The 53,444-nt window shown below is 55.7% G+C and carries 66 protein-coding genes, 2 pseudogenes and 1 other annotated feature (1 of these 69 running past the window's edge); of the genes and pseudogenes, 19 read left to right on the top strand and 49 right to left on the bottom strand.

The annotated features are described in order from the left end of the window. Both B5F94_RS03190 and B5F94_RS03185 read left to right on the top strand, forming a co-directional pair. On the top strand, positions 1-359 hold the final stretch of the coding sequence (locus tag B5F94_RS03190) for an MATE family efflux transporter (protein ID WP_087327593.1). The gene continues 994 nt to the left of window position 1, outside the view; 359 of the gene's 1,353 nt are visible here — the last part of the coding sequence; its start codon lies off the left edge, out of view; the stop codon is at positions 357-359. A 17-nt stretch (positions 360-376) separates the two neighbouring features. After that, positions 377-1,231: a patatin-like phospholipase family protein gene (locus B5F94_RS03185; RefSeq protein WP_087327590.1), complete on the top strand. Its 855-nt coding sequence runs from the start codon at positions 377-379 to the stop codon at positions 1,229-1,231. Between the two features lie 42 nt (positions 1,232-1,273). Here B5F94_RS03185 and B5F94_RS03180 read toward each other — a convergent pair whose 3' ends face one another. The 3 genes and pseudogenes from B5F94_RS03180 to B5F94_RS03170 all read right to left on the bottom strand — a co-directional run bounded on the left by B5F94_RS03180 (position 1,274) and on the right by B5F94_RS03170 (position 3,735). Next, positions 1,274-1,747, bottom strand: a complete 474-nt coding sequence (locus tag B5F94_RS03180) for a hypothetical protein (RefSeq protein WP_087188196.1) — start codon at positions 1,745-1,747, stop codon at positions 1,274-1,276. Between the two features lie 52 nt (positions 1,748-1,799). Next, positions 1,800-2,306, bottom strand: a complete 507-nt coding sequence (locus B5F94_RS03175) for an RNA polymerase sigma factor (RefSeq protein ID WP_087188195.1) — start codon at positions 2,304-2,306, stop codon at positions 1,800-1,802. A 119-nt stretch (positions 2,307-2,425) separates the two neighbouring features. Continuing rightward, a pseudogene (locus B5F94_RS03170) lies at positions 2,426-3,735 on the bottom strand (MATE family efflux transporter). Positions 3,736-3,911: 176 nt separating this feature from the next. On the opposite strand from B5F94_RS03170, the gene B5F94_RS03165 reads away from it, so the two are divergent. Then, entirely contained in the window at positions 3,912-5,093 is a 1,182-nt protein-coding gene (locus B5F94_RS03165; RefSeq protein ID WP_087327587.1) for a M20 metallopeptidase family protein, read from the top strand. A 56-nt stretch (positions 5,094-5,149) separates the two neighbouring features. Here B5F94_RS03165 and B5F94_RS03160 read toward each other — a convergent pair whose 3' ends face one another. From B5F94_RS03160 to B5F94_RS03150, 3 genes are all read right to left on the bottom strand, one after another. Then, on the bottom strand, positions 5,150-5,344 hold the full coding sequence (locus tag B5F94_RS03160; RefSeq protein WP_087188192.1) for a hypothetical protein: 195 nt from the start codon (positions 5,342-5,344) through the stop codon (positions 5,150-5,152). A gap of 183 nt (positions 5,345-5,527) precedes the next feature. After that, positions 5,528-7,375, bottom strand: coding sequence for a family 10 glycosylhydrolase (locus B5F94_RS03155; protein ID WP_087327584.1), 1,848 nt, complete (start codon positions 7,373-7,375; stop codon positions 5,528-5,530). Positions 7,376-7,410: 35 nt separating this feature from the next. After that, positions 7,411-9,198, bottom strand: coding sequence for an ABC-F family ATP-binding cassette domain-containing protein (locus tag B5F94_RS03150; RefSeq protein ID WP_087327580.1), 1,788 nt, complete (start codon positions 9,196-9,198; stop codon positions 7,411-7,413). Positions 9,199-9,345: 147 nt separating this feature from the next. Between B5F94_RS03150 and B5F94_RS03145 the strand changes: the two genes are divergently transcribed. The 6 genes from B5F94_RS03145 (at position 9,346) to leuA (ending at position 15,178) form a co-directional block, all read left to right on the top strand. After that, a complete protein-coding gene (locus B5F94_RS03145; RefSeq protein WP_242965564.1) occupies positions 9,346-9,741 on the top strand; it encodes a GntR family transcriptional regulator in 396 nt (131 codons plus the stop codon). Continuing rightward, positions 9,738-10,508: a hypothetical protein gene (locus tag B5F94_RS03140; RefSeq protein ID WP_087327578.1), complete on the top strand. Its 771-nt coding sequence runs from the start codon at positions 9,738-9,740 to the stop codon at positions 10,506-10,508. Before B5F94_RS03145 ends, B5F94_RS03140 begins: the two co-directional genes overlap by 4 nt. Continuing rightward, complete coding sequence (locus B5F94_RS03135) at positions 10,495-11,022, top strand: hypothetical protein (protein ID WP_087327576.1); 528 nt, start codon at positions 10,495-10,497, stop codon at positions 11,020-11,022. Before B5F94_RS03140 ends, B5F94_RS03135 begins: the two co-directional genes overlap by 14 nt. After that, a complete protein-coding gene (locus tag B5F94_RS03130) occupies positions 11,015-11,761 on the top strand; it encodes an ABC transporter ATP-binding protein (RefSeq protein WP_087327572.1) in 747 nt (248 codons plus the stop codon). Before B5F94_RS03135 ends, B5F94_RS03130 begins: the two co-directional genes overlap by 8 nt. After that, positions 11,758-13,152, top strand: coding sequence for a hypothetical protein (locus B5F94_RS03125; protein ID WP_087327569.1), 1,395 nt, complete (start codon positions 11,758-11,760; stop codon positions 13,150-13,152). Before B5F94_RS03130 ends, B5F94_RS03125 begins: the two co-directional genes overlap by 4 nt. A gap of 44 nt (positions 13,153-13,196) precedes the next feature. After that, positions 13,197-13,432 (top strand) — a binding site (T-box leader). 54 nt (positions 13,433-13,486) lie between these two features. Continuing rightward, a complete protein-coding gene (leuA, locus tag B5F94_RS03120) occupies positions 13,487-15,178 on the top strand; it encodes a 2-isopropylmalate synthase (protein ID WP_087327567.1) in 1,692 nt (563 codons plus the stop codon). A 58-nt stretch (positions 15,179-15,236) separates the two neighbouring features. On the opposite strand, the gene B5F94_RS03115 is transcribed toward leuA, so the two are convergent. The 6 genes from B5F94_RS03115 to B5F94_RS03090 form a co-directional block, all read right to left on the bottom strand. Next, a complete protein-coding gene (locus tag B5F94_RS03115; RefSeq protein WP_087327564.1) occupies positions 15,237-15,626 on the bottom strand; it encodes a NifB/NifX family molybdenum-iron cluster-binding protein in 390 nt (129 codons plus the stop codon). Between the two features lie 128 nt (positions 15,627-15,754). After that, positions 15,755-17,260 carry a GH25 family lysozyme gene (locus tag B5F94_RS03110; protein ID WP_158100248.1) on the bottom strand — a complete coding sequence of 502 codons (1,506 nt, stop codon included), beginning with the start codon at positions 17,258-17,260 and terminating at the stop codon, positions 15,755-15,757. A 224-nt stretch (positions 17,261-17,484) separates the two neighbouring features. Then, a complete protein-coding gene (locus tag B5F94_RS03105) occupies positions 17,485-18,237 on the bottom strand; it encodes a carboxymuconolactone decarboxylase family protein (protein ID WP_087327558.1) in 753 nt (250 codons plus the stop codon). Between the two features lie 12 nt (positions 18,238-18,249). Continuing rightward, complete coding sequence (locus B5F94_RS03100; RefSeq protein WP_242965563.1) at positions 18,250-18,591, bottom strand: cyclophilin-like fold protein; 342 nt, start codon at positions 18,589-18,591, stop codon at positions 18,250-18,252. Between the two features lie 119 nt (positions 18,592-18,710). Beyond that, positions 18,711-19,253, bottom strand: a complete 543-nt coding sequence (locus B5F94_RS03095) for a flavodoxin family protein (RefSeq protein ID WP_087327552.1) — start codon at positions 19,251-19,253, stop codon at positions 18,711-18,713. Further along, positions 19,250-19,831, bottom strand: a complete 582-nt coding sequence (locus B5F94_RS03090; RefSeq protein WP_087327549.1) for a DapH/DapD/GlmU-related protein — start codon at positions 19,829-19,831, stop codon at positions 19,250-19,252. The genes B5F94_RS03095 and B5F94_RS03090 overlap by 4 nt, the downstream gene beginning before the upstream one ends. A 138-nt stretch (positions 19,832-19,969) precedes the next feature. On the opposite strand from B5F94_RS03090, the gene B5F94_RS03085 reads away from it, so the two are divergent. Continuing rightward, entirely contained in the window at positions 19,970-20,866 is an 897-nt protein-coding gene (locus B5F94_RS03085) for a LysR family transcriptional regulator (RefSeq protein WP_087327546.1), read from the top strand. Between the two features lie 106 nt (positions 20,867-20,972). Here the strand turns inward: B5F94_RS03085 and B5F94_RS03080 are convergent, their stop codons facing one another. From B5F94_RS03080 to B5F94_RS03045, 8 genes are all read right to left on the bottom strand, one after another. Next, the gene (locus B5F94_RS03080; protein ID WP_087327543.1) at positions 20,973-21,533 is read right to left on the bottom strand and encodes a flavin reductase family protein; all 561 of its coding nucleotides are present in this window, start codon (positions 21,531-21,533) and stop codon (positions 20,973-20,975) included. 26 nt (positions 21,534-21,559) lie between these two features. Then, the gene (gene amrS, locus B5F94_RS03075) at positions 21,560-22,384 is read right to left on the bottom strand and encodes an AmmeMemoRadiSam system radical SAM enzyme (RefSeq protein ID WP_087327541.1); all 825 of its coding nucleotides are present in this window, start codon (positions 22,382-22,384) and stop codon (positions 21,560-21,562) included. Continuing rightward, positions 22,381-23,769 carry an AmmeMemoRadiSam system protein A gene (amrA, locus tag B5F94_RS03070; RefSeq protein WP_087327539.1) on the bottom strand — a complete coding sequence of 463 codons (1,389 nt, stop codon included), beginning with the start codon at positions 23,767-23,769 and terminating at the stop codon, positions 22,381-22,383. The genes amrS and amrA overlap by 4 nt, the downstream gene beginning before the upstream one ends. A 205-nt stretch (positions 23,770-23,974) precedes the next feature. Then, positions 23,975-25,003, bottom strand: a complete 1,029-nt coding sequence (locus B5F94_RS03065) for an FUSC family protein (protein ID WP_242965560.1) — start codon at positions 25,001-25,003, stop codon at positions 23,975-23,977. Positions 25,004-25,025: 22 nt separating this feature from the next. Next, the gene (locus B5F94_RS03060; RefSeq protein ID WP_087327536.1) at positions 25,026-25,472 is read right to left on the bottom strand and encodes a MarR family transcriptional regulator; all 447 of its coding nucleotides are present in this window, start codon (positions 25,470-25,472) and stop codon (positions 25,026-25,028) included. Positions 25,473-25,615: 143 nt separating this feature from the next. Beyond that, positions 25,616-26,002, bottom strand: a complete 387-nt coding sequence (locus tag B5F94_RS03055) for a DUF2871 domain-containing protein (RefSeq protein ID WP_275533179.1) — start codon at positions 26,000-26,002, stop codon at positions 25,616-25,618. A 20-nt stretch (positions 26,003-26,022) separates the two neighbouring features. Beyond that, positions 26,023-26,511, bottom strand: a complete 489-nt coding sequence (locus B5F94_RS03050; protein WP_087327533.1) for a hypothetical protein — start codon at positions 26,509-26,511, stop codon at positions 26,023-26,025. A 68-nt stretch (positions 26,512-26,579) separates the two neighbouring features. Next, positions 26,580-27,137: a TetR/AcrR family transcriptional regulator gene (locus tag B5F94_RS03045; RefSeq protein WP_087327529.1), complete on the bottom strand. Its 558-nt coding sequence runs from the start codon at positions 27,135-27,137 to the stop codon at positions 26,580-26,582. Between the two features lie 199 nt (positions 27,138-27,336). Here B5F94_RS03045 and B5F94_RS03040 point away from each other — a divergent pair, with 199 nt between their 5' ends. From B5F94_RS03040 to B5F94_RS03025, 4 genes are all read left to right on the top strand, one after another. Further along, positions 27,337-28,452 (top strand): O-acetyl-ADP-ribose deacetylase, encoded by a 1,116-nt coding sequence (locus B5F94_RS03040; protein ID WP_087327526.1) that lies wholly within the window; start codon positions 27,337-27,339, stop codon positions 28,450-28,452. A 4-nt stretch (positions 28,453-28,456) separates the two neighbouring features. Next, complete coding sequence (locus B5F94_RS03035; protein WP_087327522.1) at positions 28,457-28,807, top strand: DUF2200 domain-containing protein; 351 nt, start codon at positions 28,457-28,459, stop codon at positions 28,805-28,807. An 87-nt stretch (positions 28,808-28,894) separates the two neighbouring features. Beyond that, complete coding sequence (locus B5F94_RS03030) at positions 28,895-29,551, top strand: vWA domain-containing protein (protein ID WP_087327519.1); 657 nt, start codon at positions 28,895-28,897, stop codon at positions 29,549-29,551. A 54-nt stretch (positions 29,552-29,605) separates the two neighbouring features. Beyond that, positions 29,606-29,812: a hypothetical protein gene (locus B5F94_RS03025; protein ID WP_087265790.1), complete on the top strand. Its 207-nt coding sequence runs from the start codon at positions 29,606-29,608 to the stop codon at positions 29,810-29,812. Between the two features lie 48 nt (positions 29,813-29,860). Here the strand turns inward: B5F94_RS03025 and B5F94_RS03020 are convergent, their stop codons facing one another. The 10 genes from B5F94_RS03020 to B5F94_RS02975 form a co-directional block, all read right to left on the bottom strand. After that, on the bottom strand, positions 29,861-30,616 hold the full coding sequence (locus tag B5F94_RS03020; RefSeq protein WP_343212781.1) for a DUF5714 domain-containing protein: 756 nt from the start codon (positions 30,614-30,616) through the stop codon (positions 29,861-29,863). 20 nt (positions 30,617-30,636) lie between these two features. Next, the gene (locus tag B5F94_RS03015; RefSeq protein WP_087327516.1) at positions 30,637-31,131 is read right to left on the bottom strand and encodes a DUF6933 domain-containing protein; all 495 of its coding nucleotides are present in this window, start codon (positions 31,129-31,131) and stop codon (positions 30,637-30,639) included. Further along, a complete protein-coding gene (locus B5F94_RS03010; RefSeq protein WP_087327513.1) occupies positions 31,131-31,589 on the bottom strand; it encodes a metallophosphoesterase family protein in 459 nt (152 codons plus the stop codon). The genes B5F94_RS03015 and B5F94_RS03010 overlap by 1 nt, the downstream gene beginning before the upstream one ends. 13 nt (positions 31,590-31,602) lie before the next feature. After that, entirely contained in the window at positions 31,603-32,241 is a 639-nt protein-coding gene (locus tag B5F94_RS03005; protein WP_087327510.1) for a Vat family streptogramin A O-acetyltransferase, read from the bottom strand. Between the two features lie 12 nt (positions 32,242-32,253). Then, complete coding sequence (locus B5F94_RS03000) at positions 32,254-32,712, bottom strand: flavodoxin family protein (RefSeq protein WP_087327508.1); 459 nt, start codon at positions 32,710-32,712, stop codon at positions 32,254-32,256. Beyond that, positions 32,709-33,425: an SDR family oxidoreductase gene (locus B5F94_RS02995; RefSeq protein ID WP_087327505.1), complete on the bottom strand. Its 717-nt coding sequence runs from the start codon at positions 33,423-33,425 to the stop codon at positions 32,709-32,711. The genes B5F94_RS03000 and B5F94_RS02995 overlap by 4 nt, the downstream gene beginning before the upstream one ends. A gap of 12 nt (positions 33,426-33,437) precedes the next feature. Continuing rightward, positions 33,438-33,752: a TIGR04076 family protein gene (locus B5F94_RS02990; protein WP_087327502.1), complete on the bottom strand. Its 315-nt coding sequence runs from the start codon at positions 33,750-33,752 to the stop codon at positions 33,438-33,440. Next, on the bottom strand, positions 33,749-34,159 hold the full coding sequence (locus B5F94_RS02985) for a peptide deformylase (RefSeq protein WP_087327499.1): 411 nt from the start codon (positions 34,157-34,159) through the stop codon (positions 33,749-33,751). Before B5F94_RS02985 ends, B5F94_RS02990 begins: the two co-directional genes overlap by 4 nt. Next, positions 34,156-34,734, bottom strand: coding sequence for an SGNH/GDSL hydrolase family protein (locus B5F94_RS02980; protein WP_242965558.1), 579 nt, complete (start codon positions 34,732-34,734; stop codon positions 34,156-34,158). The genes B5F94_RS02985 and B5F94_RS02980 overlap by 4 nt, the downstream gene beginning before the upstream one ends. 127 nt (positions 34,735-34,861) lie before the next feature. Then, positions 34,862-36,067, bottom strand: a complete 1,206-nt coding sequence (locus B5F94_RS02975) for an iron-sulfur protein (RefSeq protein WP_242965557.1) — start codon at positions 36,065-36,067, stop codon at positions 34,862-34,864. A gap of 171 nt (positions 36,068-36,238) precedes the next feature. Between B5F94_RS02975 and B5F94_RS02970 the strand changes: the two genes are divergently transcribed. The 3 genes from B5F94_RS02970 (at position 36,239) to B5F94_RS02960 (ending at position 38,619) form a co-directional block, all read left to right on the top strand. Next, a complete protein-coding gene (locus B5F94_RS02970) occupies positions 36,239-36,751 on the top strand; it encodes a GNAT family N-acetyltransferase (RefSeq protein WP_087178789.1) in 513 nt (170 codons plus the stop codon). 34 nt (positions 36,752-36,785) lie between these two features. Next, the gene (locus B5F94_RS02965; RefSeq protein ID WP_087327496.1) at positions 36,786-37,586 is read left to right on the top strand and encodes a helix-turn-helix domain-containing protein; all 801 of its coding nucleotides are present in this window, start codon (positions 36,786-36,788) and stop codon (positions 37,584-37,586) included. Positions 37,587-37,686: 100 nt separating this feature from the next. Continuing rightward, entirely contained in the window at positions 37,687-38,619 is a 933-nt protein-coding gene (locus tag B5F94_RS02960) for an alpha/beta hydrolase (protein ID WP_162612771.1), read from the top strand. Positions 38,620-39,350: 731 nt separating this feature from the next. On the opposite strand, the pseudogene B5F94_RS02945 reads toward B5F94_RS02960, so the two are convergent. The 6 genes and pseudogenes from B5F94_RS02945 to B5F94_RS02920 form a co-directional block, all read right to left on the bottom strand. Next, positions 39,351-39,461, bottom strand: a pseudogene (locus tag B5F94_RS02945) (helix-turn-helix transcriptional regulator); the annotation flags it as partial. A gap of 72 nt (positions 39,462-39,533) precedes the next feature. Further along, positions 39,534-39,929 (bottom strand): SRPBCC family protein, encoded by a 396-nt coding sequence (locus tag B5F94_RS02940; protein ID WP_087327491.1) that lies wholly within the window; start codon positions 39,927-39,929, stop codon positions 39,534-39,536. A 4-nt stretch (positions 39,930-39,933) separates the two neighbouring features. Beyond that, the gene (locus B5F94_RS02935; protein ID WP_087327488.1) at positions 39,934-40,491 is read right to left on the bottom strand and encodes a DUF3795 domain-containing protein; all 558 of its coding nucleotides are present in this window, start codon (positions 40,489-40,491) and stop codon (positions 39,934-39,936) included. Further along, complete coding sequence (locus B5F94_RS02930) at positions 40,488-41,123, bottom strand: GyrI-like domain-containing protein (RefSeq protein WP_087327485.1); 636 nt, start codon at positions 41,121-41,123, stop codon at positions 40,488-40,490. Before B5F94_RS02930 ends, B5F94_RS02935 begins: the two co-directional genes overlap by 4 nt. 2 nt (positions 41,124-41,125) lie before the next feature. Next, the gene (locus B5F94_RS02925) at positions 41,126-41,446 is read right to left on the bottom strand and encodes a TfoX/Sxy family protein (RefSeq protein ID WP_087327482.1); all 321 of its coding nucleotides are present in this window, start codon (positions 41,444-41,446) and stop codon (positions 41,126-41,128) included. Between the two features lies 1 nt (position 41,447). Continuing rightward, positions 41,448-42,356, bottom strand: coding sequence for a helix-turn-helix transcriptional regulator (locus B5F94_RS02920; protein WP_087327479.1), 909 nt, complete (start codon positions 42,354-42,356; stop codon positions 41,448-41,450). A 144-nt stretch (positions 42,357-42,500) separates the two neighbouring features. On the opposite strand from B5F94_RS02920, the gene B5F94_RS02915 reads away from it, so the two are divergent. Then, on the top strand, positions 42,501-42,944 hold the full coding sequence (locus B5F94_RS02915) for a GNAT family N-acetyltransferase (protein WP_087327476.1): 444 nt from the start codon (positions 42,501-42,503) through the stop codon (positions 42,942-42,944). A gap of 50 nt (positions 42,945-42,994) precedes the next feature. On the opposite strand, the gene B5F94_RS02910 is transcribed toward B5F94_RS02915, so the two are convergent. The 13 genes from B5F94_RS02910 to B5F94_RS02855 all read right to left on the bottom strand — a co-directional run bounded on the left by B5F94_RS02910 (position 42,995) and on the right by B5F94_RS02855 (position 53,088). Continuing rightward, a complete protein-coding gene (locus B5F94_RS02910) occupies positions 42,995-43,471 on the bottom strand; it encodes a flavodoxin (RefSeq protein WP_087327474.1) in 477 nt (158 codons plus the stop codon). 142 nt (positions 43,472-43,613) lie between these two features. Then, a complete protein-coding gene (locus tag B5F94_RS02905) occupies positions 43,614-43,832 on the bottom strand; it encodes an aspartate dehydrogenase (protein WP_087327471.1) in 219 nt (72 codons plus the stop codon). A 13-nt stretch (positions 43,833-43,845) separates the two neighbouring features. Beyond that, positions 43,846-44,574, bottom strand: coding sequence for an alpha/beta fold hydrolase (locus B5F94_RS02900; RefSeq protein WP_087327466.1), 729 nt, complete (start codon positions 44,572-44,574; stop codon positions 43,846-43,848). Positions 44,575-44,749: 175 nt separating this feature from the next. Next, positions 44,750-45,283, bottom strand: coding sequence for a GDSL-type esterase/lipase family protein (locus B5F94_RS02895; RefSeq protein ID WP_087327462.1), 534 nt, complete (start codon positions 45,281-45,283; stop codon positions 44,750-44,752). 561 nt (positions 45,284-45,844) lie between these two features. After that, positions 45,845-46,594 (bottom strand): metallophosphoesterase family protein, encoded by a 750-nt coding sequence (locus tag B5F94_RS02890; RefSeq protein ID WP_087327459.1) that lies wholly within the window; start codon positions 46,592-46,594, stop codon positions 45,845-45,847. 24 nt (positions 46,595-46,618) lie between these two features. Next, positions 46,619-48,256: a recombinase family protein gene (locus tag B5F94_RS02885; RefSeq protein WP_242965555.1), complete on the bottom strand. Its 1,638-nt coding sequence runs from the start codon at positions 48,254-48,256 to the stop codon at positions 46,619-46,621. 23 nt (positions 48,257-48,279) lie between these two features. Next, positions 48,280-49,056 carry a recombinase family protein gene (locus tag B5F94_RS02880; protein ID WP_087327456.1) on the bottom strand — a complete coding sequence of 259 codons (777 nt, stop codon included), beginning with the start codon at positions 49,054-49,056 and terminating at the stop codon, positions 48,280-48,282. A 3-nt stretch (positions 49,057-49,059) separates the two neighbouring features. Next, positions 49,060-49,596: a hypothetical protein gene (locus B5F94_RS02875; protein WP_242965554.1), complete on the bottom strand. Its 537-nt coding sequence runs from the start codon at positions 49,594-49,596 to the stop codon at positions 49,060-49,062. Continuing rightward, complete coding sequence (locus B5F94_RS16405) at positions 49,583-49,720, bottom strand: hypothetical protein (protein ID WP_158100247.1); 138 nt, start codon at positions 49,718-49,720, stop codon at positions 49,583-49,585. The genes B5F94_RS02875 and B5F94_RS16405 overlap by 14 nt, the downstream gene beginning before the upstream one ends. A gap of 144 nt (positions 49,721-49,864) precedes the next feature. Further along, entirely contained in the window at positions 49,865-50,599 is a 735-nt protein-coding gene (locus B5F94_RS02870; protein ID WP_087327452.1) for a class D sortase, read from the bottom strand. 35 nt (positions 50,600-50,634) lie between these two features. Then, entirely contained in the window at positions 50,635-51,543 is a 909-nt protein-coding gene (locus B5F94_RS02865) for a hypothetical protein (RefSeq protein ID WP_087327449.1), read from the bottom strand. 74 nt (positions 51,544-51,617) lie between these two features. Beyond that, on the bottom strand, positions 51,618-52,508 hold the full coding sequence (locus B5F94_RS02860; RefSeq protein WP_242965553.1) for a toprim domain-containing protein: 891 nt from the start codon (positions 52,506-52,508) through the stop codon (positions 51,618-51,620). Between the two features lie 133 nt (positions 52,509-52,641). After that, positions 52,642-53,088 (bottom strand): translation initiation factor 2, encoded by a 447-nt coding sequence (locus B5F94_RS02855; protein WP_087327443.1) that lies wholly within the window; start codon positions 53,086-53,088, stop codon positions 52,642-52,644. 159 nt (positions 53,089-53,247) lie between these two features. Between B5F94_RS02855 and B5F94_RS16660 the strand changes: the two genes are divergently transcribed. Further along, positions 53,248-53,444, top strand: a 197-nt coding sequence (locus B5F94_RS16660) for a hypothetical protein (protein ID WP_204247463.1), incomplete at its 3' end; no start/stop codon positions are given.

Here is a 53,444-nt window from a genome sequence, read left to right as displayed (position 1 = left end):
TGGTACTGCTGGTGTTCTGTCAGCCCCTGCTGGGCCTGTTTACCAAGGATCCCCAAGTGCTGGAACTCTTCCGCATCATTATGATCATCGAGATCCCCCTGGAACTGGGCCGTGCGGTGAACATGGTCATGTGCCGGGCTCTTCAGGCCTGCGGAGATATTCGCTTCCCCATCACCATCTGCATTTTCAGCGCCTGGCTTACCGCTGTAGTAGGCGGTTTCCTGCTGGCCGTGCCCCTGGGCCTGGGGCTGGCGGGGTTGTGGATTGCCATGGCCTGCGACGAGTGCCTGCGGGCGGTGCTCTTCCTGCTGCGGTGGCGCAGCCGGGCCTGGTGCCGCAAAAATGTACTGTCCATGTAAGAAAGGATGTGTTGTCCATGAAGACCGGGATCGTACTGGAGGGTGGAGCCATTCGTACCATCTTTTCTTCCGGTGTGTGTGACGCCCTGCTCACCGGCGGTATTATGACGGACTATGTCATCGGCGTTTCCGCCGGGATCGCTTATGGTGTCAGTTATGTGTCCAGGCAGATCCGCCGCAACCTTGATATTATGGTAAACTACGTCAATGATAAGCGGTATATGAGCATGGGCAACCTGCTCCGCCGGGACAACAAGGCATATTTCGGTCTGAAGTTCGTCTATGACACCATTCCGAACGAGCTAATCCCCTTTGACTATGATACCTACCGTGCATTCCCCGGCGAAGTGGAAGCAGCGGTCACCAACCTTGACACCGGCAAGGCAGAATATTTGCCGGTGGACGGCAACGACAAGAGCTTTACCATCCTCCAGGCCACTTGTGCTCTGCCCTTCCTCTTCCCTATTTTCCACATTGACGGCAAACCATTCATGGACGGCGGCGCGGCGGACGCCATTCCCTTTGACCGAGCCTTTGAGAAGGGCTGCGACCGGCTGATCGTGGTACTCACCCGGGAGCGGGACTTCCGGCGGCAGCCGGAGAAGCTCCAGCCTCTCATTGACCGGGTTTACCGGAAGTACCCCAACTTCTGCGACACCATGCGCCGCCGGGCGGACACCTACAACGCCGCCCGTGAGAAGCTCTTTCAGCTGGAAAAGGAGGGGCGGGTGCTTCTCTTTGCTCCTCACAATACCCAGGGTTTCAGCCGCACTGAGCGGGACGTGGCCAAGATTCAGGCTCTATGGCAGGACGGCTACGACGAGGGCATGGCCCGGCTGGACGAGGTACGCTCCTTCCTGGCGGGACAATAAAACAGGACCCGGGCGGCGGCTGCCGTCCGGGTCCTTTGCGTCTTATTCCACTCCGCTGATCTCTGTGACCATAGCCATGTCGGCATCCTGTCCGGTACCGTCGGGCAGTGTCACATGGGAGACAGCCACAGGCTTTCCGTCCTCATCCAGGGTCACCTGGACGGAAACCTTGGCTCCCTCATCCTCCCGGGTCCAGAGGTAGCTGCCGTCCCGCTCCATGGCCTCGGTGATGTCCGTCTCCTCCCCGTCCACGGTAAGGATGATGCGGCCGTCTCTCTCCTCTACCGCCGTATCAGGCAGCCGCAAAGCGGTGATGGTCTCGCCGGTGTCATCCATCACGATCTCTTCCCGGTAATCTCCGATAGAGGCGGACGAGCGGATGGTGGCGGAGAGCCACTCCAGTGCCTCCGGGTTGGCGGCGCTTACGGTCACCATCAGAGCCACCGTTACCACGGCGGCGATCAGGCCCACCCGCAGCGGGCGGCGGACCGGCTTCTTCTGTTTCTGTTCTGCCATTTCAATGACCTCCTGTAGGGCTTCTTCGGAGACGTGAAGCTCCGAGCATCGTTCACGGTATGCGTTGTGGTCGAACATCGTCGTTCCCCTCCTCTTCTTCGGAAAGCGTCCGGCGCAGCCGGGCCCGGGCCCGCTGGAGCCAGGTCTGTACGGTGGAGGGATTGACCCCCATGGCCGCCGCCGTCTCCTTGACGGAGCAGCCCTCGTAGTAGTAGAGGTAGATGGTCAGGCGGTACTTTCCATCCAGCGCCATCACCGCCTGAAACACCTCTTCCCGGCGGTCCTCCGCCGGAAGGGGCGCCTCGTCCCGCTCCTCCAGCGGTACCGCCCGGCGGCGCCAGAAGGAACGCATCACCTTCCGGCTCTCATTGACCGCCACCCGTAGCAGCCAATGCTTCAGGTGGTCCTCGCTCTCAAAGCCGTCCTGCTGGTAGAGCTTGAGGAGCACCGTCTGCACCACGTCCTCCGCGTCCGCCCGGCTCCGCAGGGCGTGGTAGGCCACCCGGTAGAGCATATCGCCATAGGTCCGGGCCGCCTGTTCAAATGTCTCGTCGGTCATGACTACTCCCTTTCTGTGGGTTGGTTTGAAAGGCCTTTCATCAGGAATACCCCCCGGAGGGGCAAAAAATCTCACAGAGAATAAAAAAATTTTGGGGCGTCATCCAGACGCCCCAAAATTCATGCCCGGTCCAGCCGCCGGTAGACCGTGAAATACATGGTGAGGATGCAGGCCAAGCCCCCCAGCACATTGGAAATCGGCTCGGCCAGAAATACGCCGTCCGCCCCGAAGCCCACCGCCGGCAGGATCAGGGTCAGAGGAGCCACAATGAATGCCTTGCGGAGCAGGGAAAAGAAGATGGCGTTTTTGGACCGGCCCAGCCCCACAAAGACCGACTGTCCGATGAACTGAAAGGACATGAAGAAGAAGGTGGCAAAATAGATGCGGAAGGCGGGGATACCGGCGGCAATGAGATCCGCCTCGTTGTTGAAAATGCGGATCAGGGGCTCGGGCAGCAGCATCACCACCGCCCAGACCGCCACTGAATATACTACCGTCAACACCGTGGTAAAACGGATACCCTGGCGTACCCGTTGATACTGGCCTGCCCCATAATTGTAGCCCAGCACCGGCTGGCAGCCGTTGGTAATGCCCTGGACCGGCATGGTAATGATCTCCCGAATGGAGTTGATCACCGTCATGACGCCTACATACAGATCGCCGCTGTAGGCCTCCAGGCTGGCGTTGCACAACACCTGGGCCAGACTGTTGGTCATGGACATGACAAACCCGGAGGTACCCAGGCTTAAAATACGTCTGACCCGCTCCGCTTTGAGTCGGAGGGCGGACAGCCGCAGCTTGAGGATAGCCTTTTTCCCGGTGAGAAATTTCAGCACCCACAGCGCCGAGCAGGCCTGGGAGATCACCGTGGCCAGAGCTGCCCCTTTACCCCCATGTCCAGCAGGAAAATGAAGATAGGGTCCAATACGATGTTGACCACCGCACCCACCGCCACTGTAATCATACCCATACGGCTGAAGCCCTGGGCGTTGATAAAGGGGTTCATACCCAGGCTGATCATAACGAAGAGGGTACCCAGAATGTAAATGGTCAGGTAGTCGTTGGCATAGGGGAAGGTGACATCGCTGGCCCCGAACAAATAGAGAATGGGCCGGCGGAAGATGAGACACAAAACCGTGAGAGCCGTGCCAAACAGCAACAGCAGAGAGAAGGAATTGCCCATAATCTGCTCCGCTTCCTCATTCTCTCCTCTGCCCCGGCAGATGGAACACAGCGGGGAGCCACCCATGCCGCACAAGTTGGCAAAACCCATCAAGATGGAGATGATGGGCAGACACAGCCCCAGTCCCGTCAGGGCCAGGTGCCCCGGCAGACGGCCCAGGTACATCCGGTCCACCACGTTGTACAGGATATTAATGAGCTGAGCCACCGTCATGGGCACCGCCATATAGACGATATTGCGGGCCATACTGCCCTTGGAAAAATCATTCTGGGTCCGGGCTTGCGTGGCCGGTCACCTCTTCTCTTGCAATTTGGATGAATTTGGGGTATACCTATAGGGAACCCCGGCTCCGCCGTTTGGATACGACGGATGCATAATAGTTAATTATACTACCGTTTTAAAGTACAGGCAACGGAAAGGAAATGATTTCTTTGACACTGTTGGAGCAGGCCAAGGCCATGGAGCCTCAGCTGCGGGCCATGAAGGACGACCTCCACCGCCACCCCGAACTGAGCTTTCAGGAGGTGCGCACCACTGGAATTTTAAAAGAAAAACTGACCGCCTTAGGGCTGGAACTCATCGACCTGGGCATGGACACCGGCGTGGTAGCCCTGCTGCGGGGAGCCCACCCCGGTAAGACTGTGGCCCTCCGGGCCGACATTGATGCTATCGCCCAGCAAGAAGCCGCCCACGACGGGGCCATGTCCCAGTGTGACGGACTGATGCACGGCTGCGGCCACGATTTCCACACCGTGGGGCTGTATGGCACAGCCTGCCTGCTGGCCCAGCGCCGGGATCAGCTGGCGGGCAACGTGGTCTTTCTCTTCCAGCCCGCCGAGGAGGTCACCCAGGGGGCCCAGGCCATGATCGACCACGGGCTGTGGGACAAGCTGCCCGCCAAGCCTGACTGTCTCTTCGGCCTGCACAACCGGCCTGAGCTGCCCGCCGGACAGATCGCTGTGATGGAAGGGCCGGTGATGTCGGGCAAGAGCCACTTTGTTATCACCCTCCATGGTATCTCCGGCCACGGCGGCTCCCCCCACAAATGTACCGACGTGATCGTAGCCGGTGCGGCGGTGGTCAACGCCCTTCAAACGGTGGTGAGCCGCAACACCGATCCCCTGGAAAGCCTGGTGTGCTCCGTGCTGTCCATTCACGCCGGTACCCCGGACAATTTCGTCCCCGACGTACTCACCATGACAGGAAGCATCCGGGCTCACGGAACCGCCGCCCACCGCCATGCCGAGGAGCGGCTGCGTGAGCTGACTCTGGGGGTATCGGCCGCCTACGGCTGCACCGCCGAGGTGGAGTTCCACCCCGGCGTCCCCGCCACTGTCAACTCCCCCGCCATGACCGCTCTGGCCCGAAAGGCGGCTCTGGCTCTGGTGGATGAGGCTTATGTGGTCTCCCCTGCCCCCGATATGGGTTCGGAGGACTTCGCCGTCTTTGGGCAGGATGTGCCCGCCTTCTTCTATTGGCTGGGCTCCGGCTTCCCCGGCCAGTTTAATCCCTGCTGGCACAACGAGCACTTCCTCACCGATGACGACGCCCTGCCTCTGGCCGCCGCCCTGTTGGCCCAGTCTGCCCTGGTAGGATTGGAATAAAAAGAACAGCACGCCCTCCCATGTGGGGGGCGTGCTGCTTTTTCTCTATATGTACTTCAACGGGCCATATACACCGCGCCAATAGCCTTGAATTGCCGTGCCACCGCACCGCACAGCTCGTTATAATACTTGAGATAGTCCTTTTTTGCCTGGCGCTCCCGGCTCTTCTGCTGTTGAAAATTCGCCCACTGGGCACAGCTTTTGTGACAGCCTTCGCAGTAACTGGAACAGGTCTGTTGACACGGAATCATAGCGGAAACCCCTTTCTGCTCTGTCCGGGTGATTGCCCCGGCGGTTCCGGCTTGTCTGAAAACATCCGGTGTCTCTATTGTACTTGGCCTGCCCCGCGCTTTCCATCACCTTTTGGTAAAAGACTGTAAAGTTTCTTCTGACTTCCAAAAAGGCTCCCGGCAGCGCCGGGAGCCTTTCCTGTTTTACAGCCAGGTCTCCCCCTGGCTGTGCTTTTCATAGTCGTGGGTCACAGAGGCCTCCAGAATCTCATGGTAGGCCCAGTGGTCCACACGCACATCGGTGAAGGGGGCCGCTATGTCCCGCTCACCCGCCTGCCGGTCCATGGCACGGTTGAGGATCTTTACTGCCTCCGCTCTTGTCACATTGCGGCCCGGCTGGAAGGTACCATTGGTACCGCCGGAGATCCACCCCTGGGCAGCGGCAAAGGCGATCTCCCGGGCTGCCCAATAGCTGGCGGGCACGTCGGGAAAGGCGTGACTGCCGCCAGTGACAGTAAAGAAGCCGCACACCATCTTCACCAGCTCCGCCCGGCGGACTGGTTGGGTGGGGCGGAAGGTTCCGTCCTCATAGCCCTGGACAATGCCGTATTTCCGGGCAAAATGGACATAGGAGCTGTACCAGTCCCCCAGACTCACGTCGGAAAAGCCGCCGGTGCCCTCCTCATAACTGTAAAGTGGTTTCCCATTACGATCCACCGCCAGCCGGGTCAGCATCGTCACCGCCTCTCCCCGGGTCAGAGAGCTGTCCGGGTGGAACTGTCCATTGCTGCCCTGTACATAGGCCATATGGTCCGCCGTATTTAGAGCTGCTTCCAGCTGAGGCGCATAAAATTCCTTATAAAGCTTCTGCAATTCCCCATTCTGCGCCAAAAACTGATATCGGAAGTGAACTTCACCATCCACCTGGGCAATGGTCTCGTTGAGCTCCAGCTGCTGCCGGATGGCCTCCACACCGTACCAGGGACTGCTGGGATCAGTGTTGCCCGCCTGGTAGTCGGCCATACCAATGTAAAGGGAAACATCTGTACCCCTTACTGTGTATGCCCACCACTTGACGATGGTCTCATAGTCCATACTTTTATGACCGATATACCAGTAGACCTGGGGGCAGATGTAGTCAATCCACTCCTCCTGCACCCACTTCCGGCTGTCGGCGTAGGAGGCATAGTAGCTCTCAAAGCCGCCGGTGGTATTGGAGCCCTGGGACTGGCTGCTCTTGTCGGCCCACACGCCGGAGGGGCTGATGCCGTAAGACAAATCGGGATCAATGGCGTGGAGCCGCTCCCCCATCTCCTTCACCAGCTGGTTCACATTGTCCCGACGCCAATCCCCAATGTCGGAGAAGCCGCTGCCGTACTGGGCATAGGTGTCGGCGTCGTCAAAGTTTGCGCCGGGATAGAAGTAGTCGTCCATGTGGATGCCGTCGATGTCGTAATTACGGGCCAACTCCTCGGCGCTCTGAATGATGTACTCCCGCACCTCCGGCAGACCGGGATCAAAATAGTATTTGCCGTCGTACTCCACCACCCAGTCCGGGTGGACCTTGGCCGGATGGTCGGCAGTCAGGCTGTCGTACTCGGACTGGCCTCCCTTAGTCACCCGGAAGGGGTTGATCCAGGCGTGAAGCTCCAGCCCCATCTCATGGGCCTTCTCCACCCAGTAGGCCAGGGGATCAAAGCCATCTGCCGGGGCCTGACCCTGTCGGCCCGTCAGATCGGCGCTCCAGGGATAGTAACTGGAGGGATAGAGGGCGTCGGCGGAGGGCCGCACCTGTAAGATCACGGCGGTCATGCCCATATCGGCGCAGGTCTGCAAGATCTTGTCCGCGTCCGCCTTCAGCACCGCCGGGTCGGTGGTGGCCTTGCTGGGATAGTCCAGCCGGTACACCGTGCTCACCCACACCGCCCGGAATTGGTCGGGATTCTTCACTTCATTCTTCCCGGCGCTGGTCTGGGTACGGATGGCCATGCCTGCCAATGCCAGGGCACACACCAGCACAATGGCCACCACAAATTTCCATACTCTTGTCATGGGATTCTCCTTGCTTTGGTTCTGAGGACGGCGGGCTACTTCTCCTGGGCGGCAATCCGCTCCGCCAAGTCATTGAGATAGACCCAGCGCTCCATCTTCTCCTCCAGGGCGGCTTCCAACTGGCTCTGCTTCTCCTGGAGCTCCTGGAGAGCCACATAGTCGGTGGCCTTGGCAGCCTGCTCCGCCTGGACCTGGGCAATCTGCTCCTCCAGAGCGGCGATGTCGTCGTCGATGGTCTCAAACTCCCGCTGCTCCTTGTAGCTGAATTTCAGCTTCTTGGGGGCGGCGGGGCGCTCTTTCCCCTTGTCAGAGGTGGAGATTTTGGGGGCTTTGGCCTTCTCCTCTGCCCGCTTAGCGTCCAGATACTCGGTATATCCGCCTGGATAGGCCCGCACAGAGCCATCCCCCTCTACGGCAAACACCCGCCGCACCACCCGGTCCAGGAAATAGCGGTCGTGGGATACGGCAATCACCGCTCCGGGGAAGGTGTCCAGATAGTCCTCCAGAATGGACAGGGTCTGAATATCCAGGTCGTTGGTGGGCTCATCCAGCAGCAGCACATTGGGAGCGGCGGCCAGCACCGAGAGCAGATAGAGCCGCCGTTTCTCCCCGCCGGACAGCTTGCAGATGGGAGACCACTGAACCTCCACCGGGAAAAGGAACTGCTCCAGCAGCTGAGAGGCGGTGAGCATTCCCTCTGCCGTCTCAATGTTATTGCCGATCTCCTTCACATAGTCGATGACCCGGATATCCCCGTCCATGTCGGGCACTTCCTGGCGGAAGTAGCCGAAGCGGACCGTCTCGCCCACCTCCACGGTACCAGAATCGGGGGCCAGGGCCCCCGCCATCAGGTTGAGCAGGGTGGATTTTCCGCTGCCGTTGGAGCCCACGATGCCGATACGGTCGTCCCGCAGCAGCATACAGTCAAAGTCCCGGACCACGGTCCGGTCCCCAAAGGCCTTGGTGACCCCCGCAAGCTCCACCGTCTTTTTCCCTAGACGGCTGGCACGGGCGGACAGTTCCAAGGTACTTTTTTCCGTGGGGCCGGTCTGGGCCTTCAGGGCCTCGTACCGCTCAAGCCGCTCCCGGCTCTTGGTACCCCGGGCAGTGGGGCCCTGCATCACCCACTGGTACTCCCGTCGAAGGATGGCCTGACGCTTGCGCTCGCTGGCCTTTTCACGTTCCAGCCGGGCCGCCTTCCGCTCCAGATATTTGTCATAGTTACCCTCATAGGTGTAGAGCTTGCCGTCCTCCACCTCCACCATTTTCGTGACGATACGCTCCAGAAAATACCGGTCGTGGGTGACCATCACCAGAGCACCCTTCCAGCCTCTCAAATAGTCCTCTAACCAGCCCACCATCCGGTCGTCCAGATGGTTGGTGGGTTCGTCCAGCAACAGCACGTCACATGGCCGGGCCAGCACCGCCGCCAAGGCCACACGGCGGCGCTCACCGCCGGACAGCTCCCCTACCTTCTGGTCAAACCGGGGCACCCCCAGCTGATTCAGAATGGTCTTGGCCTCATATTCCGCCAGGGTGCGATCGTCCCCGTCCAGCCCCAGCAGCACCTGCTCCAGCACGGTATGTTCCCCGGGAAATACCGGGTTCTGAGGCAGGTAGGCCAGGCGCACATTGGGGTCGGGACGAACGGTACCTCCGTCCGGCTCCTCCGCCCCGGCCAGCAGCCGCAGCAGGGTGGATTTTCCGCAGCCGTTGACGCCGATGATACCCACCTTATCCCCCGGCCCCACATAAAACGAGACAGAGTCCAGCAGGATGCGGGTCCCGTAGGTCTTGGTCAATTGTTCCGCCGATAACAGCATATTGTTCCCTCGCTTTGTCGATATCCCGTATAGTATAGCGGAAATGGCTGAAAAAGAAAAGGCCTCATGGTACTTGACAGGCAACCGTATTACTCATATAATACAGTTAGAAAGTGTACTAGTTCAGTAATACAGTTAGGAGGTGGTATGGCCATGTGTGACTTTGGCGGCTTCGTCCCGGCGGACGGTCTGCCCATCTATCTGCAGATCGTGCGCTATGTGGAGCGGGGCGTGGCGGCTGGCACCATTGCCGACGGCGAGGAACTGCCCTCCCGCCGGGTGCTGTCGGCCCAGCTGGGTGTCAACCCCAACACAGTGCAGAAGGCCTACCGCCTGTTGGAGGAGGAGGGGCTCATCACCTCCCGCTCGGGGGCCAAAAGCGAGGTGTGCGCCCCGCCGGAGCAGGCAGCGGCCCTTCGCACCCGGCTGCTGGAGCAGGAGATCGCCGGTTTTGTCCGCTCCCTGCGGCAGTCCGGGCTGGAGAAAGAGGCCGCTCTGGAGCTGATCGACCGGCTGTGGGACCGAAAGGAGGAGGAAGCATGAGACAATATGTGAGCCTGATGATGGTAGCCGCCCGCTCCCGGCTGTGGCAGGTAGTCCTGATCACCGCCGGCACCAGTGCCGCCCAGGTGGCACTGGCCATTTCCATGCTGAACAAAATGAGTCTATATGGTTTTATGCAGAATTCCCTGTTCCATCTGCTGTTTACCGTAGGTCTGGTGCTGATCTGTCTGTCGCTGGCCTCCTTCGGCATGGAGCGGGGCGGCAGCAAGCTGGGCTATACCCTCCGCCGCCTGCCCTGTGGAGAGGAGAAGGCCACCCTGATATTCGCCCTTCACCACTTCCTCTGCCTGCTGATCTACTGGGGCGGGCAGATCGCAGCGGCATGGTATATTGCCCTGCGCTTCTGCGCCCTCTCAGACGACGCCTTTCCCATGCTGGTGTTTTATTACAGCGGATGGTTTCACGGAATTCTGCCCGGCCTGGACTGGCCCATCTACATCCGCAATGTGGTGATGCTGGCGGCCCTGGCCATGGCGGCAGCCACCTGCTCCTACCACTGGCGGCGGGGCGATAAACCCTTTACCGTCGTGCCCCTGGCCGCTTTTGCCGGTCTCAGCTTCCCTGCCGACATCGGCGCCTTTGGTTTACCGGGACCGGGCAGCGATTTTGTTGCCAGTCTGCCCAATGTGTACGCTAAGGTGCCAGATAATATCATGGTGGCGCTCTTCCAGCTGGCCGTCTTTGTGACAGCTCTGATCATCGTCACCTACAATCTGATAGGGAGGGCTCGCTATGTGGACACCTGAACGCGTCTATCCTCTGGGTTTTCCCGGCAGGCAGGCCCTCCAAATTACATTGGGCGGGCTGGGGGCTGCCTTTGCCATCGGTTATTTCCAGTTTCTCGCCTCCTTCTTTTCCGCCAAAGAGGAGCTCTATACGTCAGTCAAGATCGATGGCAAGTGGGTCCCAAAACTCATTGAGGGTTCGGTCATTGCCCCATTCTCCCGCCTGCTGGGCGGGATATCTCTGGGGCTGATTCTGGTGGCCCTCTGCCTCATCGTCTCCCTCTTTCTTCATTATGCCTGGCATAAGCTGGGCAGCCGCAGCATCTACCGCATGAAGCTGCTCCCCAACCGCTGGGAGCTGTGGCGGCGGGTGGTCTTTATCCCTCTGGTAGGCCTGGCCGCCTGCGCGCTGCTGTGGGGCCTGCTGCTTCTGCTGTGCGCCCTCACCTACCACTACGGGACACCGGACGGTCACTTCCCCCCCAACTGTTGGGGTTCCTTCCCCTTCTACTGGATTGGAGGCTGCTATGCTTGAACTGCATCAGGTTCGTAAAAAATACTTCGGCTCCACCATAGCGGTGGATGATCTGTCCCTCACCATAGGCCCTGGGGAAATCGTAGGACTGTTTGGAGAGAACGGCGCCGGCAAAACCACGCTGCTCAAGTGTATCCTGGGTCTGCTGTCCTATCAGGGCCAAATCACCCTGGACGGCGCTCCGGTAAACCGGGCCAACATCGCCCGCCTGTCCTTCGCCACCTGCGAGCACTCCTTCTTCCCCAACCTGACCGCAGAGGAGCACAGAATTTTTCTCAGCAGCCAGTTCCCCACCTTCCGTCAAAAACGCTTCCACGCTCTGCTGGACTTCTTCGAGCTGCCTGCCCACAAGGCCATCCGCCGGTTTTCCACCGGCCAGAAGAACCAGTTCGAGGTGATCCTGGCCCTGTGTCAGGGCGCCGACTACATCCTGATGGATGAGCCCTTCGCCGGCAACGACATCTTCAACCGGGAGGACTTCTACAAGGTGCTGCTGGGTATTCTGGAACCCAACGAGACCATCCTGCTGTCCACCCACCTGCTGGAGGAGGTACAGCACTTCATCAGCCGGGCCGTGCTGCTGCAAAAAGGCAAGCTGGTGGGAGACGCCTCCACCCTGGATCTGGAGGAACAGGGCAAGAGCCTCATGGACTATGTGAAAGAGACCTACCGCTACAGGGCCGACCGGGTCAGTCAGGCCCTGGACCAGCTCACCGGCAAGGAGGAGGGAGAGGGATGAAAAGCGCTCTGGCTCTGCTTCTGGCTCTGGTGGTCGCCTTCGGCGGACTGCTGGGCTGGACCAATGCTCAGCTGCAGCAACAGGGTACCGACGTAACCGTCTCCTCCACCACCCTGGCAGGGGACCCGGCAGCTGTCGCCGACGTCCAGGTCACCAGCTACACTGAGTATCAAAATCACCTCTTCTGGCGCCAGTCCTTTCCGGCGGACAGCCCGGAGCAGGGTGAGACCAGCTGCGCTTTTTCCCAGGCCGCCCACTTTGCAGAGGATAACTTTTCTTGGGGAACCTATTTTCATATCGAGCTCTCCAGACATAGCATAAGCAGTCATTCCTCTATAGAGAAGCAGCTCTCCCCTTCTCTGCTCGCTCTTTTAAAGCAGATCCAGAGTAACCGGCCCAACGTCGCCGTTTCGCAACAGCGGGTGGACCTGTCCGACTATACCGATCACTATCCCCTGGAGGTTTCCGGCTCTTTCACCCAATTTATACACGACCCGCTGACATCCAAGCAGCTGATCCAGTTGGTGGAAGACTACTTTTTCTTTCCTCTGTCCAAGAGCACATATGCCATCATCTCTCTGGAGACCGATGAGAAGAGCGGCCAGCTCTGTGGTTATGATTTTGACCTGGAATATGACTTGAGTCTATCTACCCAGACTGTGATGCGGGACTATATTACCTATTTCGCTCTCATTCCCGGAGGTGACCAGGTCGACCTGCTGGACACCAGTCATATTCCCGGCGGCTGGGGGATATACGCCCTCACCGGCACCAGCGGAGAATCCGCCGCCATCTCTACCCTCTACTCCATACCCGATGGCGGGCAGGTGGTCCGTCTCTTTGGCGGCCCGGAGGGAGACGACTGCCTCTACCTGCTGACTTTGGAAGAGAACACGCTGTTTTTCACCCAGCTGGACCCCAAAAACGGCCAGGTGGTGGTCCATCTGCCTCTCTTCCCCTGGACAGAGGATCAGGAGATCCTCAGTACCCTATGGCATGGAGACTATCTGGTGGTTTTCACCGGCAAAGGCCCCTTCGCGGTACTGGTTCCCGACGGCCAGGGGGGCTGGAAGGTGGATCTGACCGGGGACCTCCATAACCAATACACCCCCACCTACTATCCGTCAGCCGATGAGCTGACCGGGTATGCCCGGTACAGCACCACCTCCTCCCTCTATGACCATGACAGCCACCGGCTGATCTTTGCCGACTCCTATTACGCAGGGGACGAAAAGAACACCTCGTTCTTTCTGTCTGTATACGATCGGGACGGGCTGGCCTATCTGGGGACCTATCAGTTCAGTCTGCCCGCAGATGTGTATAAACTTTATGGTGTCTATACCAACAACTCCCCCTCCCATGTGCTCTCCTGGTCGGAAACTGCCTCTTGACAAAACCGGGCGGTTCGGCTAGAATGGGTAACAATCAAATCCCAGAAGAGGCAATGATGGGAAGAAGGCACGTCCCGTCCTTCTCAGAGAACCGGTGGTTGGTGCGAACCGGCGGAGGAAAGCGTGCGGATACTGATCCCGGAGCCGCCTGCCTGAAGCTGCTGTTGTAGGGCAGGCCGTCACGGCCACGTTATCGGCCGGGGCCTTGTTGGAGGCCATGAGCGTCCGCCGGTGACGGCGGGCGGAAGCAGGGTGGTACCGCGTATCTTACGCCCCTGACCATAATCTGGTCAGGGGTTTTTCTTATTCCCTGGCCCAAGGAGGAACTGCTATTATGAAACCCGCACAGGAAAAGTACATTCCCTTCGTCCCGCTGAAAATGGAAAAGCGCGCCTGGCCCGACAAGGAGCTGAAAGCGCCCCCCGTCTGGTGCTCCGTAGACCTGCGGGACGGCAACCAGGCCCTCATTGATCCCATGAACGTGGAGGAAAAGCTGGAGCTGTTCCACACGCTGGTGGACATCGGCGTAAAAGAGATTGAGGTAGGCTTCCCCTCCGCCTCCGAGACCGAGTATGAGTTCATCCGCACCCTCATTGAGGGCGGCCACATCCCCGACGACGTGACCATCCAGGTGCTGGTCCAGGCCAGAGAGCATCTGATCCGCAAGACCTTTGAGGCCATAGACGGAGCCAAGCACATTATCTTCCATTTCTATAACTCCACCTCCACCCTCCAGCGGAAGGTGGTGTTCCACACCGACGTGGCCGGCGTCACCAAGATCGCCGTGGACGCCGCCCAGCTCATCCGGGAGCTGAGCCGGCCCGCCATCGACGCCGGTATGGATCTCCGGTACGAGTATTCCCCCGAGTCCTTCATGGGCACCGAGATGGACGCCGCCGTGGAGATCTGCCAGGCGGTCATCGAGGCCATCGGGGCCACCCCCGACCATAAGATCATCCTCAACCTGCCCACTACGGTGGAAAACTGTATGCCCAACTACTTTGCCGATGAGATTGAGTACTTCATCGACAAGCTGCCCAGCCGGGAATGCGCCATCATCTCCCTCCATCCCCACAACGACCGCGGCGAGGGCGTAGCCACCGCCGAGATGGGCCTGCTGGCAGGCGCCGAGCGTGTGGAGGCCACCCTCTTCGGCAACGGTGAGCGCACCGGCAACGTGGATATGGTCACCCTGGCTCTCAACCTGTACACTCAGGGCGTGGACCCCAAGCTGGACTTCTCCAACATCAATAAGATCCGTGACGTGTACGAGAAGGTCACCAAGATGAAGATCGGCGAGCGGCAGCCCTATGTGGGTGAGCTGGTGTTCACCGCCTTCTCCGGCTCCCACCAGGACGCCATCAACAAGGGCACCCGCTACATGGAGGAGAGCGGCACCGAGTACTGGGAGGTGCCCTATCTGCCCATCGACCCCGCCGATGTGGGACGGCAGTATGAGCCCATCATCCGCATCAACTCTCAGTCGGGCAAGGGCGGCTCCGCCTTCGTCATGCAGCACTCCTTCGGTTTCGATCTGCCCAAGGCCATGCACCCCGAGTTCGGCCACATCGTTCAGGTGGAGACCGACCGGGTGGGCAAGGAGCTCAAACCGGAGGCCATTTACGACCTGTTCAAGACCCACTACATCGACGCCGTCAAGCCCTACGAGATGGTGCGCCACTCCTTTGCTGAGTTTACCGATGAGGAGGGCCACTCCCACGTCACCTTTGCCGGTACCCTTCGCCACACCGACACGGTATTCCAGGTTCAGGGCTCGGGCAACGGCCCCATTGACGCCTTCTTCAACGCCATCCACGGTCAGAAGATGGACCGCTTCACCTTCATCGACTACAAGGAGCACGCCATCAAGCAGGGCTCCGACTCCCAGGCTGTGGCCTACATCCACCTCCAGGATGAGGAGGGCCGGGACTGGTTCGGTGTGGGCATGAGCCACAACATCAACCTGGCTCCTCTGAAGGGCATCCTGTCCGCCATCAACCGGGCCGTCAACCACGACGGGCTGTAATCTCACAACGCAAAAGGGGTCCCGCCGGTAAACCGGCGGGACCCCTTTTGTCCATTTTTTACGCGTCGTGATGATGACCACCGCAGTTGTGGTCGTGATGATGCTCGTGTTCGTGATCATGGTGGTGGCAGACGGCATCGGTGGACTTCAGCTCCCCTTTCAGGTACTGCTCCACGGCGGTGCGGGCGTCCCCCTGAACCCCCATCATGGTCTTGATGTTCCGCTGCTGGAACAGAGACACGGCGTGGGCACCCATGCCTCCGGCAATGACTACCTCAACCCCCATATCCCCCAGGAAATTGGGCAGGAATCCGGGCTTGTGCTCCGGATTGGGTACCAGCTCCTCCCCCAGAATCTTGCCGTCCTCCACAGTGTAGATACGGAAATGTTCACAATGGCCGAAGTGGCCTTCTACCTCTGTTCCCACGCTGGCAACTGCGATCTTCATGGTTCGTCGCTCCTTTTCCCGGCATATGCCAATTATTATAGCTTCATCATACGCTTATTTCCGGCATATGTCAATATCATTCTAAAAAAGATGAGGGTGCAGCGGATTGCCGCACCCCCAATCTTTTCTTATTTTCGATTGTTTTTCTTCAGATCCACCAAGCAGATGTTCAGATCCACCTTACCCTCGATCCCGCTTACCGTTCCGCTGCTGGAATACTGCCACATATCATAGTAATACGGGAATGTGGTGGGCTTCCACCCGGTGGTATAGTGAGCCAGCCAGAAAGGATAGTCCTGCAGCTGAGAGAGGTCAAACCCCTTGTTTACCAGATTGGGATTGCTGTAGGCCATGGGCTGATATCCCTCATCCTGGATCACCTGGTTAAATGCCTTGGTACAGTCAATGATCTCCTGGTAGGTCATGTTGTATGTACGGCTGCTGCTGTCGCTGACATACTCCCAGTCAAATACCACCGGATAGGTCACATCATATCCCTCGATCCACTCCAGGGTCTGATAGGCCTCCTCCATAGCTTCTTCCTCGTTGACCGCCTGGGAGAAGAAGTAAACCCCCACATCGATACCCGCTCGGGTGGCGTTTTCTATGTTATACGTAAAATAGGGGTCCTGAACGATCTTACCCACGGTATACCCTCGATAACCTACCCGAATGATGGCAAATTCCACTCCGGATTCCGCCACCAGGTCCCAGTCGATCTTGCCCTGGTGGGAGGAGACATCGATGCCCACATGGCTCTCCGCATCTCCATTGTAGCTGAGGAAGCCGTCCTCATTGACATAAAACGCCTCGCTGTCATAGGGGTTGGATGGGATGGGCATTGGAGTAGGCGTAGGCGTGGGCTCCGGTGTTTCACTGGGAGTAGGTTCCGGATCCGGGCTTTCGCTGGGGGTGGGTTCCGGTGTAAGTGTTGGCGTGGGAGTAGGCGTTGGAGTAGGCGTTGGAGTTGGAGTCGGGGTAGGCGTGGGCTCCGGTTCCGGCTGGCTGTTCTGGTCGTAGCGGGTCAGAATAACCGCTGTCTCCGCCCGGGTTGCCTGGCCGGAGGGATCAAAGCAATTTCCCGGCTTACCGCTGATCACCTGCTCCGCCTGGGCCCAGTCCACTGCGGGAACCGCCCAGGACGAGATCTCGTCCCCATCGGCATAGGGTGTACCGGCGCTGGCGTCCGGGCTGCCTGCATAGCGCCACAAAATGGTGGCCACCTGTTCCCGGGTCACAGGATCGTTGGTACCAAAGGTCTGGCTGCTGTACCCGGTCACATAGCCGTTCTGTTGGGCCCACAGCACCGCTTCGGAGTACCAGGCATCGTTTTCTGTATCGGTAAAGTTGTCCCTGCCGCTCACCGCCGGACTGCCCGCCATCCGGTAAAGTACAGTGGCCAGCATGGCCCGGCTCATGGACAATTCCGGCGCAAACATACTGCTGGAGATGCCGCTCATCAGCCCATTGTCATACACATAGGATACCGCTCCGGCGTACCATACGCCGGGGACTACGTCGGCAAAGGACCCGCCGCTCTCCGCGGCCTGGACCGTTCCGCCAAAAGGCAGAGGGATCATGGCTGCCAGCAGTGTGCCTGCCAGCAGTCTGGATGCTGCTTTTCTTCTTACCATGGACTTTCCTTTCTGCGTAGGACTCTGTTCTGTTTTGGATAATGCGATTGATAATAGCATAACAGAAATCCAGCTGTTCGACAAGTTTTGAACAGAAATTTTATAATATTTGCTATTTTCCTTTTTTCCCGCCCAAGATAGTTCCAAGCAGTATACATAAGTTTGTAAACCCTTCTACACAAAAAGGCTCCCGCCGTTGGCGGGAGCCTTTTTGTACGATAAAATCAGCCCAGTTTGCTATACTCTGTTTCGGAGACTGCTTCCAGCCATTCATTGGAGCAGTTCTCACCGGGCACCTCCAGGGCAAGATGGGAGAACCAGCTGTCCGATGCGGCGCCATGCCAGTGCTTGACGCCAGTGGGAATGTTGACCACATCGCCGGGATGCAGCGCCCTGGCCTCCTTCCCCCACTCCTGATACCAGCCCCGGCCGGCCACACAGATCAAAATCTGCCCGCCGCCCTTGTCAGCGTGATGGACGTGCCAGTTGTTCCGGCAGCCTGGCTCGAAGGTCACGTTATATACCCCCACCTGGCTGACAGAGAGGGGCTGCAGGTAACTCTGGCCCACGAAGTACTGAGAGAACCCGTCGTTGGGCGCCCCGATGGGAAACACCATTTCTTTCTGGTGCATGGCCTTACCATCATCGCCGGCATCCTCGGCCCACACTTCCTTGGCCATACGGAAGGCCGCCCAGGCCTTGGGCCAACCTGCGTAAAAGGCAGCATGAGTCAAAATCTCCGCAATCTCCTGGCGGGTAATACCGTTTTGCTTGGCAGTGCTCAGGTGATACTGGAAGGAGCTGTCCACCAGCCCCTGAGCCATCAGAGCCACAACCGTGACCAGAGAACGATCCCGCAGGGAGAGTTTATCCTCCCGGTTCCACACCTGGCCAAACAATACGTCGTCATTCAACTCCGCAAATTTCGGAGCAAACTCACCCAGCGCATCTCTGCCCGCCGTCTGCTTCACTGCCATAACAAATACCTCCTACTCAAGAGAAAATGTAACCTGAACCCTTCCCTCTCCCAGCTTCGCCTGCAAATCGGTGGGATCATCGATCTTTGCAAGCCGGGTGAAGTTCCAGGTATTCGTACCGTAGTAAATCGTAATCTGATTGCCCTGATAGAGGATCACATCCCCCGGCTCCGTGGTGATCTGCTGGTCATTCCGGGTCAGCGTGGTACCCAGCGGGCCCACTTTTTCAAAGCCACCGTAATCCTCCATCTCGATGGTCACCGGCCCCTGTGCCAGCAGCTCCTTGAATTCACGGGCCGAGCTGTTGTCCTCCAAGGTAGCCAGCAGTTCCTCATCGCCTACTGTGATCTTCAATGCCGTTTCCTCCTGACCGGATGCCGTCTCCGCAGATTGTGTCTCTTCTGGAACGCTGCCGCCGCAGGCCGACAGTCCCAATAGGGCAAGGAGCATACACAGCCACTTTGCCGCGGTTCTCATACGCCCTTACCCATCTTATAGGCCTCGGCCAGCTTTTCGGTCAGACGGGCCATATCGCCCGGGTCATTGACGCCGCCGCCCCGTACCACACCGGCCAGCCGAGCCTTTTCAAAACAGGCGATCCAGCCATTCAGGCCGTTGACAGGGCCGTCAGAGGCGCTGTCCTCCTCCTCAGCGGAGGCGGTGAGTAAGTAGATATCCCGGAAAGCGTAGTCGGCGGCGTACAGAGAATTGGCCCGGTCCAGCAGGGTTTTCATCTGGCCGGACATCTCGTAATAGTACACCGGGGTGGCAAAGCAAATCACATCCGCTGCCGCCATCTTTTCCACAATCGCGTTGGCGTCGTCCTGAATCACACACCGGGACTGCTTCAGACAGGCCAGACAGCCCCTGCAAAAGTGCAATTCCTTCCCCTGTAGGGAGAGCAGCTCCACCTGATGGCCGGCCTCCTGGGCACCCTGGACAAACTGCCGGGCCAGCAGATCAGAATTGCTGTTGTGACGCAGGCTGGTAGAAATCACCAAAATTTTCTTGCTCATGCTTCGTCCTCCTCGCCGATGGTCCGTATGACTTTTGCAGGTACGCCGCCTACCACGGTATTCTCCGGCACATCTCTGTGCACCACCGCGCCGGCGGCCACAATGGCGCCGTCCCCGATGGTCACACCAGGCAGAATGGTAGCATTGGCGCCGATCCACACATTCTTCCCGACTCGGATCGGTGCGGGGATCATGCTGCCTCGGTCTTTTGGCGAGGCAACGTGGTTAAGGGTCGCCAGCACCACATTATGACCGATGAGGGCACCATCCTCGATAAAAATGCCGCCCTGATCCTGAAATTTGCACCCCGCGTTGATAAACACATTCTTTCCAATATGGATGTTTTTTCCACAGTCCGTGTAAAAAGGCGGGAAAAGCCCGAAGCTCTCATCCACCGGCTTGCCGATCAGCTGAGAAAACAGGGCCCGCAGCTGCGCCGGTTCATGATAGCTCCCGTTGATCTCCGCGGTGATCCGCAAGGTCTCCTGGCTAACACCGTGCATGAATTGGTGAACCTCGCTTCCGCCCTGCACCACGTTACCGCTGTTCAGTTCATTCAAAAATTCTTCTAGCTCCATGTTACGCTCCCAATTCTTCAGGTATTTGGTTTCATTGTATCACCGGCGCTTTCAGATAACAAATACCTATATAGAATATCTTACTATGCTTGAAACCTATAGTTAAGTCATGCTATTATCTATACAGAGGTGAGCGCTATGGAGTTGAGAGTGCTTCAATATTTTCTGGCCGTGGCACGGGAGCAAAATATCTCAGCGGCGGCACAATCCCTTCACCTGACACAGCCCACCCTCTCCAGGCAGCTCAAGGAGCTGGAGGAAGAGCTGGGTAAGCAGCTGATGGTCCGGGGCAACCGGAAGATCACGCTGACCGAGGACGGTATGCTGCTGCGGAAACGGGCGGAGGAGATTCTGGAGTTGGTGGACCGGACGGAGAAAGAGGTTATGCAGTCCGGCAACACCGTCAACGGGGATATCTATATCGGCACCGGTGAGACAGACGGCGTGCGCCAAATCGTTGGGGCTGCCAAACAGCTGCGGGAGCGCTACCCGGGTATCCATTTCCACATCGTCAGCGGCGACGCTGTGGACGTATGCGAGCGGCTGGACAAGGGGTTGTTGGATTTTGGCGTCCTTCTTGGGGACATGGACAAAACAAGATACCACTATATGGAGCTGCCTATGAAGGACACCTGGGGGGTACTGATGCGGCGAGACAGTCCTCTTGCCCGGCAGGACACCGTTTCTCCCCATGATCTGTGGGACAAGCCTCTGATCCTCTCCCGGCAGGTGGATAATAAAAGCGGCCTGTACCGCTGGCTCAAAAAAGAACCCTCGGAGCTCTACACCGTGGCCACCTATAATCTGATCTACAACGCCTCGTTAATGGTGGACGAGGGGCTGGGATACGCCTTTACCCTGGACAAACTGGTAAACACCACTGGCAGCAACCTGTGCTTCCGGCTCCTGAAGCCAAAGCTGGAGCTGGGGATGCACCTGGTCTGGAAAAAATCCCAGACATTTTCCAAGGCGGCAGAACTGTTCCTGGAGCAACTGCAGAATCACCTGTCCTCTTCTCAAAACGTAAGCAAATAACTTGGACGCCCGGCTGATGCCGGGCGTCCATTTTGTTGCTTGGTTCTTTCTTTGTTTGTAAATTCAAGGATACTGCAGGTCTGTTGCGCCAATCATTCTCCTTCGATTACTTCAGCTGCGCCCCGTCCCGGAAGGCGTTGCCCACCTTCTCACCCAGCTTGCGGTAGGTATTGTGGATGGGGTCAAAGATAATGGGCTGCAGCTTGTCCGGATCGATCTTTCCGTCCTCTCCCAAAACCGACTCATCAGCACTGACATTCACGATCTCGCCTACCAGACGGCAGCTCTCCGGATCATAGCTGACCAGGCGGCACTCCACAGCCATAGGCAGCTCATCAATGAGGGGCGCATCCACAAATTCTGCTTTGCTGGTATGCCAGCCCGCCTTTTCCAGCTTATTGGCCACGTTATTGCCCGACTCAATGCCCACATAGTCGCAGGCCACCATCTGCTCTGCCGTGGCCATGCTTACCGTAAAAGCCTTCCGGGCCAGAATATTGGCGGTGGTCTTATGACCGGCACTGATACACATGGACAATTCCTTCTCCTCGCTGATGCCGCCCCAGGCCGCATTCATAGCATCCGCCGTGCCATCTTCGCCATAAGTGGCCAGGATAAAGACCGGCTGGGGGTAGGTCCAGGGTTTTGCTCCAAAATTCTTACGCATAAAAGATACCTCCTGTTTGATGATTTTCAGCAGTTACCTGTATAAACATCGTGCAGTTCTTCCCGTGCCACATCCGCCAGGCGGTAAACCGTCTCCACCGGCGTAGGTGGACGGTCCGCCATACGATGGCGGGGGAAAAAGCGGGAGATGTGCAGGGGAATGTGGGAATCGACCGAGGAGAGCCATCGGGACAGGGCCCGGATCTCCTCCTCGGTATCATTTTCCCCAGGCACAATCAGCGTGGTGACCTCCAAATGGCAGCGGCCGGCAGCCAGGGAGATGGAACGTTTCACGCTCTCCAGATCTCCTCCCAGGGCGCAGTACCACCGTTCGGTAAAGCCCTTCAAATCAATGTTTACCGCGTCGATCAGCGGCAGCAGCTTCAGCCACCAGTCCTCTGCAATGGTACCATTGGTCACCAGCACGTTGAGCATCCCGGCCTGGTGTACCAGCGCGGCGCAGTCCCGCACATACTCATAGCCAACCAACGGCTCATTATAAGTATAGGCCACACCGATATTGCCCCGGCAGGCCAAACGTACAGCCTCCCGTACCAGTTCTTCCGGTGTGCAATCCCTGGTTGGGAATGTCTCCCCTGCTCCAGCGATCTCAATATTCTGACAGAAGGAACAGCTCAGATTACAGCCAAAGCTGCCCACCGACAGTACCATACTGCCTGGATGGAACCGGCGCAGCGGCTTTTTCTCAATGGGGTCCAGGGCCAGCGCGGTCAGTTTGCCATAGTTGAGCGGGACGATCCGTCCGCCCCGGTTGCCTCTGGCCCTGCACAGCCCGGTCTGTCCCTCCGCTAATTGGCAGCGGTGAAAACACAATTCACACGAGATGCTCATCGGTGCCGCACCACCTGAAATCGCTGGATCTGATACGGATCCTCCGCGCCGATCCCGCCCTTTTGCCGGGCAATATCCAGCTGCTGCGCCACTGTATCCACACCTTCCAGGTCCGGCAGCAGCAGTCCCCGCCGCTGCCCGCAGCTGACAATGACTCCGTATTGTCTGGGGTCCAACTGATCGGGGGAATCCACAGTTTCCGGCTCCCCCAACACATCCACGCTGTACTCCAGCTCATCCAGCTCCCGGGCCCGCACCGCCGGGAACCGCGGATCTCGGATCCCGGCGGAAATGGCGTTTTGTATGATCTCCCAGGCCACATTTCTCTGGGTTGGCGCAATGGTACCGATGCAGCCACGGAGCCGTCCGTCCTTATGGAGGGATACAAAGGCTCCTGCCGCCTGACTGGTCAATTCCTGGGGCAATCCCGCAGGCAGCTGCCCCAGAGGATCTCCGGTCCGCACATAAGTCTCCAGCGACAACCTGGCCAGCTTTACCCAGGGGTCCTCTTTAGCACGTCTCTCCTCCAGCTGGGCCTGCCTGACCTGCTGGAATGCGGCAGCATACCGACGGCCCTCGTCCCGTCCGGTGACCGGAAACAACGCCACCGCGTATCCCACCCCGAAAGTACCCTCATGGCTCAAAAGCCGGGGTTCCACCGCCAGCCCATCCAAGGCCCCAGACATTATCTGGAAGGCACGCAGGCCGCATTCAGCCGCCCGCTGGCAGAGATCTGCGTCCATGGTGAGGAATTGCAGAAAATCCCCCGATGCCATAGTCTCTGTCACCCGTTGATCAAAGACCGGTCCCTCCGGCGCAAATCCATACGGGCCGTCGGCTTTCAGTTTATGAGAGAGATCGCCGCTGGCCACAAACACGGCCCGGCGGCCCAATGCCTCTGCCGCCTCGGCCACGCACTGTCCCAGTCGGTAGTGCTCCAGCGGAGAGAAGCCGGAAAGGCCCATCCGTATGATGGGGCAATCCACGCCCGCTTTGCGGAGAAAAACAAGAGGAATCAATGCTCCATGGTCCAGAGCGGGGTTACGCTGGCCCAGGGTGCCAGCCTCCAGACCTTTTTCCCGGGCTCGACGCACAATTTCATCCCGCAGCGGCCCGTCGTACTCTACCTCAATGCGCACCTGGGGGGCGCCAAAGGCAGACATATCGCCCGAAGCACCCGCTCCAGGAGCAATGTGAAAATAATCTCCGTACAAAACCGTGTGTGGTGAGGCTACAATGAGCACATCCGGCTTCCACCGCGCCACCTCCGCAGCGGCGGCACGCATGGCCTGACCGGTGGCATTGATCTCACACTCCCGGCCCCTGCCCACTTCAGGCAGCAGCACCGGAGGATGTGGGGTCAGGATTGCACCCAGCATAGGCATATTATCCGCTCCCTTCCGGCCATACAAAGATTTCTATAAACAGTATAGCACGGCAAAAGGAACAGAAAAAGCCGTTCCCCAACAAAACTGCACACAAATTGTTGTCATGCGTTCTACACATACCAACCCACAATATCCGATTGAACGGGCAAAAGGGGCAGGCACCCGAAAAAGCTTTCAGTCGCCCGCCCCCTTTTCTGTTTTCTTATTCTCCTTCCGGTACTGTCAGAAATCTTGCCGCCGCCAGGCGATGGAAGATAACCGCAAATACCAGGCCGAAGGTCACACCCAAGATGGTATCTACAATACGAAGGATCACCGCTCCCTGGAGTCCGTAGATTCCGGTCCCCAACATCAGCGCACCAAAACAGTTCATTGCCGTTTTATACCGATAATCGATGCAAAAGCCCAGACACAGTCCTCCCAAGGGGCCCATTAACGGGTGAAGCGCTTCCGGCGTCACCAGATAAACCACAAAAACCGCACAGGAGCCCGCCAACGCCCCCACAATTCTCTGCCAGAAGCGGGTAACCGTATTGCCGGAGTAAGGATATTCCGACAGCAGCGATGCACAGGCAAATCCCATCCACATGAACCGCTCTACTCCAAACACCTGTCCCGCAGTCAGCACCAGACTCACGCCAAGGGCCATGCGAAACTGCCACAGATAAACCGGCACAGCAAGATCAAACTTCCGCATGACATGGTGAAAACGCGTCGTCTTATGCTGATCCCGGTGCTTGGCAAACAGGATGGCGCCGCAGATGAGATAGCCCACCAGCGCCAACAGTCCGCGGCGAACCAGCGCCTCTCCCACGACGGGATTGCCTGTCAGATAGATGTAGGCAAAGCTGTACAGGCCGCCGTTACCCATTTCAGGCCGTTGGGTGGTCATGCAGAGAATGGCAAAAAAGCCCGCAAAGTGCAGCGGAATCAACAGAACCGGCGGAACCACCGCCGCCGCACTGGGAACCAGAACCAGGATAGCCAGCACCGCTGCCAGGGTAATCAGAGAATCTCCGATGCAATACTCAAAATTGACAAAGCGAATCCCAAGCATCATGCAGAACAGCGCCACTGCCAGAGGTGTGTTGTCGCTCCCGAACACAGCGGACAACAAACTGATAAGCACAATGGCAAAGGCTACGATCAGCACAGACCGAACCGCTATCGCAACCCAGTAATAGGCTTTTTCCCGTCTTACTTCACAGGCTGAGATCTTCCGCTTCAGCACGGAGGGGTCCATCTGCAGCGCATCATAAAACTTCATGGTCATGGGGCTTTTCCTGCCCTTTCTCAATCTGCACGGCAAGTCTGTCCGCATAATACACAAACGCCTCAAAATCCTGGCTGGAGCTGCGCCACAAATCATAAAAGGGCTGCAGAATACTCTCGTATCCCCTTTTCAATTCTGCAAGACCGGTTTCCGTGATAAAAATCTGATAACTCCGCTCGTCTGTTTCCTTCCGCTGCTTGCGTATGCAGTTTTTCTCATGGAGCGATTTCAGACACCGGCTGACCGCCTCAATTTTCATGCCGCTGTTTTGGCTGAGTAAAACTGGCGTGTTCTGTTCCGGCTTCAGATAGAGATGAGCCAAAAGTTCACATTCGCTGGCGGTAAGCACGGATTTCCGTAGTGGAAGGAGCGAACGCATAACCTTTTGGAGCTGCTGCTGATAATGCACCATATCTGTCCATTCCATAATTGTACAATCTCCCATTTATTTAACTTCGTTAAGTATATGTCAATTGTAACTCCATGTCAATAGGCAGGATGATCGTCCGCCAAGATAAACAGAAGAACGGGGTTGGTACTGCATTGCAGTACCAACCCCGTTCTTCTGTCTTATTTCGTTACGCTGCGCTTGATCTGCAGCAACATCAAAATCAGACTGACTCCAAGCAGGATATGCCCAATTCCAGCTATACCGGAGATAGCCGCATTCATACCAGCGGACAGCGAGGTCCCCAGCACCTGGAACACTCCCCGCACCACCAGCATCACGGCGGTCAGGTTCAGGCCCACATGATAGAGTGCCAGCACCCGTCCGGTCTTTGCGCCTGTGAAGGAAAAAGCCTTTTCCAGCATAAGCAGCAGCAGGAAGAACACCATACCCATCAGAAAATAATGGGTATGCACCACAGAGAGCGTGGTCTTGGCCGTAAAGCTGTTGAATTTTGTAAACTCCCGATAAAACACGCCGCCCACCATGGCCAGGATGGCGTACAGCAGCGCGGTATTCGCCTAGCGTTTCATATAGTTCCTCTCCTTATTTGCATTCCCGTTTCATATTCTCCTTCTTGTTCCATTTTGTTTTGGACGGCGCCTGCTGCAATGGTCGCCTTGATAAAGTTTCTGCCAAACAGCAATCCTGCCAGTAGCAGTGCAGCGCCCAGGCCCGTATAAAATACGGCAATAAACCGCTCCGGCGCCAGCCCGCTCACCCGGAGGCCAATGCCCCCGGCCATCATAACCGCCATGATAACAAAAGCCTTTCCGTCAAAAAATTTGAGGAAAAAGTGCCGTTCCTCCAAATAGGCGGCAATCCGGGCCGTGTGCTTTTTGACCAGCCTTCCAAAGATAAAATACTGAAATACAGTAAACACCAGTACCGACAACAGGGCATTTAGCACCGTAACATAGGTCGGATAGGCCATTACGCCGATCCGAAGGATATTGAATCCCGCCGCGCTCCATACCAGACAGGCCAGAAGCAGCAGCGTATTCCGTTTTACTTTCATCCTTGCCTCCTTCTAATGAACAATGTTCAATTTCCGGGATACAAAATTCCCACAGAGTTGTGGGAATTTTAATAGAGGGTCCTGCGGACGATCTCCAGTACAACCGAGGGATCATAATCCTGCCGCAGCAACGCAGACAACATCAGTGAAAACAGGAGATCCGAAAATTTTTCCGCTGTAAATGCTTCGGTAAAGGCATCTGGCCGGACTCTGGTATCCCGCAGCAAGACAGAATGCAGGCTATCTAAAATATGCTGCCAGGTCTGCTGCATCCGCCGTTTTCCATCGGATTTATCCTCCCCCATGAAGCCCAACGAGTGAAGACTGAAAAATCCGGGATACCGTTTGCAGCCGTACTCCATCCGTTGGTACAGCCAGGTAATACAGGCCTGGGTATCCTGAAATACTGCCTCATCCTCCGGGCGGCGGAAGATCTCACACCAGACGCTCTCCACTGTGGCACCCATCAGAGCAGCTTTGGAATCAAAATAGTTGTAGATGGAACCAACCGACACACCGCAGGCGGTCGCCACTGAGCGAATATTGACCGCAGACCACCCCGCTTGCTGGATGAGCTCACGGCTGGTCTTCAGGATCTCCTCTTTGGATGTAACTACGGTATTCATCCTATCACCTCAATATAAACATCGTTCATTATAGTGTTTTATTCTCTTTTGTCAAGCATTTTTGGGCCGGATGCTGCAATTTCTCTACAAATCGAGATAGCTAAGACTTCCAACAGGTTTTTAGGCGGGCAAATGTCCGTTCCTTGTCAGAACGACCAGTTCATGGTATCATAAAACCAATCAATGAGGAGGTGTTCTCATGCCCCTGCACATCGTGCGAAATGATATCACTACTATGAAGGTGGACGCCATCGTCAATGCCGCCAAAGAGAGCCTTCTGGGAGGCGGGGGTGTAGATGGCGCCATTCACCGCGCCGCCGGGCCGGATCTTTTGAAGGAATGCCGTACCTTGGGCGGCTGCAAAACGGGACAGGCCAAGATCACGAAGGGTTACCGCCTGCCTGCCAAGTTTGTGATCCACACAGTTGGCCCTGTCTGGCAGGGTGGAAGCTGCGGCGAGCGGGAGCTGCTCATTTCCGCCTACCGTTCCTCCCTGGAGCTGGCCTTCGCCAACAAGTGCGAAACGGTGGCCTTTCCCCTCATCTCCTCCGGGGTATACGGCTACCCCAAGGACCAGGCTCTAAAGATAGCGGTGGACACTATCGGCGACTTCCTGCTCTCCCACGATATGACCGTCTATCTGGTGATCTTTGACCGAGCCGCCTACACCATCGGCGGAAAGCTCTTTGCCGATATTGCCGCCTATATTGATGACCACTATGTATCCGAACATACCGACAGTCTGGAAGAACAGCGCCGCCAGTTTATGGGCTTTAACGCCCCTTCCATGACAGAAGCACCGTGGACTCCTGCAAAGGCAGCGCATTGGTCGGATGAAGACCTGAGCCAGCCGGATGAGCGTTTTTCAACAACGTCAATGTGGGAGTCTATTCCAGGAACACCACTGACCCCTACAGCAGCACCATTGCCCCCCACATCGTTGACCATCAGTCTGGACGAAGCCCTCAGTCAACTGGATGAAAGCTTTTCTCAGATGCTGCTGCGGAAGATCGATGAGCGTGGTCTCACCGACGCCCAGTGCTATAAAAAGGCCAACATTGACCGAAAACTCTTCTCCAAGATCCGCTCGGACGTCCACTACAAGCCCTCTAAGCCCACCGCTATGGCCTTCGCCGTGGCCCTGGAGCTGCCTCTGCAGGAGGCCCGTGAGATGCTGGGAAAGGCAGGCTTTGCCTTCTCCCACGCCAGTAAGTTCGACATCATCGTGGAGTATTTCATCGCCCACCAAAACTACAACATCTTTGAGATCAACGAGGCTCTCTTCGCCTTTGATCAGAGTCTGCTGGGAGGTTAATGCCATGCCCCGTACCGATGTGACACAGATGTCCTTTGCCAAGCTCTATCCGCTTCTAATCAACAAGGCAGTGAAAAAGGGTCGTACCCGGGAAGAGGTGGACCAGGTGACCACCTGGCTCACCGGATATAGCGCCGAGGATATTGCCCGTCTGGAGCAGTCTGATACCAGCTATGGGGACTTCTTCCGAAATGCCCCGGCCATGAATCCCAATCGAACCCTCATCACCGGCAAGGTATGCGGCATTCAGGTGGAAGCAATCGAGGACCCGTTGATGCGGGAAATCCGGTATCTGGATAAGCTAGTGGATGAGTTGGCCAAAGGCAAACCCATGGCGCAAATTTTGAGAGCATAATTGTCGCCCGCCAGGCGACCAAACAAGCATAAAATTCCCCTATACTGTGCTCGTAAGCCAAACAACACAGAACAGGGGGATTTTTCTATGAAAAAGAATTTGACGGAACTGGTCTTTATTCTGGACCGCAGCGGCTCCATGCAGGGGCTGGAGGTCGATACCATCGGTGGCTTCAACGCCATGCTGGAGAAGCAGAAAAAGGAGCCCGGCGAGGCTTTTGTCTCCACCATTCTCTTTAACGACCATACCCAGGTGCTCCATGACCGGGTAAAAATTGAAGCGGTCGAGCCTATTACCCACAGAGAATACTATGTCCGGGGCTGCACCGCCCTGCTGGACGCAATCGGCGGTGCCATCCATCACATCGGTAACATTCACAAATACGCCCGGAGTGAGGATGTACCGGAGCACACCCTCTTCGTCATCACCACCGACGGCATGGAGAATGCCAGCCGCCGCTATACCTCTCAGCAGGTCAAAACCATGATCCAGCGCCAGAAGGAGAAGTACGGTTGGGAGTTCCTCTTTTTGGGTGCAAACATCGACGCGGTGGAAACGGCGGGATCGCTGGGCATCGCCCCGGATCGGGCGGTAAACTACCACTGTGACAGCGAGGGTACTCGCCTCAACTACGAGGTGGTGAGTCAGGCTGTCACCGCTGTCCGGTGTTGTGCTACGCTGGATGAGCACTGGAAAGACGATATTGAGGAGGATTTTCGCAAGCGGAAGAGCAACCGCCGCTAAAGGATGATCTCCCGCAACACCACGATAAGTAAGGTCCATTTTAGGAGGCAAAGCATGACCTATACCAAAGATGAACTTGTGGAGGCCAAACGGCAGATCGACTCTACCCTGCATAAGCTGCGGGAAACCGTCAAGACTCTGGAAGGGAAAGAAGATCCCGCCCGATTGAAATCCCAGATCACACTGGCCAGACGCCGCATCCAGGCCTTTACGATTGCTGTTTCTCTGATTGAGAAGGAGCTGAAACAAGTACAGGCATAACAACAACAAGCCCGGAACTTCTTATCATCCAGAAGTTCCGGGCTGTGTTCATTTCAAAGATAGTTTTACCAGCTTTGCACGTTTAACGGTTTTAAATTCTTTCGTTTCAAGTGCTTTTGCCGCCGAGAACGGACAGCGCTTGCCGATGCACTGGTTGTTCCGGCCACTGTAAGAGCAGACAGGAACTGTCCGCTCCATCTCCACCCCCATCTGCTCTCTGGCAAAGTCCACGGCGGCCAGGATGGCCAGGAAGGAGTCCCGCTTGCAGCATCGAGGGCCGCCCACCTGACCGATGCTCTCCAGCGCCCGGGCGGTCATCTGATTGCTCAAACCCCAGGGTTCCTGGGCCAGGGGTGTGGACTGGGTAACAATGGCCAGGAACTGTCCTGTGGCGATCCCCGCTCCACAGGCCCCCCAAAAACCGCAGGCCCCGCCGGGAACAGCCTTGCCCCGGCTGTACATCTCCTGAAGGGCCTTCTCAAGCTCCAGGTTACCACCGGCGTTTTTATAGGCAGTAAGCAGAGCCGCGCCCACCATTACATGGTGCTCCGGACCGTGCATATGGCAGAATGGCAGCTCCATCATCCGGCGGAGAATGGCCACAGGATCGGCAGAAGTCTCAGAGAGACACAGACCAAAGATACTGTCCATACCCTGGGTATGGCAGTCATTGCAGACATAATGACCCGCCACACAACGGGTTTTGCTGGACTCCTTCTTATGGCAGATGGCGCACTCCATGACCTCATCCTGGGTCAGATATTCCAAAGGCGCCTTACAAATCAGACATTCTTCCCTGTTCAAGTCTGAGTCTCCCTTCATTTTCATATGACATTCACCCGCTCCAGGCTCGTTCCAAGCCCCTCAAAACCCACGCACCGGCTGGGCTTTGTATTGACGGCATGGTCCAGCAGAGGCTGGGCCTGACAATCCGTGTCCAGGCACAGATCCAGCGCCAATACATCCTCCCAGGCCCGGTTGAGAAAGGCCACCTCCCGGCGTCCGTGGGTACGGGTGATTTCAATCTCGCCCGCCTGCCGCAGATATGCTTCCACCTGATCCGCTGTAAATCCAGCGGCGATAAAGCTCTCCGTCAATCCCTCCTGAAACAGACCGGGCAGGTCCGCCCACTGAAGGGGCGTGACATCATAGCGGACGAAGGTATACCGGCTGTGACAGTGGACAGCCAGCAGACACTTGCACCCCCGCAGATCGATGACATGGAGGTCCCAGCAGAAACGCCGGTCTGGCTGCGTGCCGTAGGCCGGCGTTTTCATCTTCAAAAATCGCTTGAGGGGGAAAGTCAGTCCCAGTTCCATCACCTTACCTCGTGGGGCATGGAGATTTTCTCCACCTGAATCTCCCCATCTGCCAGTTCCGCCATCATCATGGTAATCTCCTGATGGAACCGCCGGGGGCCGCAGGAGCCGGGATTGAGCCACAAAATACCGTTCTTCTCCTCCTGCACATACTTGTGGGAGTGGCCAAATACCACCACATCCACACCGTTAAGCGTTGCGGGAAGTTCTTTCTTATTGTGGACCATATAGAACGTCACACCATCCAAGGTGATGGTAAGATCATGGGGGATGTCTTCCGCCCACTCCTTATCGTTGTTGCCCCGGACCACATAGAGAGGCGCGTATTGCCTCAACTGGTCCACAATGCTCTGTTTATTGATGTCGCCGCCGTGGAGAATGGCGTCGGCGGTTTTCAGCTGCTCCACCACCTCCGGCCGCAGCAGGCCGTGGGTGTCGGAGAGAATGGCAAGCTTCATGTAGTTTCCTCCATTATAACTCAATGCGGCGAATTTGCTCCAGATCACCGCTGCACAGTGCTTCCAGGTTGCAGAAAATCTTTTCCGCCTCCCAATCCCACCACCGCAGCTTGAGCAGATACTCCGTCAGCTCCTGGCCGAACCGGGGCCTGACTACACGGCAGGGGTTCCCTGCCGCCACAGTATAGGGCGGGATATTGCCTGCCACCACAGAATTGGCCCCGATAATGGCGCCGTCGCCAATGTGGACACCGGGCAGGACTGTGACATCCTGCCCTATCCACACGTCATTGCCCACCACCGTATTCCCTTTAAAGGGCAGCTGGTCCAATGAAGGCGTGCACTTCTCCCAGCCGTGGGCGAAGATATTGAAGGGGTAGGTGGTGACCGACTCCATACGGTGGTTGGCCCCATTCATTACAAACTCCACGCCTTTACCAATGGCGCAGAACTTTCCAATGATCAGCTTGTCCCCGATGAAGGGATAGTGGTGGGTCACATGGTCCTCAAAATCCTCTCCACCGGTGGCAGCGTCGTCATAATAAGTATAATCGCCTACCTCAATGTTGAGGCGGGTGATAACATTCTTGATGTAGCAAACGCTGGGGATGTTCTCATTCGGGTGGACAGCATTCGGGTCCGGTCCAAACATAACATGACCTCCTTAACCGTGCGTATTTCGCGCCTGAATCTCCCGATAGAATTTACGGGCGTTCTCCAGATCCCGCTCGTCCGGATGTCCCTTGGCAATACCGCCTACCAGCTTAAAGGGGCCAAAGGTGTCATAGCCCTTGCAGGAAAACTCCCCCAGCATCCGGCAGTTCTTCTCCTGCGCGATCTTCGCCACAGCCTTGGCCCCACTACCCTTGGCGCCGCCATAGGTATAGACGAAGAACACCGGCTTGCCCTGGGGCAGGTACTGCCGGGCAAACTCCACCACAGCCTTTTGGAATTCAAAACCGTAGATGCCGGAGGCAAAACCGATACAGTCATACTTCTCCAGCCGGACGGTCTGGCGGGTGGTAACATCGATCAGGTCCACATCCCCCTCGCCCGCCATGGCCTCCAAAACGTTCAGCGTGTTCCCATGGTGGCGGGAATAGTAGCAGATGGCGGTTTTCATAGACCGGTTCCTCCTTGCAGGGTCCATCCAAAGTCATTGTGGTAGATCATCTGGCGGGTCATGCCGCCGTCAATGCAGATGTTCTCCCCCGTAAGAAAGCCCGCCTTGTCCGAGCACAGGTAAAGCACCATATTGGCAATGTCCAGGGGATTGCCAACCCGGCCTGCGGGCTGCTGAATGGCATCCGGACCGTCATAAACGGTATAGTCGGTGTCGATCCAACCGGGCGAGATGGAATTGACCCGCACCTTACCGGCCAGGCTCACCGCCAGGGCATGGGTCAGGGCGGAGATGCCACCCTTGGCTGCCGTGTAGCTCTCGGTCTGGGGCTGGCTCATCCTGTCCCGGGAAGAGGAGATATTTACGATGGCCCCGCCGGGTGCAAAGTGGGGCGCAAACAGCTTGGTAAGATAAAAGGGGGCGGTAACGCCCACCCGCAGGGCGTAGTTGAACTCCTCGTAGCTGCACGCGTCAATGCCCTTCATCAGGGGCAGGGCATTATTGACCAAAAAGTCCACATGACCATAGTCGGCAATCACCTTGCGGGCAAAATCCTCCAGAACGGTCTGGTCGGCCAGATCACCCACAGAATAATCGTTGGGAAGTAGGTCAATCACGCATACCTCGGCGCCTGCTTTCCGGAATTCCTCCGCAATCGCCTTGCCGATACCCTTTGCTCCGCCGGTAACCACGGCAACTTTATGTTCAAACATGGCGTTTCCTCCTCAGTCTGCGCCCTCATCCAGGGTTTCCACCAGAAAGCTCACCGGCCGGAACCCGTCGTTACAGGAGAGCATGGCGGATTTGGGGTTCTTCATCCAGCCGTCGTAGAAGTTCTCACCCCCGTGGCTTAGGGCCAGCACAAAGGGCGAGAGGGTATCCCAGGCGCTTTGGCAAAAGCCCACAGGCTTCTCCCAGCCATTGGCGATAAAGACTTGGCCCACCTCCATGTCGCAGGCATGAGCGATGGGATTCTCATATTGGGCCATCAGGTCCTCGTATCGGGTGATGCGCATGACAGTGATCCTGCACTTTTTCATATGATGATGCCCTCACAGTGGTCGATCTCATGCTGGATGATCTGAGCCGTCCAGCCGGTGAAGGTTTTCAGCCGCTCCTGAAATTTCTCGTTCTGCCAGCGTACCTTGATGGTCTTCCATCGCTTGGCCGGGCGGACGCCGGTCAGGGAGAGACAGCCCTCCTCCGTGTCATAGGGCTCGGACTTTTTAACGATCTCCGGGTTGAACATGACCATGTAGCTGCCCTCGTTATCGAAAGCAATGATGCGCTTATTGATCCCAATCATATTGGCCGCCATACCCACGCAGCCGGCCTTGTGGTGCTCCAGTGTCTCCAGCAGGTCGGCAGCCACTTGAACATCGCCCAGCGTGGCAGGCACCGCCTTTTGGGCCAGGAACGTCTCATCTTTGCAGATATCTCGAATCATCGTAATTTCTCCTTTTGCTCCTGAATGACCGCCGCAATGGTTTCCGCCGCGATACGGGAACCCAGTTCACTGGGATGCACGCCATCGGCGGCACAGAGGTTCTGAGTATCGGACAACTCATAAAACTTCCGCCCTACATCAGCAAGGAGGGCGTGGTTCTCTCGGGCGGCTTTGTGGTAGGCTTCAGACATCTTATGGGCCATCTCACTATAATCCCAGCCCTTGGCTGTCAGCTTGGCCCCGCCTCTCTGGTAAGCCCAGGTGGCGTAGAGAATGGGGACTGCCCCATTCTCCCAAATTTTGTTGCAGAGCTGCTCCACGCTGGCAAAGAAGCTGCCGGGAGCGGTTATGGGCCCGTGGCTCATCTCCTGAAGGACCACATAGTCCCAATGTTCTTTGTCCAGCACCTCCTGCGTCTTTGCACCCAGCTTGGTCTTGGGGTTCAGGTGCTCCGACAGCCGCGCCCCGCCCCGGGTGTGATGGACCACTTCCGCCCCGGTCAGTTGAGCCAGCATCTGAGGCATATGGTTGGTAAAGGTAAAACTGTTGCCCAGCATTAAAATCCGCACGTTCATGCCCCTTCTTTTTCTGTTTGCTACAGTATAGCACAGCAATGCTAAAATTGTCATGAAGACCCCATATATTTTCGCTGAAAAGGGTGCTCACCGCTCAGCGGGGAGCACCCTTCAATCAGATCCGCAATCAGCTCTGCTTCGCCGATCCGGCACTTTCCCGGGCCTGCTCTACCACCTTTTGGTACGGCCCAATAATGTATTGGTTCATCTGTCCCTTCATCTTCTTCTGTACAGAGGGAACCGCCAGCATGGCTCCTACCAGCTTCATTTGCAGAATGCGCTTTTTCTGCTTCTGGGGGAAGTCGTAGATGCCGTGGGTCTTATAGAACTTGTGGTCGGCTTTCATCATGCCCTGCATCACATAGATGAGATCCCGGAAAATCTTCATTCCGCCCACCCCGTAGAAATTGGCCGGGCGGGACAGCTTCTTCTCCATGGCAAATACCACAGCATCGGCCAGGTTTTGCACATCGGCAGCAGTATTACCCTCATCGGTGGCTACGCCGCACAGATAGTTGCCCCCCACCTCGCTGCGACCCTCCACAATCATGCGCAGATTGCTCTCATACTGATAGTCGCCGCTGATCAGGTAGGCAATGGGCGTGCCGTGGGTAACGGTACGGTGGCCGTTGCAGAACTGCCGGTCGTCAAAGCATTTGAAGCTGGAGTGGGTATAATGGTCGGAGATGGTAAAGGCGTAGACAAAGGCGTCGGCGGTCTGGATGGTATTGCGCAAAAATGCGTCAAATCCATCGGTATAGACGCATTTCCCTGTGATGGCGCAGCCGAAACACCCAAGGCAACCACCGGCAAAGGGAAACTCCCGCAAATTTACCACCCGGCTCTCAAAGGGCAGCGCAGCACGGAAATCAGCAATCATATTCCGGAGGTTTTCATCCTCAGGAGCGCAGTTGGTAACGATCACAACGTCCTTTTCTTTGCTCTTAGACACGGAGTGCAGTACCGGCTGATAGACCGGCTTCTCCCGCCGAGGCGCTCTGGCAGGCGGTGTGACAAACAGCCCGTGCTCACAGGAAAACATCAGCTGATCGAAAAAACTCCGTGCCTCCTGCTGCCCCTGCTGGGTGAGCAGGTCATCCATATCGGCGGACAGCCCCCGCACCACCTTCATGCCCAGATCAAAGCAGTTCTCCTCCACATAGCGGTGGGCGGTCACATCATAGAAGTGCTTGGATGTGGTGATCTGAGAGGCAAACTTGCCTGAGAGGTCCACCCCATCTGCCTTGATGAGCTCGATGAGCCGGTGAAGCTGATAGGGCGCAATAAAGGTATAGACCGGATAGCAGAACAGCAGCAGATCCGCCTGCTCCAACTCTCCTCGCAGCGGAGCAAAATCTTTCTCATAAGTCTACACCGAAATGACCGTCCGTCCCGTATATCCGAAAGGTAGGAAATCGGCTTAAAAACAGGCTATTTCCACGCTCTTGGAATTGTGGTAAAATGATAAGTACGAAGAGACAAATCGGAAGTTGCGGAGGAAAATATGATTTGTAAAATAAGAAAATGGTTATTGTCAGATGCGGAAGATTTGACCGTGGCTATATCCAATAAAAAAGTTCAGGACAATCTTCGAGATGGCATACCATATCCTTATACAGTACAAGATGGAATAAATTTTATTTCTGCTATGCTTTCTGCTGATGAAAATGACACCTTTGCTTTTGCTATTACGGTAGATGAAAAAGCAATCGGCAGTATTGGCGTTTATCGTCAGGAAAATATACATAGACAAACTGCCGAGTTAGGATATTATATTGCAGAAGAATACTGGGGCAAAGGAATTATGACCGAAGCCATAAAACAAATTTGCCAACATGTTTTTCAAAAGAGTGATATTATTCGTATCTATGCAGAACCTTTTGCTTACAACATAGCATCGTGTAGGGCGCTTGAAAAAGCAGGTTTTCAATACGAAGGGACATTGAGAAACAATGCTGTAAAAAATGGAAAAGTTATTGATATGAAAATGTATTCCATACTGAATACGGAACTGTAACTTCCCATTTATCGGGCAGACAGGGAGGGGGAGCATGGAACTATCCATACAAGAACGATTGAAAGACCTGCGTGTGGAGCGCGGACTGACGCTGGAACAGCTTGCGGAGAAAACCCATCTCTCCAAGTCCGCTTTAGGCAGTTATGAGGGGGACAACTTCAAGGACATCAGCCACTATGCCCTTATTGAACTGGCAAAGTTCTATGAAGTGACTGTTGATTATCTGCTGGGCCGTTCTCAAACAAGAAATCACCCAAACGCCGATCTTGCAGACCTGCATTTGAGTGATGATATGATTGAACTATTGAAAAGCGGGCTGGTGGACAATTCTCTTTTGTGTGAGCTGGCGACACACCCGGATTTTCCCCGGCTCATGGCCGACCTTGAAATCTATGTGAACGGCGTAGCGGGAAAGCAGGTGCAGAGCGCAAACGCCATTGTGGACGTTGTGAGTGCAACGATTATGAAACAACACAATCCCGGCTTGACTGACCCGCAGCTGCGACAGCTTATCGCCGCCCACATTGATGACGACAGCTTTTGCCGCTATGTGATACAGCAGGACATAAACAAGATAGCCCTCGATCTGCGGGAAGCCCACAAGGACGATTTTTTCGGCGTCCCGGAGGACAATCCTCTGGAAGATTTTTTGCAGACAGCCGAGGAAGCCGCTAAAGAGGACAGCGACCCGGAGCAGGCGGCTATGATGTTTATCTGCAAGCGGCTCAAACTGAATTATAAGAAGCTGTCCGAGGAAGAAAGGAAGTGGCTGAAAAAGATTGCACGAAAGTCTGACTTGCTGAAAAATCCAAACCCACAGCGGGGAAGAAAGTAAGAGAACAACAAATCGGGATTTATTGCGCCGAACAACATATCATCAAGGAGCCAGACGCAAAGACACAGAGGTGAGGAACACTATGAAAAAGAGGAGAGTTATGAAAATAATTTTTATTGTGATTGTTGCAATGCTTATATTGCTACTTATCATATACATCAATCATAAAATCCATTTAAAAGGAGAAACTGAATTGCGTTTGCCATTAGGAAAGATGGTTGAAGTTGATGGACACAATATGAGCGTCTATATTGAAGGTACAGGAGATGCAACGCTTGTTTTTATGTCGGGAGGAGGTACTTGTTCTCCCATACTGGATTTCAAATCCCTCTATTCTCTTTTAAGTGATAAATATCAGATTGCCGTTGTAGAAAAATTCGGGTATGGTTTCAGTGATGTTGTCGATAAAAACAGAGATATTGATTCTATACTTGAAGACACAAGGACAGCGCTTGCATCGGCGGGATTAACCGCACCTTATGTCCTTTGCCCGCACTCTATGTCAGGGCTTGAAGCCTTATATTGGGCGCAGAAATATCCCAATGAGGTGTCTGCAATTATCGGGCTTGACATGGCAGTTCCAGAGTATTATGACAACATGAATATAAATATTCCTCTTATGCGTATTGCAAGTTGGACGGCAAACATAGGTGTCACTCGATTTATTCCGGGGCTATCGGATAGTGATGCTGTAAAGTACGGCACATTATCGGAGAAAGAAAAAGAAATCTATAAAGCTGTTTTTTACAGCCGGACGGCAACTGTAACTATGATAAATGAAACTGAATGGGTGAAGGAAAACGCTGAAACGGTGAATGACATGGGAACCCCGCAGCTTCCAATGCTGTTATTTATTTCGGACGGCTCTGGTGGAACAGGATTCGATAAAGACACATGGCGAAAAATTGCTATAAAATATATATCACAGATTGATGAAGGAAAATATATTGAATTGAACTGCCCACATTATGTTCACGACTACGAATACAAAGCAATAAGTGAAAGTATCATTGCATTTCTATCGGAATATTAAATTCCCGTTTGTCGGGGAAATAGCAAAGCCAGCCGGGCCAGTCAACGGTCAAGATGAACGGCGCATTTCATGCGCCGCCGTTGACCGTCCCGTCTGGCTTTGCTGATGGGCAATCAAGGCGGGAAAGCCCTAAAATGGCTTCCCGCCCATTTCAATTATGAGAAAAGAAACACTCCAAAATCAGAAAGAGAGCGGTCAAGCACTTTGAGGGATTGGTCGCCTTGTTCACCCATTCAGCGGGACGGCGGGTGGCGGTCAAGGCCGGGTGTAAGCCCGTTCATTTCAGCCTTGACGGTTGCCCGCTGTCCTGCTACTTTCCCGGGAGTGTGGCCACAACTTCGGGACACTTTGTCCACAAGTCGGAGCGTAGGACGAGGGACGGGGGCTTTCATATACGCCCAGTCTGCTGTTGAAACCAGACCTGTGCTTACGGCTCTACGCCACGCAAGCACAGCCCTGTTTTCCTGCCGCTTCAAATGCCCTTGCCCTCCCCGGCGGCAACGGCATTTTCACGGCAACGCCGACAGAGCGTATAACACACTACACTTTGCTTCGCAAAGTCGTGTGCCAAATGGGGGCGTTGCCCCCTTTGGAAACCCCCACAAGAAAAGGCGGTACGCTACCCTTCCACGGGGCGCATACCGCCTTTTCTTGTTATCCAGCCCTCCGGCTGTATCGGTTGAGCAAAAGTCAGCGTGGGATTGATGTGGTATCTTTATCTAAGTGAACCCCCCCTGCTCCCATTTGGAGATGGTCTGCCGCACCACATTCAGCTTCATGGCAAGTTCTTGTTGGGAAAGTCCCTTGGATTTCCGGATTGCCTTTATGTTTTCGTTTAACATATGGGCTCACTCCTTTCGCTCACATTGTAGAGAGAATGGCCCATTGCCGCAAGCAACGCAGATTAACATGGTCTATTTCAGCAATTCCTTCCGCAAATCGTCCAGATACCGCTTCTGCTGCCGCTTCAGATAGCCGGGAACAAAGGGGCCCATCCACCAGCGTTTGGCGCGAACTGTCTCGGTACAAGTCAACCAGGTTCCGCCCTCTGCCGCCTGGAAGGCCCCCTCCCAAGCGCCGGACATATTTCCGTTCTCCATGGTAAAAGCCCAAAAATGGAATGGCTCACAGGCCGTGACGGTAAATTCCGTCGCATAGCCACTTTGGGTGTGCTCCACAAAGTGGGTTTCGTCCAGGACTTCCACCCGGGCCAAATCACTGCGCCAGGCGGTATGGGTAAGATCGGTCACTGTGTTCCACACCTGCTCCACAGGGCATGGGAAATGAACCTTTAACCTGGAAGTCGCCATAGGATCACCCCTTCCTCGGTTTCTTGTTCAGTTTCAGACTGATGCTCCGGCGGTCAGCCGCCTCCTGAAGCAATTCCACAGCAACGCGGGCCCGTTCCTTGATCTCCTGCTGCCCCAGTTCCGGTCGGTTATCCAGCGAAGTCATCACAGATTGCAAATCCTCCAAAGGTAGGCGATAGACGGCTGTATTGAAAAAAGTCTTGCGGCGGCCATCGTTGTAATGGGCCAGAAATTCATCCAGAATCGTCCGTTTTTTCTCCAGTTGAACAAGGTAAGCGTCCAGTCCCAGCGCCTGGACCTGGGCAATATCCTGCTGCCGGTTCCGGTGCGGGACAAAGGAATCCCCATCGTCGAAGCCCTCATAGTAGGGGCAGGGATACTCCGGGCACTCCCAACAGAACGGAACGCCGCCCTGCTCCAGGGAACAGCGGGCTTTCGCGCAGCTCTGGTTTCCGGCTCCTCCGCCGCATCCGGGGCAGTAGCCGCCCAGGTGCATGGAGCACAGAGCACAGTTGAGGCCGCACAGAGAAAAGCGGATTTCTGCACGAGTAAAGCCTTTCATAATATCCTCCTGATCGGATGCCGGATGACGGTTTTCAACCGCTCTGGTTTGCACCGCCGCACATCGCTTAAATAGATCTCGTGGTGGAATCGCCCCTCCCCGAAATTCTCCTCATAACCCTGGGCCTTGGCATACTCCTCCATGGCAGCCACGGTGGCAGGCTCGTCGTCATAGGGGCCGATATGCATACACTGGACGCACAGGCCCTCCTCCCAGGAGAAAAACTCCACCGGGGAGAAGTCTTGCTGCTTCTTTTCTGTGGCCTCCCGGATGGCCCAGTCAAACACCTCTTTCGTTACAAACTCCGGCAGGCGGATGAGGGAAATCCATTGGAAGTCTTTCTTATGGCTATAATCCACCCCGTGGATGCCCTCCTGCCACCACAGACCCTCTAGGGGCGGCACCACATAGTCAAAGTAACCCTCCAGCTTGTGCTTGCCCAGCTTACTCATTTTGATGGCGAAGGCTACGGCGTAGAGCATCCCCAGGGCCTGCTTGTAGGCTCCATTCTCCTCGTTGGGATCACCATGGCCCCACACTGCCAGAAAGTTCATGGCGGGCACGGTAACGATGCCCGGCGTCCTGGGCGGCAGATAAAATTCCTTGTATTCTTTCTTATAATCAAAGGCCATGGTCATTTCCTCCGTTTTTTAGGCTGGGCCTGGAGTGCCAGGCAGGTAATATGGGTAAGAGCGGTCATGGTGTCCCGGTCGTCCACATCCTCCATCCAGATGTAGTCCCTGGCTCCCTCGTAAGGTGGAGCCTTGGGCAGGTCGGGAAAGGCCGCTTCCCCCTGAGGGGTGATCTTGACAAAAAGCTGGTCGTCGCAGATGACGGCAAAAAACACATCATCGCAATAGAGGCCGTATTCACCGAACATCTTCCGGCTGCGGATGGTACCGGCTTCCCGCAGCTGTTCGGCCACATAGTCCACAAAATCCTTATGAGAGGCCATGCTAATCCCTCCTGTAACGTTCGGCCAGTGTTTCGGTCAGTTTCCTCAACTGTTCCCGTAATTCTTCCGGTTCCAGTAGTTCCGCCTTGTCTCCGAAGGTCAAAATCCAGCTCAGGACGCTGTCCTCATCGGGGAAACCGCCGGTAAAGCGCAGTTTGCCGTCCAGCTCTACGGTAAAGCGGTCCGCCCCGTACTCCTCCACCAGCCGCCAGCGGCAGGTGGGATCAAAGAGAACGGTGACTTGATATTTTACCGGAAAGACCCGCTCTGGCTCCAAGTCAGGCAGCGGCGCAGAACGAGGGGCAAACGGCTCTCCGGTGGTGAACTCCGTCATGCGGTTGAGCTTAAAGAGGCGGAAATCCTTCCGCATCCGGCACCAGCCCCACACATACCAGGTGGACCAGTGAAACACCAGATAATAGGGCTCTACGGTGCGCACCGATTCTCCTTTGGGGGAGTAATAGATAAAGTGGATGGTGCGGTGCTGCTCGATGGCTCCCTGAATGAGCTCAATCTTGGGCGGCAGGCTGGTTTTGTACCAGGAGGAGAGGTCAATGAGCATATGGGCACCGCCGGGTACCAGTCCGCCCGTTCCCGCGGACAGCTTTTCCATCAGCTGGGCATAGCGCCGGGTGCCGCTGACACTGTCCAGGCTCCGCAGTCCTGCCAGGATTGCCTGCATCTCCGGATCGGTGAGCACAGTGCGATCCACCCGGTAGCCCTCCATGATGGAGATGCCGCCGCCCGCGCCCTGGGCAGTGGAGATGGGAATTCCCGCCCGGCACAGAGACTCGATGTCCCGCTGAATGGTCCGGCGGGATACCTCAAACTGCTCCGCCAGCTCCGGAGCGGTGACCTTTTCCCGCTGGAGCAGGATGGACAGGATGCCGATGAGCCGCTCCATTTTCATACAGGACTCCCCTTCCCTCTTTTCCTGCATTATATCATAGGAACGCGACAACTGTCTGTCATGTTTCTCAGAGCATTGCAGCGGTACACATAGTTGTGGTATCATAAGTCCCATCAAGACTGCCAGGCAAAGGTGGACCATCCCATGGAAATCAGAAAAGTGGAAACGGACAAAAAGAGATACCTGGATTTACTGCTGCTGGCAGACGAGCAGGAGGACATGATTGACCGCTATCTGGAGCGTGGGACCATGTATGTGCTGGAAGACGGCGGGGTCAAGGCTGAATGCGTGGTGACCGACGAGGGGGATGGGGTTCTGGAACTGAAAAACATTGCCGTAAAACCGGACTGTCAGGGCAGGGGGTATGGGAAGGCCATAGTGGACTTCCTCGTCCGAACCTACACAGGACAGTATACGGTGCTGCAGGTGGGTACCGGGGACAGCCCCTCCACCGTTCCGTTTTACGAATCCTGCGGCTTTTACAGGCATCACCTGGTCAAGAACTTTTTCACCGACTATTACGACCACCCTATCTATGAGTGCGGTGTTCAGTTGGTGGATATGGTGTACCTTCAAAGAGAGCTATAAAAAGTGGAGTGTCTATTGGGACACTCCACTTTTTCAACATTTGGGATGTATTACAGCTTCAGCCCGTCCACCCAGGTCTTCAGCTCCGCCTCGTTCAGGCGGCCATTGAGCATCCGGCCATCCAGAATCTTGGCGCCGGGGGCGCTGACCTGAAGCCCAGCCGCCGACTTGCCCAAACCACTGCCGCCAGAGGTGGCGAAGAGAACAATGGTTTTTCCGGTGAAATCATAGGCCTCCAGGAAGGTGTTGAGAATGGTGGGAGCCACATACCACCACACGGGGAAGCCCAGGAAGATCACATCGTGTTCTGCCACCGGGGCGTTGGTGTCGGCCAAAGCAGGGCGCGAGCGGGTGTCCTTCATCTCCACGCTGGAGCGGGAACCTTTGTCCATCCAGTTCAGATCGGCGCTGGTGTAGGGCACAGCAGGTTTGATCTCATAGAGTTCCCCTCCCACGACATTTGCCAGAGCCTTCGCCGCTTTGGCGGTAGTGCCGGTAGCGGAAAAATAAGCAACCAATGCGTTCATACGAACAACCTCCTTACGCATCTTCTGCCCTCATTGTAAATCCGACACGCAGGAATGTAAAATGCTCATTTTCTATTTACCGCTATTCTGACAAGGCATTTCTGCTTTTCTGCCGGGAAGCTCCCTGTATTTTCGCTCAAAATCAATAGTGCGTAGAGATCTCATCCGTACCGATACCATAGAGGCGGCAAAATTCCTCCAGGTCGCCGGAGGTGCGGATCAGCATGATCTCGGTAAACTTCCCGGTGTGGATGTCCTGAAATCCTGCCACCTTTTCCCCAGTACAGATGCTGGAGCGGATCACCGGCTTCTGGTTTTCCTGGTCATAGGTGCGCTTCTCCTGCTTTTTCTTGAAAAACATCCGGTGCCCCTCCTCAATTCTCAGCATCAGCCGGCCACAGAAACGCTTTTATGGCAGCTACCGTCTGAGCCTGCTGCTCCTGAGCGGAAATAGTGGCCGGGGGATCGCCTTTCTGGGGTCCGTAGTTGCCGAACTGAGCGTGGTTGCCCCCTTCGATCTCCACAATGTTCTCCGTGTAGTCGATATGGTCCTCCACACTCTGGTTGAGGGAGCCGTAGATGGTGAGCGTCTTTTCGTCGGGATAATCGCCGTAGATATAAGCACCCATCAGAATAAGCCCTTCTACCTGGTCGGGATGGTCCGAGGCATACTTGGACGCCATGGCGCCGCCCATAGAGTGGCCGGCCATATACCAGTGCTGGACCTCAGGAAACTGGGCAATCACCACTTCTGCCGCATTGGCATCAAATATTGCCATGTTAAAAGGCATATGTACCAAAATACAGGTAACCCCGGTCTGTCGGATCTGATCCAGCAGAGGCAGGTAAGCCTCTGCCTCCACTTTGGCGCCGGGATAGAAAATGATGGCGGTGTCCGTGGGATAAGTCGGGGATAAAATCGTCAGATTGTCCTGTACCGTAATGCCGCTGTCCTGGGACATCACCTCCAGGGCAGTTTCGTCCGCTGGATAATAGTCGGACACATACCAGAAAAACAGCCCCGTCAGAATGGCCAGGATCAGAAGAACGATTCCTCCAGCGATGAGCCATTTTTTATGTCGTGGCATTCGCTTTGCTTTCATAGATGAATCACCTCATTGCTCATTCCAGGACAGATACGCCTGAATGGTGCAGCGGTATCGCCCGGCTGCGGACTTCCCATATTGGATCGCCTGCTGGGGACATTCGGGAATACAGAGCAGGCACTGGAAACACTGGCACCGGGAGCAAAACAGCCCCAGATCAAGAAAATCCGTTTTATCTGAGCACCTCCAAAAGGTTCGCTGCAAAGGCTCTGTGGCCCTGCTCTGTAAAATGGACTCCATCATAAGCAAGGGAAATATTCCATTCCCCGGCATCGGCAAAGCGGATACCAAGCTGCTGGGCAAGTCTGCGGCAACACCCTGCAAAAGTGCGGGAATGGTCAATCAGCTGCTGACTGGGCACCCACTGCCCCGGAGCCATGGGCGGCGGTACGATCAACAAAATTTGATTCGGTTTCAGCGACAGTTGGGAGAGGACGTGCTTCAGTTTGCCGGCAGCCTGCTCAGGACTGCATCCTTGGAGCAGATCGTTGGTACCCAGCATAAAAATCAGCAGGCCGGTGTCCGCTGGAAGGTCAGGCGCTGACCTGGGAATCTCCCGACCATTCTCTCCCATGTTGCAGACTTCCCAACCGGTTTCCGCGGCCAGGATATCCACCCACCGGCTATCCACATCATACCGCCCGCCCAACCAAGAGCGTGGATCATAGCCATAGGTGTTAGAATCGCCAAAACAGACAATCTTCATCCAAGTTCTCCTCTTTGCATATTACTGAGCGCTTGTAAATGTACACGATAAATGATAGTACGTTATGTTTCCTCGGTCAAATTGATATTCAAGCTTCTCTAAGCAATATGGCATAGCCTCCGTTCCGGAGCCCTGTCAATCAGCTATTTTACCGCGGCAAAGTAGCCTTTGGTACCAGCCAGCCGAGAGAAGTACAAAACATTATGATTTTAATATAGTAAATCTAACATATGACAAAAGCAATAGGTGAAAAAATCCCACCTGCTGAAATCCATAGATCTCAGCAGGTGGGATTTCCATGATACAATGCGTCCCAATCTGAGCGCTAAACAAAGAAAAACCGTCTATAAGACGGTTTTTCTGAGAAAACTGTCTTTTGTTGCCGAAAAAGATACAGCCTGGAAAGCCTTGCGGCTCAATGGATTCAGGGTTTTGCGCAACTTGTGTTTTTGTTTTTCTGCGCTTTTTTCAAGCCATTTCCGAACCCCCATATGACATACTGACAAAGCCGTGTGCAAACAGAGGCGAAAAAAGGGCCGTGCGTCAGCACAGCCCTTTGTCTTACTTCAGTCTTATGATCTGCTCATATAGCATGGCATATCTTTTCTCGATCACCATATTGCTGTGGTAGTGGCCGAAGAACCAGTACCGGAAGGTACATTTCTGACGCACTTCGTCGAAGAACTCGGTCAGTGCGTCTTTCTTGAACATTCCTCCGCTGAGCACATCCTGTATGCTGGAGGGGCAGCAGTGGCTGATGATGTAATCCACATTCCAGTGGACACGCGCCAGATTTGCTCTGGCTTCCAGATATTCCGCTTCGCTGGGCAGTTCCTCGGCCCACCAGGAACGATGGTTCACACGAAACAGCGCACCGCGCTGTTCGAGTTGCTGGAACTTTTCCTCGAAGTCAGGATCGTCCGGTTCCAGGATGCCGTCCTGGATATCATGGGAGGAAGCGCCGCCCATGGTAAAAAACTTCCTGCCATTGAGCTCATATACCTGACCTCGCATGAGGTGCAGAACGGAGGGACGTATCCTCTGGATCTGTCCACCATGCCATTCTTCTTTGGGGTAGTCTTTGTAAGCGTCATAGTTTTCGTGGTTCCCAAGCACAAATGCAGTAGTGTATGGCCGGTCCTCCAGCCAGTCCAGTCCTGCATCATCCAGTGGGTCACCGTGCCAGATTCCACCAAAATCTCCACAGACCAGAACCAAATCTTCCTTGGTCATGTGTTCCTGCTCGTAGAAGATGTCCGGGCGGAAGCGGCGGAAATCTCCGTGTGTATCCCCTGTAATAAATATTTCCATAAGTAGTTGCTCCTTGTTTCCATTTTAGCACATGGTCTGCTCGATCTCTACATCACTGTATCGGAATTTGATTCGAATTGTTTCCCTGTCGACTACGGTGATCCGCTCAACCAGCTGCCGAACAATCCCGTCATCATACTGTTGGAAGCCACTGAGGTGTTCCTCCAGGTAAGCTGTTAACTCCGCCATACGTGAGTCCTCGCTGATCCTGTTGGCCGCTTCCGTCTTTACTGCATCGATCCGCGCCTGCAGGTGCTGCTTTTCTTCCAGCAGGGTCTTGAGTTGCTCGGCTATCGTCAGATCCTCCATGTTGGCTAATGCCTGGTCCAACAGGGCATTCTGTCGTGCGGTCAGTACTTCTAGTTCGTGTTCCAAGTCCAACAGGTCGTCGCCATCTCCTCCTGGGACACATACCATTCGGAGCGTCTCTGCCAGTTCATCCTGCAGGCCATTGCTTGCTTCGACTACCCGGTTGAGCGTCGTGAGAATAGCGGCATGCAGTTTGTACTCCTCTACAGAAGGCGACTCATGGCAGTATTTATTCCCGAATTCCAACCGGGAGACGCACCGCCAGACGATCCGTTTGACGCCGTTCCTGGCCCAGGTACACCGCTTATAGGGGGAACCACACTCCCCACAGACCAGCCGCTCACTGAGTGCATACTTGGCGGAATACTTGCCCTGTTCTGTTTTTCCGCTTTTCTGCAGAATCTTTTGCTTGCTGGTCCTCCGTGCCATCTCCTCCTGTACCCGCTGGTAGATGTCCCGCGGGATGATAGCAGGGTGGTTGTCCTTGATGTAATACTGCGGCAACTCGCCGGTATTCTTCTTGACCTTCTTGCTGATGCAGTCTGTGGTGAAGGTCTTTTGCAGCAAGGCGTCTCCAGCATACTTTTCATTGGTGAGGATGTTATGCACGATCTGATGGGACCATGCCTTGACACCCTTTGCGGTGGCGATCCCATTCTGGGTAAGTTCTCTCTGGATCTGGCCCTCACTGCAGCCCTCCAGGTACCGGCGGTAGATTCGCCGCACCACCTCGGCCTCCTCCGGCACGATCTCCGGCTTGCCGTCCGCTCCCCGCTGGTATCCCAACATGGACTTGTAGTGGAAGTTGACTTTTCCTTCTTTCATTGCCATCCGGATACCCAGCTGGATATTGGAGCTGAGTGATTCACTCTCGGCCTGGGCAAATCCGCTGAACAGAGTGATGAGGAACTCGCTGGACTCTGTCAGCGTATTGATATTTTCCTTTTCGAAGATGACCCCGATCCCCCTGGCCTTCAGCATTCGCACCGTCTCCAGACAGTCTACGGTGTTCCGGGCGAAACGGGAGAGAGACTTTGTGAGGATGAGGTCGATCCCGCCCCGCTTGCAGGCGGTGATCATCCGGTTGAACTCTTTGCGCTTTTTCATGCTGGTTCCGGTGATCCCCTCGTCCGCGAAGATCCCGGCCAGTTCCCAATCTGGGGACTCCTCAATTTTCTGGGTGTAGTAGACTTTCTGGGCGGTGTAGCTGTTGATCTGCTCCTCGCTGTCGGTGCTGACCCGGCAGTAAGCCGCCACCCGCTGCCTGCCATGGAGTCTCGTCTTGTTGCCTGCTACATTGGACCGTGATGCCGGAATATGGTGGACGGTGCGTTCCAGTGATGATTGTTCCATTTTGCTGTCCTTTCTGTTCCTAATCAAAAGTGTACGGTGATTGCGTTATCTGTTCCGATTATGATATGGGAGACCGTTCGTTCGAAGCGATCCCAATCGATTTGGTCGGGCTGTGCTCGACTTCCAGCCGTATCCACACCATCATCACAGCAGGCATATCGGGCGGCTGCCCCTTGCAGGATGCAGGAGAGAGCCTCCCTACCGTCTCCTGGCTGTTCCAACACCCGGTTAATGGCGTTGGCTAGACGAACGGCCTCCGCAGAGGGCGCGTATGGCTTACATACGGGCGTTTCATGTGCCGCAAGCTGCCGTGCCGTCTGCGCAAGCAGTTCCTCCTTCCCGACAACAAATGCGTTTCTGCAGGCAGAACATTTCAGATGGACGTTTCCGGTATGCCCGATTGGCCCTCCGGTTCGGAGCAGGCGAGTCTGACAGCATCCGCTTCGCAGCTTTTGCCATAAGCCATCCGATTCCGTCCGGCGTGGAAGCTTCCCACTGGTCTTTTCCGCGATCTTATTCTGCACTTGCTGGAAGGTATCTTGGTCAATGATGGATGGGTATCCATTTTCCCCGGCATAACGAGGATTTTCCAGCATTCGCTTGATTTTGTGCTTGTTCCACAGTGGCGATTCCTGAGAGAAAGGGATGTTGTCCGCATTCATTCGGTCTGCCAGTGTCTGATAGGATAACCCGGCCAGATAGGTGGTAAATACATTTTGAACAGTGAGGCGTTCCTCCTCCTGGATGACCAGATCGCCATGTATGATCTGGTAGCCATACAATATTTTCCGATTTGCCATCGCCTACGCCTCCAGTGTTTCTTGGAATTCAAGCCCGCCATATAGTTGAAAGCGGATGGTGCCCTGAGTATCTACAACGATTCGTTCCACCAGCTTGGTGAACAGAGCTTCGTCAAAGCTGGACAGAGTCTCTGGACCATTTCGGATGGTATCGATCGTTAGGCGAAGTGCGTCCACCTGTTCATCAATATCCTCATTGCAAAGCAGCTTTCGCCTCTCCCGGCGCAGTTCTGTCAGCTTGGCGTTGAGTTCCGCCTGCTTTGTGGATAAGGCAGCCTTGTCCAGGAGACCTGCCGTGTGCAGCTTGGTGAGGTGGTAACTCTGCTCGGATGCCGCAGCGATGGCTGTGTTGACCGCCAGCATGGCCGGGTTGCCGCGATGCAGGGCATCTGACAAGGCCTCCATTTGCCTCAGCACAGGTGCCAGCACGATGCCGTCATGGGTTCGCAGCTTGTGGTACATCCGAAGGAATGCCGTATGGATGCTGCCCTCCATGATCCTTCCATTGGGGCAGTCGGCGGCCTTTCTAGCCCAGTTCATAGTCTCCATTGTAGATGTTGACCTCGCCTAGGGCTTCTTCCACACTGTCTGCGGCAAAGACTGATGTGGGCAGGATGCCAAGCAGCAGGATACAGGCCAAAAACAGGGATAGCAGTTTTTTCATAGCGCCTCCTTCAAAATGGGCGGAAAGAGGTGTTGAACATACGTTGCTCACCACCTCTTTCTAAACATGATTTAGTTGAGATTCAGAAGAAGCAAAGAAAAAAGCGCAGTACGTTTCCTTATGTTGAGAGAAAACGCACTGCGCTTAAAGTTCTACGGCCCGGACGCACCAGCGGTATTCCTGCTGATCACGGACACAGGTAAATAGGGTAATGCGGTTGTCGGTGGTAGAGGCTGTGTCGCTGGTGTCTGTCTCCAGTACCTTTTCTACACTGACCACCTGATAGGTGCGTGTGCCCAGTTTGGTGGTCCAGGTAATGGTATCGCCTGGCTCCAGGGTATGCAGGTCTCCAAAATCATCCCGGACTCCGCGGTTGTGACCCGCAATACAGCAGTTTCCATCCCAGATGCTGGTGCCAGGGAAATGACCGGCCCCTTTTGCCAGAGTGCTGCTGTCTGTCCCTTCGTAGACCTTGGTAGACAGGCCGATGGCCGGGATCTTGAGTGTCCCCAGGTGTCCGCCGGAGTAGTAGAGATCGCTGGTGACGGCGGTATAGCCGACGTTCTGGCCAGAACTGCTCCCATTTCCTGTGTCGATCACAGGATAGTTGACGCTCCCTGTCTGGGACACCAGCCCGCCACCATCCAGAGCACCGGGGATGAGATTGGGCGTCAGAGGGTCGCCGCTGCCGGGGAGGTAACTGGTAGGTGTGCCAAATCCAGGCGGGATCAGGGCGGTGTTCTTACTCCGGTCTACATTGGGATCTTCCCATTCGTAGATGGTGTCATCGCTGGTAGGTCTGCCGAATAGGTAATCGTCCGGGGCCTCCATGGTATATTCCAGGGCGCTGGCCTGTCCCACGCACAGGGTGCATAGCATTGTGGCCAGCAGAAGTGCTCTCAGCTTCAGTTGAATCAGCTCCTTCCTTTATACCGCTTGAACAGGAAAACCCCACCTGCAGTCAACAAGAGAATCGCGCCGCCAATCAGGAGGGGCTGTTTGATGTCGATATCTGCCATGGCCCCGTTTGAGTTTTCGCTGGAAGGGGTATCTGTGGGGGCCGGGTCAGTCTGCTCCGCGGGGATCTCCATGCTGCCAAAAATGGCGGTATAGGTCAACACAGAGCAGTTGGTTTTGGAAACTTGGCCGGTATAGTCTGCCGTAACAGTGTAGCCAGTAGCATAGGTGCTGCTGGTAGTGCCGGTATATTTGGCAGTGGCGGTATAACGGGTGACGGCCCCATCCGCCCCAGCTTCACTGGTCTCGGCCCACTGGACATCTGCCAGAGTCAGGCTTTTCCCATTGTCCTCAATGCTCTTTGGAATCAAAGATACATCCGCTTCCGAGAGATTGGGATAGGTGCGGGTGGCGGAGAGATCCTTTGTCCGGGTAGCATAACCGTCTGCCGCTACCTTGACAGTGGTATGATCCAGTGTCAGCGTGCCGGTATAACCGTCCTCTGTGGTTACCTCCATCTGCGGTTCCAGACTCTGGAGGATCTTCTCCATATTGTTGGTCTCACTGGCCAGAGTTTTGGTCTGGGTGATGGTCTGGATGTCCACCCCAACCTCGTCCTTCCGCGTCATATCCAGCAGATAATAGAGGCGGCCATCCCGCTCAAAATCCTCGGTGGGAATCTGGGATGGGTCATCTGCCAGGGACAGCTGGTAGACTTTCTTGATCCTGGGGCTGTCTCCCTCCATATACTCCTCCACGGATGTGGGGTAGTAACTGGCACTTTGCTCCGGTTCAGCGGCCAGAGCAGGGACAGATGCCGCCAGGAGCAGGGTCAGGGCGCACATTGTGGTCAAAATGCGTTTCATACTGGATTCCTCCTACAACAATTTTTCTTTTGATTTGCCGGAAATCATATTGTCATTTCTTCTTTTGGAAATTGTCACCCCCTTTCCCGGAGCACATTTCGTTGCAGCAGATACTCATTCCAATCCTTTCCCTGTGGCGGAAGTTGTTGAGACACCTCATAGCCCTCTGCGCAGAACATTTCTCGGAGCTTTTGGGCTGCCTGCCGACCATGTTCATCGTTATCCAGGCACAGAATAATCCGGCGTATGTGTGGGTTGTCGCGCAAATAGGTCCGCAGTCCTCCTTCGTACAGCCCGCACAGCGCCACCGCGTTGGAGGTCACTTTCCGGTGCAGGGTGCAGAAGCTCATCAGGTCGATTGGGGCCTCAAAGACAAAAACTGCATCATGCTTCTTGCTGCAGTGAAGTCGAAATGCGATATCCTTATTGCTGCCTGGGACATCCCCCTTGAAACTGCTGCCGTTCCAATCATAGGTTCCTCGTTGATTGGCAAATACCGGCGCTCCTGATTGGTCCCGGCCAACAAAGACACAGTTGTGATGTTGGGCGTCCTCGTACAGCAATCCAGCCTCCACAAAGCCCCGGATCACTTGGGGTGCGATCCCACGCTTGCGGAGATAGGCAAACACCCTGCGGTGATCCACGTTGGCAGGGGGGAGGGTAAAGGGGACCTTTTCCTCCTTTTTCTTGGTCTGCCGCGGAGTGCTCGCCGGGGGAGAGTCACGGGCGCGGCCATGCCAGGTCAGCAGGTACTCCACGGCCTCCGGGAAACTTTTGTTATAGAACCGCTGGAGGAATGTGATGGCATCTCCGCCGATGCCCTCTGAGTAGCGGAACCAGGTACGTCTGTCCTTGATCCGGATGCTGTCCATCTCCTGCGTGGTGTAGTACCTGCCGATCCGCTTCACCTGGTAGCCCAGGGAGATCAGCAGATCTGGAAGGTCCGTGTCTCGGACAGTGGCCATTTCAGCCTCTGTAAAACGAGTTTTTTCTGACGTTTGTATCATGTTCACCCCCCTTCTAGGAAAAACAAAAAAGGGGCCGGAGGACGCATCTGTTTGAGATGTGTCCTCCGGCCCCTTGCTTTGACGCCTTGTGTTATTGTTCGATGTCCGCTGTGCCTCTCTCCGCCTCCGTGCTGGCCTCGCTGGCGTCTGGGGTGGTACCGGCGGCTCCGTTGTCCTCCGGGGCTTCCTCGGTGCTCTCAGGGCCCTCCTGTGGGGCCAGGCTGGCTTCGGCTTCCGCCAGCGCCTGCTCGATCAGGCCCAGGACGAAGTCCCGCTGGGTGAGCTTTACGCCGGTCCGAGCCGTTTCTCTGGCCAGGTGGGTCTTGATGCGCTGGAAGAGTTCCTCGGGAATCTGGAATGCCATCGTTCTGCTGCCTGTCATGTTGATTCCTCCATTCTCATCTTTCATCTTGTAGTATTCAGTGAGCAGTGCTGCGATGTACTGGCTGGTAGTCATCTCCAGGCGGTCTTTTTCTTCTGTTACCCGGTTGTGCAGGGCGATGTCGATTTGGGCGCATAGATTTTTCTTGTCTGCCATGGTCTGCGCTCCTTTCCTCGTTTTGCAACGCAAGTATATCCAAAACCATGGTAGAAAGCTATTACCAAGACCACCAAGGAACCAAGGACAAAGCAAGCAATACCACCAACTGAAACAGCTACGTAATAAAAAGCGAGAAGCCCCCGCTAGCAGTTCGATTTGAACTACCAGCGGGGGCTTCTCTCGCTGTTTTCTCTTTGCTCAGAGGTTCGAATCACCCCACATCACGAAAATGGCCTTTTGCATCTCCATCTCGGCTGGTGCTCGATTTTTCCCTCTGAAACGGCTGAAACCCTTGCCGCAGCAAGGGTTTCAGGGGTTGCATCTTTTTCAGCAACCTTAGTTGGTCCGAGTGG

Origin of the sequence: Flavonifractor sp. An4, from assembly GCF_002161755.1 — a bacterium.
Lineage (GTDB): Bacteria > Bacillota > Clostridia > Oscillospirales > Oscillospiraceae > Flavonifractor > Flavonifractor avicola.
The sequence above is the reverse complement of the archived record's forward strand: the minus strand, read 5'-3'. Positions and strand labels throughout refer to the sequence as shown.

Excerpts from the sequence above, each read along its gene's own strand:
- B5F94_RS03185 (WP_087327590.1), top strand. The coding sequence starts at position 377 with ATGAAGACCGGGATCGTACTGGAGGGTGGAGCCATTCGTACCATCTTT.
- B5F94_RS03180 (WP_087188196.1), bottom strand. The coding sequence starts at position 1,747 with ATGGCAGAACAGAAACAGAAGAAGCCGGTCCGCCGCCCGCTGCGGGTG.
- B5F94_RS03175 (WP_087188195.1), bottom strand. The coding sequence starts at position 2,306 with ATGACCGACGAGACATTTGAACAGGCGGCCCGGACCTATGGCGATATG.
- B5F94_RS03165 (WP_087327587.1), top strand. The coding sequence starts at position 3,912 with ATGATTTCTTTGACACTGTTGGAGCAGGCCAAGGCCATGGAGCCTCAG.
- B5F94_RS03160 (WP_087188192.1), bottom strand. The coding sequence starts at position 5,344 with ATGATTCCGTGTCAACAGACCTGTTCCAGTTACTGCGAAGGCTGTCAC.
- B5F94_RS03155 (WP_087327584.1), bottom strand. The coding sequence starts at position 7,375 with ATGACAAGAGTATGGAAATTTGTGGTGGCCATTGTGCTGGTGTGTGCC.
- B5F94_RS03150 (WP_087327580.1), bottom strand. The coding sequence starts at position 9,198 with ATGCTGTTATCGGCGGAACAATTGACCAAGACCTACGGGACCCGCATC.
- B5F94_RS03145 (WP_242965564.1), top strand. The coding sequence starts at position 9,346 with ATGGCCATGTGTGACTTTGGCGGCTTCGTCCCGGCGGACGGTCTGCCC.
- B5F94_RS03140 (WP_087327578.1), top strand. The coding sequence starts at position 9,738 with ATGAGACAATATGTGAGCCTGATGATGGTAGCCGCCCGCTCCCGGCTG.
- B5F94_RS03135 (WP_087327576.1), top strand. The coding sequence starts at position 10,495 with ATGTGGACACCTGAACGCGTCTATCCTCTGGGTTTTCCCGGCAGGCAG.
- B5F94_RS03130 (WP_087327572.1), top strand. The coding sequence starts at position 11,015 with ATGCTTGAACTGCATCAGGTTCGTAAAAAATACTTCGGCTCCACCATA.
- B5F94_RS03125 (WP_087327569.1), top strand. The coding sequence starts at position 11,758 with ATGAAAAGCGCTCTGGCTCTGCTTCTGGCTCTGGTGGTCGCCTTCGGC.
- leuA (WP_087327567.1), top strand. The coding sequence starts at position 13,487 with ATGAAACCCGCACAGGAAAAGTACATTCCCTTCGTCCCGCTGAAAATG.
- B5F94_RS03115 (WP_087327564.1), bottom strand. The coding sequence starts at position 15,626 with ATGAAGATCGCAGTTGCCAGCGTGGGAACAGAGGTAGAAGGCCACTTC.
- B5F94_RS03110 (WP_158100248.1), bottom strand. The coding sequence starts at position 17,260 with ATGGTAAGAAGAAAAGCAGCATCCAGACTGCTGGCAGGCACACTGCTG.
- B5F94_RS03105 (WP_087327558.1), bottom strand. The coding sequence starts at position 18,237 with ATGGCAGTGAAGCAGACGGCGGGCAGAGATGCGCTGGGTGAGTTTGCT.
- B5F94_RS03095 (WP_087327552.1), bottom strand. The coding sequence starts at position 19,253 with ATGAGCAAGAAAATTTTGGTGATTTCTACCAGCCTGCGTCACAACAGC.
- B5F94_RS03090 (WP_087327549.1), bottom strand. The coding sequence starts at position 19,831 with ATGGAGCTAGAAGAATTTTTGAATGAACTGAACAGCGGTAACGTGGTG.
- B5F94_RS03085 (WP_087327546.1), top strand. The coding sequence starts at position 19,970 with ATGGAGTTGAGAGTGCTTCAATATTTTCTGGCCGTGGCACGGGAGCAA.
- B5F94_RS03080 (WP_087327543.1), bottom strand. The coding sequence starts at position 21,533 with ATGCGTAAGAATTTTGGAGCAAAACCCTGGACCTACCCCCAGCCGGTC.
- amrS (WP_087327541.1), bottom strand. The coding sequence starts at position 22,384 with ATGAGCATCTCGTGTGAATTGTGTTTTCACCGCTGCCAATTAGCGGAG.
- amrA (WP_087327539.1), bottom strand. The coding sequence starts at position 23,769 with ATGCCTATGCTGGGTGCAATCCTGACCCCACATCCTCCGGTGCTGCTG.
- B5F94_RS03060 (WP_087327536.1), bottom strand. The coding sequence starts at position 25,472 with ATGGAATGGACAGATATGGTGCATTATCAGCAGCAGCTCCAAAAGGTT.
- B5F94_RS03050 (WP_087327533.1), bottom strand. The coding sequence starts at position 26,511 with ATGAAAGTAAAACGGAATACGCTGCTGCTTCTGGCCTGTCTGGTATGG.
- B5F94_RS03045 (WP_087327529.1), bottom strand. The coding sequence starts at position 27,137 with ATGAATACCGTAGTTACATCCAAAGAGGAGATCCTGAAGACCAGCCGT.
- B5F94_RS03040 (WP_087327526.1), top strand. The coding sequence starts at position 27,337 with ATGCCCCTGCACATCGTGCGAAATGATATCACTACTATGAAGGTGGAC.
- B5F94_RS03035 (WP_087327522.1), top strand. The coding sequence starts at position 28,457 with ATGCCCCGTACCGATGTGACACAGATGTCCTTTGCCAAGCTCTATCCG.
- B5F94_RS03030 (WP_087327519.1), top strand. The coding sequence starts at position 28,895 with ATGAAAAAGAATTTGACGGAACTGGTCTTTATTCTGGACCGCAGCGGC.
- B5F94_RS03025 (WP_087265790.1), top strand. The coding sequence starts at position 29,606 with ATGACCTATACCAAAGATGAACTTGTGGAGGCCAAACGGCAGATCGAC.
- B5F94_RS03015 (WP_087327516.1), bottom strand. The coding sequence starts at position 31,131 with ATGGAACTGGGACTGACTTTCCCCCTCAAGCGATTTTTGAAGATGAAA.
- B5F94_RS03010 (WP_087327513.1), bottom strand. The coding sequence starts at position 31,589 with ATGAAGCTTGCCATTCTCTCCGACACCCACGGCCTGCTGCGGCCGGAG.
- B5F94_RS03005 (WP_087327510.1), bottom strand. The coding sequence starts at position 32,241 with ATGTTTGGACCGGACCCGAATGCTGTCCACCCGAATGAGAACATCCCC.
- B5F94_RS03000 (WP_087327508.1), bottom strand. The coding sequence starts at position 32,712 with ATGAAAACCGCCATCTGCTACTATTCCCGCCACCATGGGAACACGCTG.
- B5F94_RS02995 (WP_087327505.1), bottom strand. The coding sequence starts at position 33,425 with ATGTTTGAACATAAAGTTGCCGTGGTTACCGGCGGAGCAAAGGGTATC.
- B5F94_RS02990 (WP_087327502.1), bottom strand. The coding sequence starts at position 33,752 with ATGAAAAAGTGCAGGATCACTGTCATGCGCATCACCCGATACGAGGAC.
- B5F94_RS02985 (WP_087327499.1), bottom strand. The coding sequence starts at position 34,159 with ATGATTCGAGATATCTGCAAAGATGAGACGTTCCTGGCCCAAAAGGCG.
- B5F94_RS02980 (WP_242965558.1), bottom strand. The coding sequence starts at position 34,734 with ATGAACGTGCGGATTTTAATGCTGGGCAACAGTTTTACCTTTACCAAC.
- B5F94_RS02970 (WP_087178789.1), top strand. The coding sequence starts at position 36,239 with ATGATTTGTAAAATAAGAAAATGGTTATTGTCAGATGCGGAAGATTTG.
- B5F94_RS02965 (WP_087327496.1), top strand. The coding sequence starts at position 36,786 with ATGGAACTATCCATACAAGAACGATTGAAAGACCTGCGTGTGGAGCGC.
- B5F94_RS02960 (WP_162612771.1), top strand. The coding sequence starts at position 37,687 with ATGAAAATAATTTTTATTGTGATTGTTGCAATGCTTATATTGCTACTT.
- B5F94_RS02940 (WP_087327491.1), bottom strand. The coding sequence starts at position 39,929 with ATGGCGACTTCCAGGTTAAAGGTTCATTTCCCATGCCCTGTGGAGCAG.
- B5F94_RS02935 (WP_087327488.1), bottom strand. The coding sequence starts at position 40,491 with ATGAAAGGCTTTACTCGTGCAGAAATCCGCTTTTCTCTGTGCGGCCTC.
- B5F94_RS02930 (WP_087327485.1), bottom strand. The coding sequence starts at position 41,123 with ATGGCCTTTGATTATAAGAAAGAATACAAGGAATTTTATCTGCCGCCC.
- B5F94_RS02925 (WP_087327482.1), bottom strand. The coding sequence starts at position 41,446 with ATGGCCTCTCATAAGGATTTTGTGGACTATGTGGCCGAACAGCTGCGG.
- B5F94_RS02920 (WP_087327479.1), bottom strand. The coding sequence starts at position 42,356 with ATGAAAATGGAGCGGCTCATCGGCATCCTGTCCATCCTGCTCCAGCGG.
- B5F94_RS02915 (WP_087327476.1), top strand. The coding sequence starts at position 42,501 with ATGGAAATCAGAAAAGTGGAAACGGACAAAAAGAGATACCTGGATTTA.
- B5F94_RS02910 (WP_087327474.1), bottom strand. The coding sequence starts at position 43,471 with ATGAACGCATTGGTTGCTTATTTTTCCGCTACCGGCACTACCGCCAAA.
- B5F94_RS02905 (WP_087327471.1), bottom strand. The coding sequence starts at position 43,832 with ATGTTTTTCAAGAAAAAGCAGGAGAAGCGCACCTATGACCAGGAAAAC.
- B5F94_RS02900 (WP_087327466.1), bottom strand. The coding sequence starts at position 44,574 with ATGAAAGCAAAGCGAATGCCACGACATAAAAAATGGCTCATCGCTGGA.
- B5F94_RS02895 (WP_087327462.1), bottom strand. The coding sequence starts at position 45,283 with ATGAAGATTGTCTGTTTTGGCGATTCTAACACCTATGGCTATGATCCA.
- B5F94_RS02890 (WP_087327459.1), bottom strand. The coding sequence starts at position 46,594 with ATGGAAATATTTATTACAGGGGATACACACGGAGATTTCCGCCGCTTC.
- B5F94_RS02885 (WP_242965555.1), bottom strand. The coding sequence starts at position 48,256 with ATGGAACAATCATCACTGGAACGCACCGTCCACCATATTCCGGCATCA.
- B5F94_RS02880 (WP_087327456.1), bottom strand. The coding sequence starts at position 49,056 with ATGGCAAATCGGAAAATATTGTATGGCTACCAGATCATACATGGCGAT.
- B5F94_RS02875 (WP_242965554.1), bottom strand. The coding sequence starts at position 49,596 with ATGAACTGGGCTAGAAAGGCCGCCGACTGCCCCAATGGAAGGATCATG.
- B5F94_RS16405 (WP_158100247.1), bottom strand. The coding sequence starts at position 49,720 with ATGAAAAAACTGCTATCCCTGTTTTTGGCCTGTATCCTGCTGCTTGGC.
- B5F94_RS02870 (WP_087327452.1), bottom strand. The coding sequence starts at position 50,599 with ATGCTATGCACCCTGTGCGTGGGACAGGCCAGCGCCCTGGAATATACC.
- B5F94_RS02865 (WP_087327449.1), bottom strand. The coding sequence starts at position 51,543 with ATGAAACGCATTTTGACCACAATGTGCGCCCTGACCCTGCTCCTGGCG.
- B5F94_RS02860 (WP_242965553.1), bottom strand. The coding sequence starts at position 52,508 with ATGGCCACTGTCCGAGACACGGACCTTCCAGATCTGCTGATCTCCCTG.
- B5F94_RS02855 (WP_087327443.1), bottom strand. The coding sequence starts at position 53,088 with ATGGCAGACAAGAAAAATCTATGCGCCCAAATCGACATCGCCCTGCAC.